The 57,671-nt window shown below is 33.5% G+C and carries 53 protein-coding genes, 1 other RNA gene and 1 pseudogene (1 of these 55 running past the window's edge); 29 read left to right on the top strand and 26 right to left on the bottom strand.

Annotated elements, in window-relative coordinates; genetic code table 11:
• The 7 genes from BLR17_RS14610 to BLR17_RS14580 all read left to right on the top strand — a co-directional run.
• Nucleotides 1–308 carry the final stretch of a hypothetical protein gene (locus BLR17_RS14610; RefSeq protein WP_066329093.1) on the top strand. 601 nt of this gene lie to the left of the window's left edge, so only the last 308 of its 909 coding nucleotides appear in the window; the start codon falls outside the window, past its left edge; its stop codon occupies nt 306–308.
• A 442-nt stretch (nt 309–750) separates the two neighbouring features.
• Complete coding sequence (locus BLR17_RS14605) at nt 751–1,251, top strand: OsmC family protein (protein WP_066329092.1); 501 nt, start codon at nt 751–753, stop codon at nt 1,249–1,251.
• Nucleotides 1,252–1,326: 75 nt separating this feature from the next.
• Nucleotides 1,327–2,898, top strand: coding sequence for a S41 family peptidase (locus BLR17_RS14600; RefSeq protein ID WP_066329091.1), 1,572 nt, complete (start codon nt 1,327–1,329; stop codon nt 2,896–2,898).
• A gap of 122 nt (nt 2,899–3,020) precedes the next feature.
• Nucleotides 3,021–3,443: a DoxX family protein gene (locus BLR17_RS14595; RefSeq protein ID WP_066329090.1), complete on the top strand. Its 423-nt coding sequence runs from the start codon at nt 3,021–3,023 to the stop codon at nt 3,441–3,443.
• Between the two features lie 422 nt (nt 3,444–3,865).
• On the top strand, nt 3,866–5,146 hold the full coding sequence (locus BLR17_RS14590) for an alginate export family protein (RefSeq protein ID WP_066329089.1): 1,281 nt from the start codon (nt 3,866–3,868) through the stop codon (nt 5,144–5,146).
• Nucleotides 5,147–5,310: 164 nt separating this feature from the next.
• On the top strand, nt 5,311–5,661 hold the full coding sequence (locus BLR17_RS14585) for a hypothetical protein (RefSeq protein ID WP_066329087.1): 351 nt from the start codon (nt 5,311–5,313) through the stop codon (nt 5,659–5,661).
• Between the two features lie 144 nt (nt 5,662–5,805).
• Nucleotides 5,806–6,918, top strand: coding sequence for an acyltransferase family protein (locus tag BLR17_RS14580; RefSeq protein WP_066329086.1), 1,113 nt, complete (start codon nt 5,806–5,808; stop codon nt 6,916–6,918).
• Nucleotides 6,919–6,996: 78 nt separating this feature from the next.
• On the opposite strand, the gene BLR17_RS14575 is transcribed toward BLR17_RS14580, so the two are convergent.
• From BLR17_RS14575 to glyA, 4 genes are all read right to left on the bottom strand, one after another.
• A complete protein-coding gene (locus BLR17_RS14575) occupies nt 6,997–7,491 on the bottom strand; it encodes a GNAT family N-acetyltransferase (RefSeq protein ID WP_066329085.1) in 495 nt (164 codons plus the stop codon).
• 7 nt (nt 7,492–7,498) lie between these two features.
• Entirely contained in the window at nt 7,499–8,539 is a 1,041-nt protein-coding gene (locus BLR17_RS14570) for a GMP reductase (protein ID WP_066329084.1), read from the bottom strand.
• A gap of 242 nt (nt 8,540–8,781) precedes the next feature.
• Nucleotides 8,782–9,375 (bottom strand): MiaE family protein, encoded by a 594-nt coding sequence (gene miaE, locus BLR17_RS14565; RefSeq protein WP_066329082.1) that lies wholly within the window; start codon nt 9,373–9,375, stop codon nt 8,782–8,784.
• A gap of 136 nt (nt 9,376–9,511) precedes the next feature.
• Complete coding sequence (gene glyA / locus BLR17_RS14560) at nt 9,512–10,786, bottom strand: serine hydroxymethyltransferase (RefSeq protein WP_066329080.1); 1,275 nt, start codon at nt 10,784–10,786, stop codon at nt 9,512–9,514.
• Nucleotides 10,787–10,892: 106 nt separating this feature from the next.
• Between glyA and fahA the strand changes: the two genes are divergently transcribed.
• The 3 genes from fahA (at nt 10,893) to BLR17_RS14545 (ending at nt 13,363) form a co-directional block, all read left to right on the top strand.
• Nucleotides 10,893–12,176, top strand: a complete 1,284-nt coding sequence (fahA, locus tag BLR17_RS14555) for a fumarylacetoacetase (protein WP_066329078.1) — start codon at nt 10,893–10,895, stop codon at nt 12,174–12,176.
• Nucleotides 12,177–12,442: 266 nt separating this feature from the next.
• Complete coding sequence (locus tag BLR17_RS14550; RefSeq protein WP_066329077.1) at nt 12,443–12,982, top strand: Riean_0653 family protein; 540 nt, start codon at nt 12,443–12,445, stop codon at nt 12,980–12,982.
• 111 nt (nt 12,983–13,093) lie between these two features.
• Nucleotides 13,094–13,363, top strand: a complete 270-nt coding sequence (locus BLR17_RS14545) for a T9SS type A sorting domain-containing protein (protein ID WP_066329072.1) — start codon at nt 13,094–13,096, stop codon at nt 13,361–13,363.
• Nucleotides 13,364–13,436: 73 nt separating this feature from the next.
• Here the strand turns inward: BLR17_RS14545 and fsa are convergent, their stop codons facing one another.
• The 4 genes from fsa to ffs form a co-directional block, all read right to left on the bottom strand.
• Nucleotides 13,437–14,093 (bottom strand): fructose-6-phosphate aldolase, encoded by a 657-nt coding sequence (gene fsa, locus BLR17_RS14540; protein WP_066329070.1) that lies wholly within the window; start codon nt 14,091–14,093, stop codon nt 13,437–13,439.
• Between the two features lie 92 nt (nt 14,094–14,185).
• Nucleotides 14,186–14,374 (bottom strand): hypothetical protein, encoded by a 189-nt coding sequence (locus BLR17_RS16450; protein ID WP_139068393.1) that lies wholly within the window; start codon nt 14,372–14,374, stop codon nt 14,186–14,188.
• 3 nt (nt 14,375–14,377) lie between these two features.
• On the bottom strand, nt 14,378–15,181 hold the full coding sequence (locus BLR17_RS14535) for an SDR family oxidoreductase (RefSeq protein WP_066329069.1): 804 nt from the start codon (nt 15,179–15,181) through the stop codon (nt 14,378–14,380).
• 222 nt (nt 15,182–15,403) lie between these two features.
• An RNA gene (gene ffs, locus BLR17_RS14530) (signal recognition particle sRNA small type) lies at nt 15,404–15,501 on the bottom strand.
• An 88-nt stretch (nt 15,502–15,589) separates the two neighbouring features.
• Here ffs and BLR17_RS14525 point away from each other — a divergent pair.
• Complete coding sequence (locus BLR17_RS14525) at nt 15,590–16,639, top strand: glutaminyl-peptide cyclotransferase (protein WP_066329178.1); 1,050 nt, start codon at nt 15,590–15,592, stop codon at nt 16,637–16,639.
• Nucleotides 16,640–16,717: 78 nt separating this feature from the next.
• Here BLR17_RS14525 and BLR17_RS14520 read toward each other — a convergent pair whose 3' ends face one another.
• Entirely contained in the window at nt 16,718–17,593 is an 876-nt protein-coding gene (locus tag BLR17_RS14520; RefSeq protein WP_066329068.1) for a hypothetical protein, read from the bottom strand.
• Nucleotides 17,594–17,704: 111 nt separating this feature from the next.
• Between BLR17_RS14520 and BLR17_RS14515 the strand changes: the two genes are divergently transcribed.
• Nucleotides 17,705–18,748: a formimidoylglutamase gene (locus BLR17_RS14515; RefSeq protein ID WP_066329067.1), complete on the top strand. Its 1,044-nt coding sequence runs from the start codon at nt 17,705–17,707 to the stop codon at nt 18,746–18,748.
• Between the two features lie 130 nt (nt 18,749–18,878).
• Nucleotides 18,879–20,132: a DEAD/DEAH box helicase gene (locus BLR17_RS14510; protein WP_066329065.1), complete on the top strand. Its 1,254-nt coding sequence runs from the start codon at nt 18,879–18,881 to the stop codon at nt 20,130–20,132.
• A 26-nt stretch (nt 20,133–20,158) separates the two neighbouring features.
• On the opposite strand, the gene BLR17_RS14505 is transcribed toward BLR17_RS14510, so the two are convergent.
• Nucleotides 20,159–21,421 (bottom strand): dicarboxylate/amino acid:cation symporter, encoded by a 1,263-nt coding sequence (locus BLR17_RS14505; protein WP_066329064.1) that lies wholly within the window; start codon nt 21,419–21,421, stop codon nt 20,159–20,161.
• A gap of 139 nt (nt 21,422–21,560) precedes the next feature.
• Nucleotides 21,561–22,622: a chorismate synthase gene (gene aroC, locus BLR17_RS14500; protein ID WP_066329063.1), complete on the bottom strand. Its 1,062-nt coding sequence runs from the start codon at nt 22,620–22,622 to the stop codon at nt 21,561–21,563.
• Between the two features lie 186 nt (nt 22,623–22,808).
• Here aroC and BLR17_RS14495 point away from each other — a divergent pair, with 186 nt between their 5' ends.
• Together BLR17_RS14495 and BLR17_RS14490 are read left to right on the top strand one after the other, a co-directional pair.
• Nucleotides 22,809–23,633: a UDP-2,3-diacylglucosamine diphosphatase gene (locus BLR17_RS14495; RefSeq protein WP_066329062.1), complete on the top strand. Its 825-nt coding sequence runs from the start codon at nt 22,809–22,811 to the stop codon at nt 23,631–23,633.
• A gap of 117 nt (nt 23,634–23,750) precedes the next feature.
• Nucleotides 23,751–24,242 carry an outer membrane protein gene (locus BLR17_RS14490; RefSeq protein WP_066329061.1) on the top strand — a complete coding sequence of 164 codons (492 nt, stop codon included), beginning with the start codon at nt 23,751–23,753 and terminating at the stop codon, nt 24,240–24,242.
• A gap of 55 nt (nt 24,243–24,297) precedes the next feature.
• Here the strand turns inward: BLR17_RS14490 and BLR17_RS14485 are convergent, their stop codons facing one another.
• The 10 genes from BLR17_RS14485 to BLR17_RS14440 all read right to left on the bottom strand — a co-directional run bounded on the left by BLR17_RS14485 (nt 24,298) and on the right by BLR17_RS14440 (nt 34,832).
• Entirely contained in the window at nt 24,298–24,726 is a 429-nt protein-coding gene (locus tag BLR17_RS14485) for a protease complex subunit PrcB family protein (RefSeq protein ID WP_066329177.1), read from the bottom strand.
• A gap of 12 nt (nt 24,727–24,738) precedes the next feature.
• Nucleotides 24,739–25,908, bottom strand: coding sequence for an N-acetyl-alpha-D-glucosaminyl L-malate synthase BshA (bshA, locus tag BLR17_RS14480; protein WP_066329059.1), 1,170 nt, complete (start codon nt 25,906–25,908; stop codon nt 24,739–24,741).
• Nucleotides 25,909–25,981: 73 nt separating this feature from the next.
• Entirely contained in the window at nt 25,982–27,952 is a 1,971-nt protein-coding gene (locus tag BLR17_RS14475) for a serine hydrolase domain-containing protein (protein ID WP_066329058.1), read from the bottom strand.
• Between the two features lie 21 nt (nt 27,953–27,973).
• Nucleotides 27,974–28,456: an ABC transporter ATPase gene (locus tag BLR17_RS14470; protein ID WP_066329052.1), complete on the bottom strand. Its 483-nt coding sequence runs from the start codon at nt 28,454–28,456 to the stop codon at nt 27,974–27,976.
• 26 nt (nt 28,457–28,482) lie between these two features.
• On the bottom strand, nt 28,483–29,256 hold the full coding sequence (locus tag BLR17_RS14465) for a phosphatase PAP2 family protein (protein ID WP_066329048.1): 774 nt from the start codon (nt 29,254–29,256) through the stop codon (nt 28,483–28,485).
• Nucleotides 29,257–29,286: 30 nt separating this feature from the next.
• On the bottom strand, nt 29,287–30,078 hold the full coding sequence (locus tag BLR17_RS14460; RefSeq protein ID WP_066329046.1) for a (Fe-S)-binding protein: 792 nt from the start codon (nt 30,076–30,078) through the stop codon (nt 29,287–29,289).
• 91 nt (nt 30,079–30,169) lie between these two features.
• A complete protein-coding gene (locus BLR17_RS14455) occupies nt 30,170–31,501 on the bottom strand; it encodes a 4Fe-4S dicluster domain-containing protein (protein WP_066329044.1) in 1,332 nt (443 codons plus the stop codon).
• A gap of 6 nt (nt 31,502–31,507) precedes the next feature.
• Complete coding sequence (locus BLR17_RS14450; RefSeq protein WP_066329042.1) at nt 31,508–32,470, bottom strand: MlaD family protein; 963 nt, start codon at nt 32,468–32,470, stop codon at nt 31,508–31,510.
• A gap of 48 nt (nt 32,471–32,518) precedes the next feature.
• Nucleotides 32,519–33,676 (bottom strand): N-acetylmuramoyl-L-alanine amidase family protein, encoded by a 1,158-nt coding sequence (locus BLR17_RS14445; protein WP_066329176.1) that lies wholly within the window; start codon nt 33,674–33,676, stop codon nt 32,519–32,521.
• A 58-nt stretch (nt 33,677–33,734) separates the two neighbouring features.
• Nucleotides 33,735–34,832: an N-acetylmuramoyl-L-alanine amidase family protein gene (locus BLR17_RS14440; protein ID WP_083189508.1), complete on the bottom strand. Its 1,098-nt coding sequence runs from the start codon at nt 34,830–34,832 to the stop codon at nt 33,735–33,737.
• Between the two features lie 136 nt (nt 34,833–34,968).
• On the opposite strand from BLR17_RS14440, the gene BLR17_RS14435 reads away from it, so the two are divergent.
• Complete coding sequence (locus tag BLR17_RS14435) at nt 34,969–37,674, top strand: putative LPS assembly protein LptD (protein ID WP_371859333.1); 2,706 nt, start codon at nt 34,969–34,971, stop codon at nt 37,672–37,674.
• Nucleotides 37,675–37,730: 56 nt separating this feature from the next.
• A complete protein-coding gene (locus BLR17_RS14430; protein ID WP_066329038.1) occupies nt 37,731–38,111 on the top strand; it encodes a RidA family protein in 381 nt (126 codons plus the stop codon).
• Here the strand turns inward: BLR17_RS14430 and BLR17_RS14425 are convergent.
• The 5 genes from BLR17_RS14425 to BLR17_RS14405 form a co-directional block, all read right to left on the bottom strand.
• Nucleotides 38,101–38,475 (bottom strand): methylglyoxal synthase, encoded by a 375-nt coding sequence (locus tag BLR17_RS14425; protein WP_066329036.1) that lies wholly within the window; start codon nt 38,473–38,475, stop codon nt 38,101–38,103. The two genes, BLR17_RS14430 and BLR17_RS14425, sit on opposite strands and share 11 nt — an antisense overlap.
• A 5-nt stretch (nt 38,476–38,480) precedes the next feature.
• On the bottom strand, nt 38,481–39,332 hold the full coding sequence (locus BLR17_RS14420) for an N-acetylglucosamine kinase (RefSeq protein WP_066329034.1): 852 nt from the start codon (nt 39,330–39,332) through the stop codon (nt 38,481–38,483).
• Between the two features lie 148 nt (nt 39,333–39,480).
• Nucleotides 39,481–40,485: a type I glyceraldehyde-3-phosphate dehydrogenase gene (gene gap / locus BLR17_RS14415; RefSeq protein ID WP_066329033.1), complete on the bottom strand. Its 1,005-nt coding sequence runs from the start codon at nt 40,483–40,485 to the stop codon at nt 39,481–39,483.
• 79 nt (nt 40,486–40,564) lie between these two features.
• Nucleotides 40,565–41,551: a 6-phosphofructokinase gene (gene pfkA / locus BLR17_RS14410; protein WP_066329032.1), complete on the bottom strand. Its 987-nt coding sequence runs from the start codon at nt 41,549–41,551 to the stop codon at nt 40,565–40,567.
• Nucleotides 41,552–41,813: 262 nt separating this feature from the next.
• Complete coding sequence (locus tag BLR17_RS14405) at nt 41,814–46,190, bottom strand: translocation/assembly module TamB domain-containing protein (protein WP_083189505.1); 4,377 nt, start codon at nt 46,188–46,190, stop codon at nt 41,814–41,816.
• Between the two features lie 264 nt (nt 46,191–46,454).
• Here BLR17_RS14405 and tsaD point away from each other — a divergent pair, with 264 nt between their 5' ends.
• The 12 genes and pseudogenes from tsaD to BLR17_RS14345 all read left to right on the top strand — a co-directional run.
• On the top strand, nt 46,455–47,477 hold the full coding sequence (tsaD, locus tag BLR17_RS14400; protein ID WP_066329029.1) for a tRNA (adenosine(37)-N6)-threonylcarbamoyltransferase complex transferase subunit TsaD: 1,023 nt from the start codon (nt 46,455–46,457) through the stop codon (nt 47,475–47,477).
• Nucleotides 47,478–47,480: 3 nt separating this feature from the next.
• Nucleotides 47,481–48,188, top strand: a complete 708-nt coding sequence (locus BLR17_RS14395; protein WP_066329027.1) for a 16S rRNA (uracil(1498)-N(3))-methyltransferase — start codon at nt 47,481–47,483, stop codon at nt 48,186–48,188.
• A gap of 144 nt (nt 48,189–48,332) precedes the next feature.
• Nucleotides 48,333–48,971 (top strand): DUF4159 domain-containing protein, encoded by a 639-nt coding sequence (locus tag BLR17_RS14390; RefSeq protein ID WP_066329026.1) that lies wholly within the window; start codon nt 48,333–48,335, stop codon nt 48,969–48,971.
• Nucleotides 48,972–48,975: 4 nt separating this feature from the next.
• Nucleotides 48,976–49,479, top strand: a complete 504-nt coding sequence (locus tag BLR17_RS14385; protein ID WP_066329024.1) for a TrmH family RNA methyltransferase — start codon at nt 48,976–48,978, stop codon at nt 49,477–49,479.
• Nucleotides 49,480–49,513: 34 nt separating this feature from the next.
• Nucleotides 49,514–50,605 carry an AI-2E family transporter gene (locus BLR17_RS14380; RefSeq protein WP_066329023.1) on the top strand — a complete coding sequence of 364 codons (1,092 nt, stop codon included), beginning with the start codon at nt 49,514–49,516 and terminating at the stop codon, nt 50,603–50,605.
• A 2-nt stretch (nt 50,606–50,607) separates the two neighbouring features.
• Entirely contained in the window at nt 50,608–51,789 is a 1,182-nt protein-coding gene (locus tag BLR17_RS14375) for a THUMP-like domain-containing protein (RefSeq protein WP_066329022.1), read from the top strand.
• A 14-nt stretch (nt 51,790–51,803) separates the two neighbouring features.
• A complete protein-coding gene (locus BLR17_RS14370; RefSeq protein WP_066329021.1) occupies nt 51,804–52,370 on the top strand; it encodes a hypothetical protein in 567 nt (188 codons plus the stop codon).
• A 355-nt stretch (nt 52,371–52,725) separates the two neighbouring features.
• Nucleotides 52,726–53,763 (top strand): tyrosine-type recombinase/integrase, encoded by a 1,038-nt coding sequence (locus tag BLR17_RS14365; protein ID WP_066329018.1) that lies wholly within the window; start codon nt 52,726–52,728, stop codon nt 53,761–53,763.
• A 152-nt stretch (nt 53,764–53,915) separates the two neighbouring features.
• Nucleotides 53,916–55,319 (top strand): HEPN domain-containing protein, encoded by a 1,404-nt coding sequence (locus BLR17_RS14360; RefSeq protein ID WP_066329017.1) that lies wholly within the window; start codon nt 53,916–53,918, stop codon nt 55,317–55,319.
• Nucleotides 55,320–55,497: 178 nt separating this feature from the next.
• Nucleotides 55,498–56,505 (top strand): STM3941 family protein, encoded by a 1,008-nt coding sequence (locus BLR17_RS14355; protein ID WP_066329016.1) that lies wholly within the window; start codon nt 55,498–55,500, stop codon nt 56,503–56,505.
• 58 nt (nt 56,506–56,563) lie between these two features.
• Nucleotides 56,564–57,226 carry a DUF6438 domain-containing protein gene (locus BLR17_RS14350; RefSeq protein WP_139068392.1) on the top strand — a complete coding sequence of 221 codons (663 nt, stop codon included), beginning with the start codon at nt 56,564–56,566 and terminating at the stop codon, nt 57,224–57,226.
• A gap of 150 nt (nt 57,227–57,376) precedes the next feature.
• Nucleotides 57,377–57,671, top strand: a pseudogene (locus BLR17_RS14345) (hypothetical protein); the annotation flags it as partial.

The raw sequence follows: 57,671 nt of genomic DNA, 5'->3' as shown, positions 1-57,671 counted from the left end.
AGCACCACATCAGCAAGTTTAAAGCTGGTGGAAGCCTTGTAAATGAAAACGATGAAAAGGAATGCCGAGCGGCTCAATATATTTTGACTTTAGGACCGGCTGCTATTTTACAAGCCAAAAAGATTGTTCAGTCTGTAGTCGACGCCGATTCTGCTCCTGCTAAAGTTAAAACCTATGCTAACGTTCTGAACACAAAGCTCAGTTCAAACAAAGAAGAAGCTTTGGAACAATTGAATAGCAATCCGGGCTTATGGATACGATTACACCAAAATACGAAATCTTTTGTATTACCTAATTTAGGTTTGTAATAGCCAATAAACCACCCCGCCCGTTGGGCACCTCCCGAAATAAAATCGGGACAAGCTCTCCAGAGGAGGGGAAGTCACGTAATTTCCCCTCCTCTGGAGGGGTGTCTGAAAGACGGGGTGGCTTTTCTTTATTCAGGAGGTTAGCCGACAGCGCAGATTTACACCCGAGTGATGGCGAACTGACAAAGTAATCCCTACTTACAAAAAGAACAAACAACTTGTGAAGATCCTTCCTTCGTCAGGATGACAAGTTTGCGGTTAAAATTCTTTTAAAACAAAAACTGCCATACAAAAAAACTTAACAAAGTCAATCTTTCAGTACAATACCGTTTCCTTGATAATTTCTGGTTATTTCCTGATAATTTAAGTAAATTTGATAGACAACCGCAACACAACTCAACTTACGATTTAGAACTGATACTAACCCTTAAATGATTTTGTTATGGACGCTATCGAACTTAAAAACCTACAGACTCCCCTGAAAGAAAAATACAAAACCAACCCGGAATCGGCTTTGATTACTTTAAAAGCTCAGGGCAATATTGGAGAAGGAATTTCATGTAAAGTCGAAACCGGAAAAAGTATTGTAGAAGCGGGACTTCACCCGGCTACGGGAGGCACCGGACTTCAGGCCTGCTCAGGTGATTTGCTTTTGGAATCCTTAGTTGCCTGTGCCGGAGTTACCATGAATGCCGTAGCAACTGCCTTGGGTATCGAAATTAAAAATGCTGTCGTGAAAGCCGAAGGCGACTTAGATTTCAGAGGAACTTTAGGTGTTTCCAAGGAAGTAGCTGTTGGTTTTAAAAATATCCGTCTGAGTTTTACATTTGACACATCGGCAACTGCCGAACAAATTGAAAGTCTAACTAAACTCACCGAAAGATATTGTGTAGTGTACCAAACATTGCGTAATGGAGTAGCTATAGAAACCAAATACAACTAATTCCTGTAATAAAACAGGCATTGAAAGTTTTGTCGTATTTTCGTTTCAAAAAGCGGTAACCCCAAATTGATGTAAATGTTAACAATCCTTTTTTTAAAAAAAAGAATCCCTCAATTACTTTTAGCATTCTTCTTGGTACAATGCAGTACTATAAAAAAAGATAATGTCCGTTTACAGCAGTTGATTCCCGCGAATGCACTCCAAAAAGATGTGGATTTTGCCCATAAAAAACTTCAAAAGCTCCATCCTAATTTGGATTATTACATTAGCAAAGAAAATCTGAACAATCAATTTGACAGCGTAAAAAAAACTATCAACAAAGCTTTAACTCCACTGGAATTTTACAAAAAAATAAGTCCGGTAGTAGCTGCTGTAAAGCAAGGACATAGTTATGTGTTACCACCGCAAAAAGCATATACCAAGAGAGAAACCAAAAGCATTACTAAAAAAGGAATTGGTCCTTTTTCTCAATTCGATTTCACATATTACAATGACAAATTATATGTTGTCAGAAATAAATCCTATAATAAAGAGATTGCAGCCGGAACCGAAGTACTTTCGATAAACGGAATTAAACCTCAGGAACTTATTAATGAATACAGTCATTATTTTAGCTCAGACGGCTTTAATACTACTTTCAAAAAAGAATTAGCTGCCAAAAGATTTGTATCCTATTTTACCATTGAAAACGATATAAAAGACAGTTTACACTATGTTTTCAAATATAACGACAGCATAAAAAACATTACCATAAAAAGGTTCAAACTGGACAGTTTAGATCTAAAAACTAAAAAAATACGACAAAAAAAAGTCGTAATTGACAAAGCCAAACAAAGAATTTTAGAAAAGAAAAAAAGAATTAACGGCTTTGATAAGAACACGAATACTTTTATCCGGGAACTCCATTTTATATCCAAAGACAGTAGTATTGCATTACTAAAAATCAGAGGTTTTAAAGACGGTCGCTTTCGTAAATTTTACAAAATGTGTTTTGCTGAACTTCAGAAACGAAAAACAAAAACACTCATCATTGATTTAAGAAACAACGGCGGCGGACGTTTAAGTGAAATTGTTCATCTCTACTCCTACCTTGCCGATTCAAGTTCTATTTTCCTCAAAAAAACCGAAGTAGTTTCAAGAGCTAGTTTGTTTGAAGGTGTCTATTTTAACAAAGGAAATGCTGTTGTAAAAACGATTAAAACTCTCTTTTCACCTATTGTTTACAGTTATTTGCTTTTGACCGTCCATAAAGAAAAAGACGGCAAAAATTATTTTGATACCGAAACGAAACCGCAGCCTATTAATGAAAAAGCTTTTAAAGGAAAATTGTATGTCCTGATAAATGGTGGTAGTTTTTCGGCTTCGAGCATTTTATCTACTAATTTAAAAGGTTCTAAACGAGCCACATTTGTAGGGGAAGAAACTGGCGGTGACTATAATGGAACTGTCGCCGGATTTATGCCAATTGTAAAATTACCGCATTCAAAACTCAATCTCCGAATTGGGACTATGAATTTTACTCCTTTTTACCAAAGCCCTGTTCATGGTCGTGGAATTTTTCCTGATGTAACAATAATACCTACGTTGGAAGACCAAATTCGAGGTAATGACCCTGAACTAGATTGGATATTAAAACAACAACCGTAAATCTGCCTGAATTATTTTTTTTGATTTAAACCGCTGACTACCAATTTATTTTAACACCGCATTTGTTCTCTATTGTTTTAAAAATCACTAACTTAGTAGTACCAATTTAAACATACAGCAATATGAACAATGTAAAAGATTTAAATAAATGGGCCAATGCGCACAGTTATTTCACATTAGATTTGCTACGAATTGCACTTGGAGTGTTTTTATTCGTAAAAGGAGTTAAATTCATTACTAATATTCAATATTTAGTAGAATTGATATCTCCTATTGACAAAATTGGAGGAGGAATGTTCCTCGTTCATTACATTACTCCTGCCCACATGATTGGCGGAATAATGATTGCTTTTGGCTTGCTGACCCGTTGGGCTATTATTGCACAATTACCTATTTTAATGGGGGCAATTTTAGTTAATTTTATGGGAGAAATGCACACCGAAAATCTATTTTTAGCCTTAGGAATTTTGGCTATTTGTTTATTCTTTCTGGTTTACGGTAGCGGAAAACATTCTGCCGACTATTATTTCAAAATGTCACAATAAATAAAAAATCCGTAAAAGGGTTAAACAACTAAAGCCCAAGTTAATTAAATTCTATTCCGTTATAAAACTAAAGCTCGATGTCTATCGGGCTTTTTTTTTACTCCTTATTTAAAAAAATAATTTTTCTACGTATTTCATTCCTTTATTTTTAAGTAAAAAACCAATTTATAAGTACTATTTTCTAACTATTTTTAATCATTTATAATTATTACTTAGTATTCAACAAGAATATTAAATCATTGTTTTTAAATTAATTAATTTAAAAAACTGTTTTTACACATTTTTTTAATTGCTATAAGTAATAAAATATTAAGGTTTAAAAAACTAGTTTTTCTTGCGCTAGAAATAATATATAAGTAAAATTACGTAAGTATGTTTGCAGTATAATAATCTAACAAAAACAATTTTTTAAATCTACTATTATGAAATTACTTAAAACACTTTCTTTATCAGTAATTGGCCTTATAGGTACTGGAGCAATGGCTCAGGAATTCAGTTCTGATATCCAAATCAGACCCAGATATGAATACACAAACGGTTTTGGAACATTGTTAACCCCTACTACTGAACATACTTCATTTGTTGGGAATCGTTCAAGATTAAACCTTAATTACAAAGACGAAAAATTGACTGTAAAATTGGCTTTGCAAAATGTACGTACCTGGGGAGCTGTAAATCACTTGACAGGAAATCTTTCGAATTCAACAAACAATAGTTTTGTACTATTTGAAGGATGGGCACAATACAGCTTAACAGATAAATGGAGTACAAAAGTAGGTCGTCAAATTATTTCTTATGACAATCAAAGAATCTTTGGAGGATTAGATTGGGCAAATCAAGGTCGTAGCTTTGATGCCGCTTTAATTAAATTCAAGGGAGCTAAAAGCCAGTTAGATTTAGGATTTGCACTAAATTCTAGCAATGAAAATAAAACAGTTCCAAGCGCACCTACCTCAGTTTCTTTTGGAACAGATTTAGATTTTAAAGATTTTCAATATGCCTGGTATCACACTTCTATCAAAAAATTAGGCGTAAGTTTTTTAGCCTTAAACATAGGAAGAGAATATTTAAAAACTCCAACAGAAGCAGAAACAAATTACTACCAAACATTTGGTACTTATGCTAATTACGCCGGTAAAAAATTAAGTCTTGATTTCAGTTTCTACGGACAAACAGGGAAAATTGGAACTAGTCAGGTTTCAGCTTATGAAGCAGCTGCTAATTTAGGATATGCATTTTCTCCGAAATTGAAAGCTACTTTAGGATATGAATTTTTATCCGGAAAAGACCAGGGAACTTCCCCTACAATGGTTAAATCATTCAATCCAGTTTTTGGTACAAACCATGCTTTCAATGGTTATATGGACTATTTCTACGTAGGAAACCACGCAGGCTCTGTTGGATTACAAGATTTAACTTTAAAATTAGATTTCCCAATCAAAAAAGTAAATCTTTCTGTAGCTCCTCACGTATTCCACACTGCTAATAAATTAACAGCTACAAGTGATAAATACTTAGGAACGGAGGTAGATTTAACAGCAGTTTACAAAGCAAGCAAAGACATTACACTAACTGCAGGATATTCTCAAATGTTTGCTACTAACACAATGGTTGCTTTAAAAGGTGGTTTAGATGATACTACTAACAACTGGGCTTATTTAATGGTAAATATCAATCCACAAATATTCTCTGCAAAAAAATAATGCGAATATTTTCTTAAAAGTTACACTCTTATAGGAACGGAGTGAACAACAACACTTAAATTATTTTTACAAAAAAATCGAAGTCTCAAAACTTCGATTTTTTTTTATGCCTTTCCGTATGAAATTAGTAATCTTGCAGTAAATTTTTATAAAAACCTAAAAGAATGAACATCGAAGACGTAATAGGTCATTTTGAAATTATAGGAAGCAATCAGGATGCCGAAGACGATAGTTACAAAGGCACACTATCATTAAGCTTAGACAGGAATAAAAGAATCAAAGCGAGATGGTTTATTAACAACGAACAACTACAAACCGGCAGCGGATTTTTTAGAGATAATATCCTGGTGATTAATTTTAAATACCAGGGCGAAGATGATAAAATCTTCAAAGGTGTAGTAGTTTATCGTTGCTTGTCTAAGGATCTACTGGATGGATTTTGGTCCGAAAAACATGGAAATCCATTGTATTTAGGCAAAGAACGTGCTTTCAGAATTACAAATCCTTCAAATTAATTTTTTAAATTTTATCCATAACACAACCACAACCCTCTATCAAACATCTGTTTTCCAATCCAATAGCAATACTCGACAAGCTGCAGAAAACATTGCATGATATATCAAAAAACGTATCTTTGAAATTCATTGTAAAAATTTAAAATGGACATAACTTTAACCCCAACCAAACCACATTATAAAATTTTAGATGGATTAAGAGGCGTAGCTGCATTAATGGTTGTTGCCTTTCATATATTTGAAGCTAACGCAACGAGCCATCTTGACCAAATCATTAATCATGGTTACCTTGCTGTAGACTTTTTCTTTTTACTTTCCGGTTTCGTTATCGGCTATGCTTATGACGATCGTTGGAAAAATATAACCATCGGAAACTTTTTTAAGAAACGATTAATCCGATTGCAACCAATGGTAATTCTGGGAATGATTATAGGAGCAATTTGTTTCTATTTTCAGGATTCCGTACTTTGGCCAACAATCCACGAAGTACCTCTTTGGAAAATGTTATTCATTATGGTAATTGGATTTACTTTAATTCCGGTTCCTGTTTCAATGGACATCAGGGGTTGGTCAGAAATGCATCCGCTTAATGGTCCGGGCTGGTCGTTATTCTTCGAGTATATTGCTAATATTCTCTATGCACTATTCGTTCGGAAATTTTCTAAAAAATTACTTTCAATTCTCGTTTTTATTTCTGCATTAGCATTAATTCACTTAGCTTTAACGGGATCCAAAGGTGATATTATCGGCGGTTGGTCCCTTGACCAGGAACAACTACATATTGGCTTTTGCAGAGTGATGTATCCATTCTTTGCGGGCTTATTACTTTTCAGAGTAGCTAAGTTAACTCAAATAAAAAATGCCTTCCTTATATGCAGCATTTTATTAATTCTTACCTTTTCATGGCCAAGAATTGGCGGTGAGGAAAATCTATGGATGAATGGACTTTACGATGCATTAATTGTAATATTTATTTTCCCACTGATTGTGTTTTTAGGTGCCAGTGGCAAAATAGAAGGTCCATTTTCTTCCAAAATTTGTAACTTTTTTGGAGATATCTCCTATCCCATTTACATTACACATTATCCTTTAATTTATATTTACACCGGTTGGGTTGCTACAAATAAAGTCAGCTTGGAAGATGCCCTGCCTTATGGAATATTGACATTTGTTTCAAGTATTGTTCTTGCATACGCTTGTTTGAAACTATATGATGAACCAATTAGAAAATGGCTGAAAAACAAATTCGACCAATAAATCATTAGAAAATCATACTTTTTGAGCTCGTTTAATACTTTTAAACGGGCTTTTTTTTACTATTATAAAATTCCTAAATCAAATCCCTTTCTCCATTATATAATCCTCCATCAAATAGCCGTGATCTAATTCAATATCAATTTCCTCAATAATTTTGAAACCTAATTTTTGATAAAAAGTTAGCGCTTTATTGAAACGATTTACATTTAACAAAAGACTCTCAGATTCATTTTCAACAGCTAATTTTTCGATGGCATCAATTAACAGCTTCCCAATTCCTTTTCCCTGCGTTTCAGGCAGAATATAAATTTTATGGATTTTGGTACTATTCTTATTTTGATAATGATGTTCAAAAGAAGCAAAACCTAAAACCGTATTCTCTTCTTTAGCTAATATAAACTGATGTCCACTTTCAATATTCTTCAGTAAGGCAGCATCCGAATAAAAAGTCTCCAACATATAACTCAATTGTGCCTCGGATAAAATTTCGCCATAAGTAAGCGGCCAGGTTTTATGGGCTATTTCGGTAATTGTTTTTAAATCGGCTGTGGTTGCTTTAACAATATGTATCATTATTAAATTATTCAGTAAAAATTCTGTTTTCCTGTTCGCTTACGCGAATAAAAGTTGTTCGCTTGGTCAATTCCTTTAATCGGGAAGCACCCACATAAGTACAGCTGCTGCGCAAACCGCCTAAAATATCCAAAACCGTATCGGTAACATTACCTTTAAAAGGGATTTTGACTGTTTTACCTTCGCTGGCTCTGTATTCGGCAACGCCTCCTACGTGTTTGTTCATTGCCGTGGCAGAACTCATGCCGTAAAACTGCTTGTATTTTTTGCCGTTCATTTCCAGTAACTCTCCTCCGCTTTCATTATGTCCGGCAAGCATTCCGCCTAACATCACAAAATCAGAACCAGCACCAAAAGCTTTGGCAATATCGCCCGGAGTCGTGCAGCCTCCATCACTAATGATATGTCCGCCCAAACCGTGAGCAGCATCGGCACATTCAATAATGGCTGAAAGTTGTGGATAACCCACACCTGTTTTTATTCGGGTGGTACAAACCGAACCCGGACCAATACCCACTTTTATAATATCGGCTCCGGCCAGGAGTAATTCTTCGACCATTTCGCCTGTAACCACATTTCCTGCAATAATTACTTTATCAGGAAACTGTTTCCGGGTTTGTTTTAAAAAGTTAACAAATTGCTCCGAATAACCATTAGCCACATCAATGCAAATGAATTTCAATAAAGGATTGGCGGAAATGATTTCGATTACTTTTTTAAAATCTTCTTTTCCCGTTCCGGTACTCACCGCTATATAATCATAGAAATCAACAGCAACATTTTCAAGAAATGCATTCCATTCTGCAACCGAATAATGCTTATGAATGGCTGTAAACAACTTGTGTTTGGCTAATTCCTTCGCCATTTCAAAAGTTCCTACCGTATCCATATTAGCTGCCATAATTGGAATTCCATTCCACTTAGCAGTACTATGCAAAAACTTAAATTCCCTGTCTAAAGAAACCTCTGCTCTGCTTTTCAAGGTAGAACGTTTAGGTCGAATCATTACATCTTTAAAGCCTAATTTTAAATCGGTTTCTATTCGCATAATTATCACTTTTTAATCGGTTATTGGAAAATAACTTTTGTTATTCCTAAAAGTAATGAATTTTATACGAGAATTATGCAACAAAAAAAGAGACTTATCAACTACATATTAACCAAGAATTACGCAAAGATTCACTAAGATGCCACAGAGATGCTCCAAGATTTTTAATTTGATAATTTTCAACTTTACCCAGGATTACAAACTGTCTGTGTTCTGAAATCTAAAATCTGAAATCTAAAACACTAACCGTGAATGGTTTCGTTTTTTCCGTAATTAGAGATAATAGATTCTTCAAATTCCAACCATTCTCTCCAACGTTTTTCTACATCAATTCCTTCGCCATATTTTCGGGCATAAGTGATAAAAGTAGTATAATGACCTGCTTCGCTTTCCATCAATTCCCTGTAAAAAACAGCTAATTCTTCATCCTGAATATTTTCAGAAAGTACTTTGAAACGCTCGCAACTTCTGGCTTCAATCATTGCCGAAAAAAGCAATCTTTCAACCAAACCCGAAACACGACTTCCGTCAACACTTCTTTTCATATATTGGTACAATTCGTTTACATAATCGTCTTTGCGCTCACGGCCTAACTTTAAACCACGCTTGATAATAATATTGTGTACCTGATCAAAATGATCAATTTCTTCTTTGGCTAAAGCCAGTAAATCCTTTACCAAATCCTGATATTCCGAATTATTGATAATAATCGTAATGGCATTGGTAGCCGCTTTTTGTTCGCACCAGGCATGATCAGTCAGGATTTCTTCTATATTTTTCTCTACAATATTTACCCATCTTGGGTCTGTAGGCAATTGTAATCGTAATACGCCCATTTTTTTAAGTCTTAAAGTTTAAAAGTCAAAAGTTGCAAAGCCTAAAAAATAAAAGTCGAAAATCAAAACTTAAATAGAAATTCAAATTCTATTTTAAGACTTTCGACCTTCGACTTTATGACTTTATGACTATTATTTAGAAAACGAAAATAGCTCTTTCGCTCATCATTTCGTTAACTTCTTCAGCAACTTCTTCAATAACATCTTCGTTAGTATGATTCATCAATACTTTGTCAATCATTGCTACGATAGTTTCCATATCTTCTTCTACTAAACCACGAGTAGTGATTGCAGCAGTTCCTACACGGATACCAGAAGTAACAAAAGGAGATTTGTCATCAAATGGAACCATGTTTTTATTTACAGTGATTTCAGCTTTTACTAAAGCATTTTCAGCATCTTTTCCGGAAATTCCTTTGTTTCTTAAGTCAATTAACATCATGTGGTTATCAGTACCTCCAGAGATGATGTTGTATCCTCTTTTTACAAAAGCATCAGCCATTGCATTAGCATTCTTTTGCAACTGACGAGCGTAAGTAAAGAACTCATCTTGTAAAGCCTCACCAAAAGCAACCGCTTTAGCAGCGATAATGTGCATTAAAGGTCCACCTTGGTTTCCAGGGAAAACAGCTAAGTCTAATAAAGCCGACATCATTCTGATTTCTCCTTTTGGAGTAGTTAATCCCCATGGATTTGGGAAATCTTTACCCATCAAGATCAAACCACCTCTAGGTCCACGTAATGTTTTGTGAGTTGTAGTAGTTACGATATGACAGTGAGGAATTGGATCGCTTAATAAACCTTTAGCAATTAAACCTGCAGGGTGAGAAATATCAGCCATTAAAATTGCACCTACACTATCAGCAATTTGTCTGAAACGGGCAAAATCCATATCACGAGAATAAGCCGAAGCTCCTGCGATGATTAATTTTGGTTGCTCTTTAGTTGCGATTTCCTGGATTTTATCATAATCTAAACGACCTGTTTCTTTATCAACACCATAAAAAACAGGGTTGTAAACACGTCCTGAGAAGTTTACCGGAGAACCGTGAGTCAAGTGACCTCCGTGAGATAAATCAAAACCTAAAATTTTGTCACCTGGTTTCAAACAAGCGTGAAAAACAGATGCATTAGCCTGAGAACCTGAGTGTGGCTGAACGTTAGCATACTCTGCTCCAAACAATTCTTTTGCTCTGTCAATAGCAATTTGCTCAACAATATCAACTACTTCACAACCTCCATAGTATCTTTTACCTGGATATCCTTCTGCATATTTATTTGTTAAAACTGAACCAGCAGCTTCCATTACTTCGTCACTTACAAAGTTCTCAGAAGCAATAAGTTCTAATCCATGAATTTGTCTATCTTGTTCTTCAAGAATAAGTTCAAAAATTTGTTTGTCGCGTTGCATTTTTTAGATTTTAAATAATTTAGCGCAAAAATACAAAAAAACGTTTGTTAAACAGTTAGATTATAATATATTTGATATATAATTTTCAACAAAAAATTAACAAAATATGCCATTATCTGCCAACAATACTAAAAGAAAATCATGGATTGAAGTTCCTAAAAATAGTGATTTCCCAATCCAAAACATTCCTTTTGGTGTTTTCCTGACCAAAGAAAATGTAGTAACGGTGGGAACTCGTATTGGGGATTCGGCTATTGATTTAGGGGCTTTACAGCAATTAGGATATTTTTCCGGTATTGAGCTAACAGACGATATGTTCATACAGGATACCTTAAATGATTTTATTTCTGACGGAAAAAAAACCTGGCGATTGGTTCGCAACCGCATTGCGGATATTTTTGACGAAAACAATCCTAAATTAAGAGATAATCAGGAACATCGAAAAATCATCATCTTTAAAATAGAAGAAGTCGAAATGCAACTACCTGTTTTAATTGGCGATTATACCGATTTTTATTCCAGTAAAATCCACGCTTCCAATGTAGGTAAAATGATTCGCAATGAAGAAAATGCATTGTTGCCTAACTGGCCACAAATGCCTATTGCTTATCACGGCAGAAGTTCCACAATAATTCCTTCTGGAATTCCTGTACATCGTCCTTTAGGACAAACCTTACCGCCTGACGCCACTACTCCTGTTTTCGGGGCTTCACGCTCAGTAGATTTTGAATTAGAAACCGCCTTTATCACTACCGATGCCAATATCATGGGAGAAATGATTCCTATCAGCGAAGCTGAAGATTATATTTTCGGGATGGTTTTATTGAATGACTGGACAGCTCGCGATATCCAAAAATGGGAATACATGCCTTTAGGTCCTTTATTGTCTAAAAATTTTGCTACTTCTATTTCGCCATGGATCGTAACCATGGATGCTTTAGAACCTTTTAGAGTGGCAAGCACCAAACAAAATCCGAGTCCGTTGCCTTATTTGCAACAAAAAGGAAAACATTCTTTTGATATTAATCTGGAAGTAGCCATACAACCGGAAAAAACAGAACCAACAATAGTTTCTAAATCCAATTTCAAATACATGTATTGGACCATGAATCAGCAATTAACACACCATACCTCTAATGGTTGTCGTATAAATTCTGGTGATATGATGGGATCAGGCGCTATTTCAGGACCTACTTCAGACAGCTATGGTTCTATGTTGGAATTAACCTGGGGAGGAGAAAAACCATTAAAATTAAATAATGGCAGCGAACGCAAATACATCAATGACAATGATACCGTTATCATAAAAGGCTTTTGTGAAAATAGCCAGGTACGCATTGGTTTTGGAGAAGTTTCAAGTAAATTGCTTCCACCGTTCGTGAGAAAATAAAAAATCACTCCTCTTAACACAATCCGACATTTTACAAAAAGTATCGGATTTTTTTGTTTTAATAGGATGTGGATGTGATATTCAAGACAACATTAGGGTTTGGTTTAATCAACTAAATTTATTTATAAAATATTGAGATCACTAACATCCTTTATAATATAAATAAATTTCGCTTTTTAAAAATAAAACTATCACTACAAAACTAACACAATCTTAATGATTTAACTGTTGTGGTTTTATATTTTTAACAAATAAAATCCTAACACATGAAAAACCTATTATTTTTAATCTTAACCACGTTCGCATTAACCTCTTGCGACAAAGACGACAAACCTAAAACAGAGTTAGAAAAACTACCACCTGCAACGCAAACTGGAGCAAGAACCTTTGGTTGTTTGCTTGATGGTGTAGCTTTTGTACCAGACAACCGAAACCTTGCTAAACAATGTGTTTATCAATATTTTAATGGATATTATTTTTCATTACAAGGAAATACTTATCCTAAAAATCAGCTAATAGGATTAGGTTTAAGTACACATAATCTCAAAATAGAAGAGGGAAAGACTTATATTTTACAAGATAATATTGACGGAAATGCTTCAGGATTTTATTATTTTGGAGATGATATAACTGGAGTTAATGAATTAAAAAGGACATCTGATATTGAAAAAGGAGAAATGAAAATAACTAAACTTGATTTTACAAAACATATAGTTTCAGGCACATTTTGGTTCGACATTAAAGATGGCAAAGGTATCATCCATCAAATAAGAGAAGGTCGCTTCGATATGCCATTTACAGAGTAACTTTTAAACGAAAGCATAACATATACTTTAAATTATTATAACAAATGTGGAGAATTAATTTCTCGCCCTGGAGATTTTCCTTTAATTCCTTATGAGTGTTATACTAATCTAATGACAACTGAAAGCAATAATACATTTGTAATTTACCCAAATTCCACAAGTACAATTATAAATATTGCTCTTCTTGATGAAACCAAAGCACCTGCAAAAAAAGCATCAATAACTGGGAAATTATACGATTTGAACAATATTGAAAAACGAGCAATTGTTATTAAAGATAACAAAGCTCAAATAGATTCTAGTGGTCTAAATAGAGGGGTTTATGTCCTAAAGATTGATATTGATGGAAAAGTAGAAAGCCATCAAATTATTGTAAAATAAATAATTTTAATAAACTATAAAAAAAAGTCCCACTTGATTAAATGGGACTTTTTTATTGATTAAAAGTAACGAATTACTTGTTTCCTTTTTCGAAATCAGCAATAAATTGAGCCAATCCAATATCAGTTAATGGGTGTTTCAATAAACCAGCAATAGCAGATAAAGGTCCGGTCATCACATCAGCACCAATTTTAGCACAGTTAACAATATGCATTGTATGACGTACAGAAGCAGCTAAAATTTGAGTTTCGTAACCATAGTTATCATAGATTTCTCTAATTTCCTGAATCAAATTCAATCCGTCAGTTGAAACATCATCTAATCTTCCTAAGAATGGAGAAACATAAGTAGCTCCAGCTTTTGCAGCTAATAAAGCCTGTCCTGCAGAGAAAACTAAAGTTACATTTGTTTTTATCCCTTTATCAGAAAAATATTTAGCAGCCTGAACTCCTTCTTTAGTCATAGGCAATTTCACTACGATTTGTTCGTGTAACTCAGCTAACTCCTCACCTTCTCTTACCATTCCTTCAAAATCCAAAGCATTTACTTCAGCACTTACATCACCTTCAACCAGATTACAAATGTCTACATAGTGCTTTAAGATATTATCTTTTCCAGTAATTCCTTCTTTTGCCATCAAAGATGGGTTTGTTGTTACACCATCCAAAACACCTAAAGATTGTGCTTCTTTAATTTGAGCTAAATTAGCCGTGTCAATAAAAAATTTCATAATTTATATATTTAATTGTTTTTAGATTATTTTTTAAAGTGTTTTTTTTACACTTAATTTCTATTATACGTCTGCAAATTTACAATTTAAAATTAGTTATTTAAATTCTTTTTATTCAAATCTTTCAATTCGTCACGTATTTCTTTAAGTAAAAGAATCATTTCTTCCTGATTTTGAACATACTTATTGTTTTTGTTTGATTTTTTCATCTTTATATAGATATAAATCCAAACAGCAATTATTGTAATAACGGGTAGTAATGAAATAATAATATCTTCCATAACTTATAATTTATAATGATTCATTAGCATTTTTTCATAAACTCTATCCGGCAATAAACGCTTCAAAACGATTGAGAATTTCTGTAAAAAAGCACCTACTTTATAATGCATTTTTGGATTTTGATTTTGAATAATAGTATAAACCGCAACAGCCATTTCATTAGGATTACTCCCGCTGTCAACATGTTCATCCATCATTTTCAGCGTATTCCCATAAGGAATTTCATAAGCAGAACCTTGGATTAGTGGTGCATGAAAACGACCTGAAGCGATATTCGTTGCAAAATCCCCCGGAGCAACATTAGTAATTTGAATGCCAAAAGATTTCACTTCCATACTCAATCCTTCGCTAATCAATTCCAAAGCTCCTTTTGATGCTGAATAAACACTTCGGTATGGTAAACCCATATAAGCAGCAATTGAAGTCACATTGATAATTAATCCTGATTTTTGCTGGCGCATTTGCGGTAAAACCGCTTTTATCACTTCGATAGGACCAAAAAAATTAGTTTCAAAATTATTCTTGATTTCGGAAGTTGGAATTTCTTCTAAAGGACCTGTAATCCCTACTCCTGCATTATTAATCACAACATCTAACCTTCCGGTAATTGCTATGACTTTTGCAACAGCAGTCTGGATTGTATCCACATTTCTAACATCTAAAGCAACCAATGGAAAAACAGAATTCAAGACTTTTTCCGGATTTCTACTCGTACCATAAACAACAAATCCTTTTTGATGTAAAAATTCTCCAATAGATTTTCCTATCCCCGAAGAACCTCCGGTAATCAATACTACTTTACTCATTGTTTTTCTAAGTTTATGCGTTATGAGTTGTGTGTTATGGGTTATAAGTTGTGAGCTGTGAGTCTATTTCAATCTGAGTCATTCCCAAAAACATCTAACTGTTAACCTATAACTTTTAACTTCCAAAAAGGTCAAAAATAAAAAAATCCTCCCGAAGGAAGACTACTTTATTTCAATTATGATAAAAGAATCTGATTTGCAACAGCGAATAGATTAAATAAAAAATGGCAAGCGACCTACATCGCACCGCTCAACCGCGTACCCTTGCTATGTTCCCATCCTGGGGGAGTCTGCAGGAGCTGGTCGTGTAGGACTTGCCGGTGCAAATATACAATCTTTTTATATTTTTGCAAGCCCTTTTGCATGCTTAAAATAACATTGTATATTAGGGCTTTTAAAAATCAGAACATGAAAAAACATAACTTACTATCTTTCATTTTATTAGGAACACTGCTTTCTAACTGTGGAGATACAAAAAATAGAGAAAATTCAATATTTAATTTTGATTCTTCCAAAATTTCTGCACAATATCAGCCTCAGGAGACATTAGATTTGACTATTTTGAACCCAAAATCGAAGACTGTTGATAGCATTGTTTACTATATAAACGATACTAAAATTAAAACCGTGAAAGGTCTTGAAAAACTTTCTTTTCCACTAAAAGATCAAAAACTAGGTTATCAAAATCTAAAAGCACTGGTTTATTTTGAAGGTGAAAATGCCGAAACTACCGCAAGAATTGAAGTGGTTTCCAATGTGACACCTAAATTATTAAAATATAAAATTGTAAACACTTACCCTCATGATGTAAATTCTTTTACTGAAGGATTAGAATTTTACAAAGACACCTTGTATGAAAGTACAGGACAAAAAGCCAATTCTTATTTTAGAAAATACGACTATAAAACAGGTAAAATATTTAAACAAATTGATTTAGATTCTAAATATTTTGGCGAAGGAATTACTTTTATCAACGGAAAGTTATTTCAATTAACCTGGCAGGAAAAAACCGGTTTTATTTACAATGCCAACACCTTAAAACTGGAAAAAACATTTGCTTTTACTAAAGAAATTGAAGGCTGGGGAATGACTAATGACGGAAAATACATTTACCAATCAGACGGAACGGAAAAAATCTGGAAAATGGATCCTGCAACTCAAAAAATGGTAGATTACATCAATGTATACTCAGGAAATTCTAAAATTAAGGCTGTAAACGAATTAGAGCTTATTGATGGAAAATTCTATGCTAACATTTGGCAAAAAGATGCTTTAGCCATTGTAAATCCAGATAACGGAGCAGTTGAAGGAATTTTGGATTTATCAGGCCTGAGAAAGTTAATTAAAGCAACTCCTGAGGATGTATTAAACGGAATTGCTTACAATCCTAAGACTAAAACTATTTTTGTTACCGGAAAAAACTGGGATAAAATGTTTGAAATAACCGTTTCTGAATAACGTCCAATTTCAAACTATAAAACATAAAAAAGAGGAGCTAAACTCCTCTTTTTTTATATCTAAAATTCTAAATTATAACTATTTCAAATCGAAACTTGATTTAGAAACTAATTCTCCTTTATCAAAAACATTGATAAAATAAGTTCCTTTTTCAAAATTCTTTCCGGATAAGTTTTCTGAAACCTGAACCGTTTTATTCTCATATTTTACAGTGCTTGTAAAACTATAAGTCAAATCTTTACCATCAAAATTTTCGCTTTTCTTTTGACCTAAAACATTGTTTTTACTATCAATTACCTGTACATAATACGTTTTATCTCCTGATTTAGCGATTTCATTTCCTGCTATTGTAAAACTTATTTTAAGCATATTGGTTCTTTTGGCTTTATCAGTTTCAATTTCTTTTCCGGAGCTTCTTACTTTATACGCCGAACTTTGAATATTTAAAACTGTTAACTTAGAACCTTTTTCAACTACTTTAGCTAATTCGTCATTTTGACCTACTAAAGCTTCATTGTATTTTTTAGACTCGTTCAAAACCACAGTTGTGCTATCGCGTTGCGCTTTAACTACTGTATTTTCTTTTTTCAATCCTTCATTTTCAGCCATTAAAGCTTTCATCTTGTTTTGTAAAAGATTCATTTTGGTTTTAAAAGCCGATAAATCACCTTTAGATTGTTTTACTTCAGCCATCAAACTCACCACTTTATCTCTTTCCTGAATTAATTCATCAGACATAGAAGTATTTTCAGCAATTGCAGTATCATAAGTCGCTTTTAATTCTTCTAAATCTTTCAATACTGATTCTTTTTCACTTACAGTTGTAGTTAAAACAGTTTGAACTTTTTCAGTATCAGAAGACAACTTAAATATATAAACTAAACTTCCTACTAATAAGACTGCTAATACAGCAATAACTGCTTTTAGACTTGTACTACTTTGCTTGTTTTCCATTTTTTGAGGTTTTTTTGTTTTTAATAATATCAAATTTAACAATATAATTTTAACATATAACGTCCTTTAAGAATTTATATTATTTTTGTCTAAAAAAATTTTCTTGCACCAATGGACAAATTTCTACCTTTCACAATTCATGATCTTGCCAAAGTAACGAACCATAGAAGTGGAGAAATAAAATTTGGGGAAAAGATGCTAACGGTTCCTGCGGGCGCTAACCCTATTTCCTTTATAAAAAATACCGATGCTAAATATGTCTTACTCGGAATTCCTGAAGATATAGGTGTAAGAGCTAATTTTGGCAGACCTGGTGCTGCTTCAGCATGGAACGAAGCCATTAAAAGTATTGCTAACATTCAGCATAATCGTTTTTGTAAAGGAAACCAAATCATTGTTTTGGGACAAATTAATGTCTCAGAAGAAATGTCCGAAGTAGAAAATTTAGACTTCCACAATATTGATGACCGCGTAAAACTAAGCCAGCTGGTAAAAAAAATAGACAAAGATGTTTCGCATATTATTTTCAGCATTGTCAAATTAGGAAAAATCCCAATTATTATTGGTGGCGGACACAATAACGCCTACGGGAACATCAAAGGAACAGCCCTTGCTAAAGGAAAACCCATCAACGCCATAAACTTTGATGCGCATTCTGATTTTAGAATTTTAGAAGGTCGTCATAGCGGAAATGGTTTTTCATATGCCTATGAGGAAGGTTTTTTAAAAAAATACTTTGTCTTTGGACTACATGAAAATTACACTTCAAAAAGCGTATTAGACATCATCAAAAAAATTGAAGACCGGGTTCGTTTTAACACCTACGACAGCATCAATATTCGAAAAGAGAAAATCTTCTCTCAGGAAATGTTTACTGCTTTAGAATTTATTAAAAATGATTCTTTTGGAATCGAAATCGACTTGGATGCTATCCCAAACATTGCCAGCAGTGCCATGACTTTAAGCGGTTTTTCGGTAGAAGAATTACGTCAGTTTGTTTCCTTTTTTGCAAAAAACAAAAATGCGAGTTATTTACACATTTGCGAAGGCGCTCCTGATTTAGATGTTGACAAAAACAACCACCTGATTGGAAAATTAATTGGTTATTTAGTCACTGACTTTATAAAATCAAATTCGAGTAAAAATAATATTTAAGACAAAATCAAGTTATAAATAGGTCTTTATTGGAACGCGAATACAACCCGTAAACAAGCATCCGGAATATTAATGCTATCTTTGCAGCACTTATCGCTGTAACACTTACAGGATAATTAATATTAAACTTATGTTATTCGAAGATTTATCACTTTCAAAAAGTATCCAAAAAGCCGTATTTGAAGAAGGCTATACTAACCCAACCCCTATTCAGGAACAAGCTATTCCGCTAATATTAGCAGGAAATGATTTAATAGGTTGTGCACAAACCGGAACAGGAAAAACGGCAGCTTTTGCTATTCCAATCATCCATCAGTTGCATCGCATTGTGGGTTCGTCAAAAAAACCAAAACAAATTCGTGCCTTAGTGGTTACTCCTACAAGAGAATTGGCAGTACAAATCGGTCAAAGTTTTGACACCTATGCTAAATATACTAATCTGACACAGCTCACTATTTTTGGTGGAGTTTCACAAAATCCACAAGTAGACACATTAAAAAGTGGTGTTGATATTTTGATTGCCACTCCGGGACGATTACTGGATTTACACAAACAAGGATTTGTTAACTTAGATCATTTACACGTTTTAGTCCTTGACGAAGCGGATCAAATGCTCGACATGGGATTTGTGAATGATGTCAAGAAAATTGTAAAACTGACTCCTAAAAACAGACAAACTTTATTCTTTTCGGCTACGATGCCAATTGCCATCAGAGAATTAGCCGAAATGTTTTTGACCGATCCTGAAACAGTAACTGTTTCACCTGTATCTTCTACCGCTGAAAATGTTGAACAACGCATTTATTTTGTGGAAAAAGGAGAAAAAAGAAACCTGCTTTACAACTTACTTCAAAATGACAACCTGAGCGATGTTTTAGTTTTTGCAAGAACAAAACATGGAGCAGATAATATTGTAAAAGCTTTACGTAAAAAAAATGTCGCGGCCGAAGCTATTCACGGAGACAAATCGCAAAATGCGAGACAACGCGTTTTAGATGCTTTTAAAAATAAAGAATTAGGAGTACTGGTTGCTACCGATATTGCCGCACGCGGGATTGATATTGACCAATTGCCTTATGTTATCAATTTTGATTTGCCTAATATTCCTGAAACTTACGTTCACCGTATAGGAAGAACAGGACGTGCCGGTAATGGTGGAATTGCCATCTCATTTTGCAGTAAAGACGAGCATGGCTATTGGAAAGACATTCAAAGATTAATCAAGGTAGATGTTAAAACCATCAGTGATCATCCTTATCCTTGGCATTCCGGAAGTCCAAATGCTCAAAAAGAAGAAAAACCTAAAAATTCAAACAGAAGTGGCACTGCACATAAATCAAGAAAGTCAAGTGCTTCTAAACAAAATAAAAAACGCTGGTATTAACCGGCGTTTTTTTATACTCTTTTACATTAATCTTCATTCCCATCTTCCCATTTACCCACCACTGAAGTTGCCAAGGCATTCCCTAAAACATTAGTTGCAGTTCTGAACATATCACAAAAATGATCGATTGGAAGAATCAATGCTATTCCTTCCACAGGAATATCAAACATTCCGCAGGTTGCAGCCACAATAACCAAACTCGCTCTGGGAACACCTGCAATCCCTTTACTGGTAAGCATCAATACTAAAAGCATCGTCATTTGCGTTCCTAAATCCAAATGAATTCCGTAAGCCTGTGCTATAAACAAACTCGCAAAAGTCATATACATCATACTCCCATCAAGATTAAATGAATACCCCAGCGGTAACATAAAAGAAACGATTTTATTTTTTACACCAAATCGTTCCAGTTCTTCTGTCAATTTAGGAAAAACGGCTTCGCTACTGGTTGTCCCAAAAGCAATAATTAAAGGACTGATGATGTGTCCCAATAGTATTTTCATCCTTTTTCGAAGAAAAATAAAACCTATTAACAGCAAAAAAATCCATAATGACAAAATACCTACCAAGAACGAACTGAAATATTTTATATAGGTAATAACCAAATCATTCAGATCCTTTATAGCAAAAACTGCTGCAATGGCACCAAAAACCCCAAGCGGAGCAAATTTCATCACATAGTTGACCATTTTTAAAATGATATGCGATGTTTTATCCAATGCACTAATAACGGGTTTAGCAAAACTGCCTATGGAAGCGGCTGCCAATCCAAAAAAGATAGAAAAAACAACAATTTGCAGAATTTCATTATTAGCCATAGCCTCAAAAATACTTTTGGGAATAATGTGTTCAATGAAATTCTGAGCAGAGAAATTTTGCGTTTTTTCGGTTACGTCTGAGGCAGAAGCCACATCAACATGAGACAAATTGAGTCCAATACCTGGTTTTAAAGCGTTAACCCAAAACATTCCGATCAACAACGAAACAAAAGAAGCACTAAAAAACCATGCTAAAGCTTTACCTCCAATCCTTCCTACGGTTTTTATATCACCCAATTTTGCAATTCCTACCACCAAAGTTGTAAAAACCAAAGGCGAGATAATCATTTGTACCAAACGAATAAAAATGGTAGCTAAAATTTTAATGGTGTCACTAAATTCTTTCGCAAAAACGGCATCACAATTAGTATGAATAACAATTCCTAAAGTTGCTCCCAATAGCATCGCAATAAGAATCTGGAAAGTAAGATTTCCTGATAATGATGTTTTTTGCGTTACGGTTTGCTTCATTTTATTTGGCTTTAACGTTAAAATACGGATAAAAGATACAAAAAAAGGTGAAGTATAATAAAAATTAATACTTCACCTTTTTAGAATTATTATATCGTTAAAAAAACAATAGGTTTATTTCAATACTATAATTTAAACCTTATTTATATGTTTTGTTTATCAAATGAAAATCAGCTAAAACTATTGCTGCCATAGCCTCAACAATAGGCACTGCACGAGGAACCACACAAGGATCATGACGTCCTTTACCGGTCATCTCGGTAATTTCGCCTTTATTATTCAATGAATCTTGTTTTTGCATAATAGTAGCCACAGGTTTAAAAGCCACTTTGAAATAAATATCCATTCCGTTGCTTATTCCTCCCTGAATTCCTCCTGAAAGATTCGTTTTTGTAGTACCATCAGGATTGTATAAATCATTGTGCTGGCTACCTTTCATTTTAGAACCTTCAAATCCGCTTCCAAATTCAAATCCTTTAACGGCATTTATTGAAAGCATTGCTTTTCCTAATTCAGCGTGCAATTTGTCAAAAACAGGTTCTCCAAGTCCTACAGGTACATTTTGAATCACACAAGTTACCACACCACCTACAGTATCTCCTTCTTTACGAATTTGCTTGATGTAATCTTCCATAGTAGCTGCCATCGCTTCGTCAGGACAACGCACCGGATTGCTTTCTATTTTAGAAAAATCCAAATCCTGATAAGGTGTCTCTAAAGCAAGAGGGCCTACAGCCGAAACATAAGCATTGATTTTTATATCAGACAGCATTTGTTTTGCAATAGCTCCCGCTACTACTCTGCTGGCTGTTTCACGAGCCGAGCTTCTTCCGCCTCCGCGATAATCCCTGAACCCGTATTTTTGATCATATACATAATCGGCATGACTAGGTCGGTAATTATCTTTTATATGCGAATAATCGTCTGATTTTTGATTGGTATTTGGAATGATAAAACCAATAGGCGTTCCCGTAGTTTTTCCTTCAAAAATTCCTGACAAAAACTGAACATCATCCGGTTCTTTTCTCTGTGTAACTATAGCCGATTGTCCTGGTTTTCTTCTTGACATTTCCAGTTGAATCGCATCAAAATCCAATGCAATTCCTGATGGGCAACCATCAATGATTCCTCCTAAAGCTTCTCCATGAGACTCTCCAAAAGTAGTTATTCTAAATAGTGTTCCGTAGCTATTTCCTGCCATTATAATTAATTTTGAACAAAAGTACCATTTTAGTTTTAGCTTTAAAAATTAATGATTTAAAGATTTCAATCTTAGCCCTAAAATTGCCCTCTTTGTTTACAAACAACCACTTATTTGTTAACCTTAACTTTAAGATAAATTCACACTTTAAGTGTTAATTTGCATAACAACAAATGAATAAATCAATTGAAAAAAAGAAAAATTGAAGTAGTTGTAATCTCCGATGTTCACCTGGGAACTTACGGAAGTCATGCCAAAGAATTATACAACTATCTATCGTCTATAAAACCTGAAATTTTAGTATTGAACGGTGATATTATTGACATTTGGCAATTCAGAAAATCCTATTTCCCAAAATCTCATTTAAAAGTTATCCAAAAAATAATAAGCTTTGCTTCTAAGGGAACCAAAGTCTATTATATTACCGGAAATCACGATGAGATGCTTCGAAAATTTACCGAAATGAACATGGGAAATCTAATTTTAGCTGATAAAGTAGTCTTAGAATTAGACGATAAAAAAGCCTGGATTTTCCACGGTGATGTTTTTGATGCCTCAGTCAATCATGCCAAATGGATTGCCAAATTAGGCGGTTTAGGTTATGATTATCTAATTCTAACCAATCGTTTCTTTAACTGGTGTTTGAAAAAAATAGGAAGAGAACCTTATTCTTTTTCAAAAAAAATAAAAGCCAGCGTTAAAAAAGCAGTCAAACACATTTCGGACTTTGAAGAAACTGCTACCGAAATAGCCATCGAAAACAAATATGATTATGTATTATGCGGACATATTCACGAACCTAAAATTCTAAAAAAATCAAATAAAAACGGTTCAACTATGTATTTAAATTCGGGAGATTGGGTAGAAAACCTGACCGCTTTAGAATACAATAGAAAAAAATGGAAATTATTTCGTTATCAGGAGTCAGAATATACAGAAACTGAAAGCAGTCAGGAAAAAATTGAACTTACTGGGGAACAACTCATTGCATCAATCATTCTTTCTAAATAAAACTATGTATTGAGTTTCTGGCTTAAAAAAACAGGAAATTCTACAAAATATTATAATTTTATAATAAATTTTACGTTAAATATTAGTTGTAGATTTACAAGAAACAAAACTTTATTTATGAAAAAAATCATTTTATCAGCTTTTATGCTAATGGGATTAGCATTTAGCACACAAGCACAGGAAATTTCAAAAAACGCTTTAGGTTTACGTTTAGGAGACAATGACGGTTTTGGTGGAGAAATCTCTTACCAAAGAGGATTGTCAGACAATAACCGCCTAGAATTGGATTTGGGATGGAGAAACAATAACAGTGTGGACGCCTTCAAATTAACCGGAATCTATCAATGGGTTTGGAATATCGACGGTGGATTTAACTGGTATGCCGGTGTTGGTGGAGGTTTAGGAAGCTGGAGCATTGACAACAACGTCGTTAACGATAGCGGTACTTTCGCTTTTGTAGCAGGCGACCTTGGTATCGAATATAATTTTGACGAAGTGCCTATTCAACTTTCTTTAGACATCAGACCTGAATTATACTTCAACTCTGATGATTTTAGAAATGATAATTTTGGTCCGGATATCGCTTTAGGTATCAGATACCGATTCTAATTCAAAAAAGATACTCACAAAAAAATGCCACTAGAAATAGTGGCATTTTTTATTTTTATTGTACGTTTATCGGTTTTTTGGAGTTTACTTTTAACACCGTATAAGGATAAGTTATATTTTGAGTAAGCATTGCTCCTGGCTCAGGATTAATCTCTTTTACTTTAATTACAATATTAGTATCGGTTTCAATTACACTATCCACTGTTATTGTATAACCTCCGGTGGGTTTTTCACCCATATTGAGTATAACAAAATTAGATTGCTGTAAATCATCAGTACTTATTTTTCTTTTTAACTTGTCATCATTTTGCAACATTTTAATTTCTTTAGGTTCGGTTAGAATTTCATAAAAATTAATATTTCCTCCACCATCATTTTGTTGTAATAAAACTTCACATAAAGGTTTCTTTTCCCCTACTTTAACTGTTGTTTTACAAGAAAACAGCATGAATACAAAAACCAATGACAGAATACTTTTTTTCATTTTATTATTCATTTATTCACTTTCCGGCTTTGTTAGTTGTTTGTTGGATTTCTTGGCATATTTCTTAATGGCTTTTTCGTAGATATCGATATACAATGGCAAAATGAGTTTGATATCAAACTTCTTCGCAACTGATAAAGCATTTTCTTTAAATTGGCACAAAACATCATCTTCTTTCAAAATTTTCAAAGCGTTTTCAGCCATTTCATCAATATTACCCACATTACTTAAATAACCGGAAATGCCATCAAAATTTACTTCAGGCAAACCGCCTGAATTACTCGAAATAACAGGAACTCCCCAAGCCATAGCTTCCAGAGCAGCTAATCCAAAACTTTCGGTTTCTGATGGTAATAAAAACAAATCGGAATTACTTAAAATCTTATCAATTTCATTACTATTTCCAAAGAAAATTACTTTTTCTAAAATTCCTAATTCCTGACATAACAATTCCGCCTTTTCCTTTTCAGGACCATCACCTACCATCAATAATTTAGCTGGAATTTGTTGTTGAATTTTATGGAATATTCGAATAATATCCGGAATTCGTTTTACCTTTCTAAAATTACTGATATGCGTAATAATTCGTTCGTCTTTTTTAGCAATAAGCGAACGCTGACATGGTCCATTAAATTCCCTGTTTTTATCTAATTCAATAAAATTAGGGATAACATGAATATCTCTTTTAATTTTAAATAACTTATAAGTATCATCCTTTAAACTTTGAGATACCGAAGTTACCACATCCGATTTATTGATACTAAAACTAACCGCTGGTTTGTAATGAGGATGATTACCAACTAAGGTTATATCAGTACCATGCAGGGTCGTAATCATAGGAATTTCAATTCCTTCATCTTTAAGCATTTGTTTTGCCATATAACCCGCATAAGCGTGAGGAATAGCATAATGTACATGTAAAACCTCTATTTTATAGAGTTTAACCATGTCAACCAATTTACTTGATAATGCTAATTCGTAGGGTTGATAATGAAACAAAGGATATTCAGGAACATTTACTTCATGATAATGAACATTTGGATTCAATAAAGCCAAACGCACTGGTTGGCTATAAGTAATAAAATGAACTTCATGTCCTAAACGAGCCAATTCTAAACCTAATTCCGTAGCGACAACACCACTTCCTCCAAAGGTTGGATAACAAACAATTGCTATTTTCATCTGTAATTTTTAATACGACTAAATTAATAAAAATAAGGATGTTATTTCTTAAAAGAAGACTAAAACTCGCATGCTAATTATCGCTTTTAACCGAATCATTAATAGCCTCATATATAACTGATTGAATATCTTCTCTAATATTTTCCTTTGATAATTTATTAGCCGATTCATTAGGATAGGTTCTGTTAGAGAGAAAAATATAAACAATTTCCTTGTCAGGATCAGCCCAGGCCATCGTTCCTGTAAAACCTGTGTGACCAAAACTAGTCATCGATGCGCAACCGCAAGTAGGCCCGGAATCTCCTAATTGAGGTTTATCGAATCCTAGACCGCGTCTGTTTCCTTGTGAGCAATAATAGCAGTTATTAAAATCGTTAAATGTTTTTTCAGAAAAGTATTGTTTCCCTCCGTAATTTCCTTTCTGCAAATACAGTTGCATCATTTTAGCCACATCCATACTATTCGAAAATAACCCTGCATGTCCGCCAATACCTCCTTGCATTGCCGCACTCAAATCATGTACATAACCCTGAACAGTCTGATGTCTGAAATAAGTATCAACTTCAGTTGGTACAATATGGTTTTTATCCTTTTTGCCAATGGGATTGTACATCGTATTATTCAACCCCATAGGCTGAAAAAAATTTTCAGCAGCTAAAACATCTAATTTTTTTGAAGTAACATTTTCTAAATAGGCTTTCAAAATCATAAAAGTAAAATCACTGTACTTGTATTCTTTCTTTGGCAATAGTTTACTGTCAACAATAATTTTTAAAATAGTATCCTGATAATCCGTTCTCAAAAACAGGTCATCTGCAATTTTTACAGCAAAATTTTCATTACTTACTTTACTGTAATATTTCTCTAAAGGATTTCCTTTTTTATCTATAGTCTTTTTATAAAATGGATACCAGGCCTGCAAACGTGCATAATGAGATAACAATTCTTTAAAAGTAATGTCTTTTTTATTCGAATTTTTAAAAATGGGCAGCATCGAATCTAAAGGAGTTTGCATATTCAACTTTTTCTCATCATATGCAATCATCACATTGGGTAAGGTTCCTATGATTTTAGATAAGGAAGCTAAATCATAGATATCCGAATTAGAAACTTTTATTTCTTTTTCATAAGTGTGATAACCAAAAGCTTTTTGATAAATTACTTTTCCTTTTCTCGCCACCAAAATTTGCATTCCGGGAGTCATTCTTTCGTTGATTGCTCTTTCGGCAATGCCATCTATTCTAGACAAAATTGATGGATTCATCCCAACATTTTCAGGTGCTGCAAAACCTAAAACATTTAGTTTTTCGGTTGTCAACCCAAAATTTTCTTTTGTGTCAGCTGAAGTCGTTCTGGTTAACTTTCCTTTGGAAACAATGGCTCCAAAAATCAATTCTGCCGAAACAATCTGAGCGATATCAGCGTTTTGATAAGAAACAATTAGCCCTTTGACAGCACTAAAATCCGGGAGAGACAACAAAGTATAAGGAGATGCAAACACATCTAAAATCACTTGATTATTTTGGGCCAAAAAAGTAATTTTATCTGATTCTTCCTTAGAAAACGTCTGGTTTTTCCATAACGCATCTGATTTATGATAACCAATGATTACGGTTGAAAATCCTTTTAATTTTGCCTGTAAACTATTTAAGTCTGCATCACTGAATTCAGTTACTTCAGCATATTTTCTAAGTGTTTCAAGAAAAGAATCATTAGAAGCATCCCCTAATTTTACATAAGCGATTTTCTGATTTTCAAGATTTTTTATTGGTAAAACCGAATTAGAATTTTTTAAAACCTTAATTGCTTTTTCATATAATTCATACTGCAAAGCCGCTGTTTTTACTATATTAAAATCTTCATACAACTGATTTAATTCGTCTGCAGACAAATTTTGTATTTGAAATTCATCAGTTACAACTTTAGTAGTTTGCGGATTCTTAGACATAGTTGCTTCCTGCTTATTCCTTTTTGTTGTACTACAGCCAGCTACAAAAAAAAATAAGACATAAAGAAATAAAATCCTGATGTCTGTATTTTTCATAAGAGAATATTTTTTTTCTTTCTAAAAGAAACGGCTATGCCAGCTATCTATTGCAGGAACTTCCCAGGAATCATTAAATTCCTGTACTGTATTAATCAAATTATTAAAAACTACAGTATTTTCTGTAACTGCTTTATCTTTTACCATTTTTTTGAAATCAATCAATGGTTTATGGGCAATATGTTCTCCCAGTTTGAATGTTACATTCATTTTATCCAATAAATCAACCTGATACTTTTGTTCTAATTTTTGAATAAAAGCAACCGAAGCATCAATTGAACAACCTGTAGCAGCCTGAACTTCCTGATTCACTGCAATGATGATAAAACGATTGTATTTTAATTGATAGGAAGCTTCTAAACTGGTTCCGTGTGCAGACCAGCCATTTAAAAACAACTCTAAATCTTTTTCAATTTCAGAAAACTCAGCATCCGAAAACTTTCTGTTTGATTGATAAATCCAAATTCTGGATTCTTCCGGTAAATTTTCAAATGGTACGTACATATTATTTAATTTTTATTTTATTAATCTTAAAATGAAGAAACAAAACCAAACCCCATTTGTTTGCCATCATAATAAGGAAGAAAAGCTGATTTTCTATTTTTATGTTTTTTAGATGAAAACAATCCATTTACTGTTGGGTACAACCAATAAGCTGCTTTTGCACTAAGAATCCCTATCCCTGCCCCTGCAACAACATCAGTTAACCAGTGACGATTATTATACATTCTGAAACCTCCTGTCCCTGCTGCTACAACATATCCGGCAATACCATACCAAGGAGAAACTTCCTTATATTCCTGATACATTAATTCGGCCCCCATAAAAGCTGTTGCAGTATGTCCTGAGGGAAAGGAATTGAAACTGGAACCATCGGGTCTTTCTACATGAGTAATCTTTTTCAGACCTTCTACCGTTAATCCCATAATTAAATAGGAAGTAGCTAAAATTATCGTTTTATCTCTAATATTATTTTTTCCTTTAACTCCCAGAGCACTTAAACCGTATAAAGAAGCTGCAGGTACATATTGTGAAAAATCATCAATGGTTAACTTATGATCTATATTCTCTTTTACCTCTTCTTTTACTTCTGCGTTAATTGCTTTTAAAAAATCACTATCTAATCCTACTACACCGTAAGTAATTAAAACAGCGGGAATAATTAATTGCTTCTTATTAAAATGCAATTGTTCTTTAGTTTTTACTTCTAAAGTATCTGCTTTTTTTTCTTTAAAATTTTCCTGAGCATGCAAAGCAAAACTCAAAAATAGCAACAAATTAAAAACTACTTTTTTAAAAATCATTTTCAGAATCTTGTGCATTAAATTCAAATCTTATAGATCCTGAGCATTAGCAATCAGTTCGGCAATGTCCATTACCTTTACCTCTGCCTCTTTTTCTTTATGCTTAATACCGTCAGTCATCATCGTATTGCAAAACGGACATCCTGTTGCTATAATATCAGGAGTAGTCTCCAGAGCATCTTCTGTTCTTTCAATGTTTATTTCTTTATTGCCTTTTTCGGCATCCTTAAACATCTGTGCTCCTCCTGCTCCACAACACAATCCATTGGCTTTAGAACGTTTCATTTCAACCAACTCAACGTCTAATTTTTCAATTAAATCACGAGGTGCTTCATATATTTTATTAGCTCTTCCTAAATAACAAGGATCGTGAAAAGTAATTTTTTTACCTTTAAACTGACCTCCTTCGATACTTAATCTTCCGTCATTCAACAACGACTTTAAAAATTCCGTATGATGAACTACTTCGTATTTTCCGCCTAATTCTGGATACTCATTTTTTAAAGTATTAAAACAGTGCGGACAGGCAGTAACAATTTTTTTAGCTTCATAAGCATTGAGCAATTCGATATTCATCATTGCCTGCATTTGAAACAAAAATTCATTTCCTGCTCTTTTTGCCGGATCTCCGGTGCAACTTTCTTCCGTTCCTAAAACAGCAAAGGAAACATTGGCACTATTTAAAATACGTACAAAAGCCTTAGTAATTTTTTTGGCTCTATCGTCAAAACTTCCTGCACAACCTACCCAAAATAAAACTTCTGGTTGTTTTCCTTGGGCCAGCATTTCGGCCATTGTAGGTACTATCAAATTTTCTGACATTATTTTTTTGTTTAATCGTTGAAACGTTAAATCGGTTATTCGGTTAAATGTTAAATCGGTTAAACATATAAACAAACAAACAATTCAACAATTAATTCTCGTTTTTCCAATTCAATCGGTCTTGCTGATTATATGGCCAAGGCGCTCCATTGTTTTCTACATTGGTCATCATTGAATTCAAAGCAGCCGGAGCAGCACTTTGTTCCATTACTAAATAACGGCGCATATCCATTATAATAGACAATGGACTAATGCTTACAGGACATTCCTCCACACAGGCATTACAAGAAGTACAGGCCCAAAGTTCTTCGGGAGTAATGTAATCGTTTAATAATGATTTATTATCAGGAACAAAAACACCTTTATTAGCATCGATATTTCTACCCACTTCTTCCATTCTGTCACGGGTATCCATCATAATTTTACGAGGAGATAATTTTTTACCCGTTGTATTAGCAGGACAAACAGAAGTACATCTTCCACATTCTGTACAGGTATAGGCATTAAGTAATTGTACCCAACTTAAATCCTGAATATCACTGGCTCCAAACTTTGCAGGAGTTTCATCTCCGTCTGCTGGGGCAGCAAATGGATCGGCATTAGGATCCATCATCATTTTTACTTCTTTAGTAACAGCTTCTAAATTGTCAAATTCACCTAATGGATTCAAATTAGCAAAATAGGTATTTGGGAAAGCCAATAGAATATGAAGATGTTTTGAAAAATACAAATAATTCATAAATATCAAAATCCCAACGATGTGTAACCACCAAAATAATTCAGACAACATAGCCACTAAATCATTATTCATTCCATCGAATAAGGGAGCTATAAACTGACTGACAGGAAACGAACCTGCTTTAATAAAATGAGAATAACCTCCCGGAATATCTTGTAAATGCAAATCGGAAGCATTCATAAATAAAAACAGGAACATCAATAAGGTTTCAAAATACAGGATGTAATTAGCATCATTTTTTGGAAATCCATTCAAATCCGAATTTACAAAACGCTTTAGTCTAACTACATTTCTTCTGAACCAAAATACGGTTACAGAAACAATAACCAAAAGCGCTAAAATTTCGAAAGAAGCAATTAATACATTATAAAAAGAACCCAGAAAAGCAAAAATCCTATGCGTTCCAAACAATCCATCAATTATAATTTCCAACAATTCAATATTAATGATAATAAAACCTGCATATACTATAATATGAAGTACTCCCGCAATAGGTCTTCTTACCATTTTTGACTGCCCTAAAGCAATCATAGCCATGTTTTTCCACCGTTGTTTAGAATTGTCTTTTCTATCTACATCAATTCCTAAATTAATATTACGGTATATTTTTTTGATATTCGAAATGAAATAACCAAAACCAATGATGAGAACAATGGCAAATAATATATTGTCTAAATAACTCATAGTATATTATTTTTTAGCTTTCGAAATGGTGTCATTAGGACCTTTGTAAGGTTTGTTTTTCTTTCCAAAAAGAGAAACATTCACATATCTGGTTGGATATAAACGTACATCCTGAAGCAATAATTCTAACTCCTTTGAAGTATTGGATAAATTATTATAAAAAGCTTCATCCTTCAACAATTTCCCCATACTTCCATCGCCGGCTTCAAGACCAGCCATAATACCATTTACCTTTGCTAAAGTAGTATTAAGACTTTTAACTGTTTTTCCTAAATCGGCTTTATTTATAGAATCGGAAATTTTTGAAAAATTATTGGATACCTTATTAAAATTAGATACCATACCACTAATTTGCGTTTTGTTTTCAGCAATTAAAGAATTCACTCCAGATGAAGCCTGGTGAAACTGCTCCAATGTTTTGCTTAAATTAGCGAAGCTTTTCTTTAAATCTTGTTGCGTATTTTTGTCCAAAACAGTATTAACACCAGTAAGTAATTTATCGGCATTAACTAATAATTTTTCGATTTTATCCTGAAGAGGAACTAATTTTTTGCTCAAAGACTCAGTCATTCCTAAGCGAACATTCCCTATTAACTTATCGCCTTGTTTAACCACAGATTTATCTGAAAAATCAGGTTCAATTGCAATTTGTTTTCCTCCGATAAATCCAGGCTCATAAATAGTAGCAGAACTTTTTTTAGAAATAGGAAAATCAGTTTTAATATGCATTTCCACTAATAATCTTCCATTAGAAGGATTGATAGAGATTTGTTCTATTTTACCGATAACCAAACCATTTATAGTTACCGCAGCAGAAGGAGATAAACCTTCAACACTATCATATTCAACATACAATGTAGTATAACTGTTAAAAAGATCTCTGCCTTTTAAAAAACTGTACCCCCAGATAAATAATAAAATTGCTGCGATTACTAAAATTGCAGTCTTAATTTCTCTTGTTAATTTCAAAATAGTAAGTATTTAGTGCAAATTTAATATAAATATTAGAACTTGACGTTATTTAATTGCATCCTGAATATCGATTTCGGTGCCGTTTTTGTAAGCAATTAAAAAAGCAGAATCAAAACCTTTAGCTTTTACTTCTGCTAAAAGTTTTTTTGAATCTTCATAATCAGTAGTTTCCCCGTAGGTATATTTATAACTTTTACCAAAAGATTCCATAGCGACATTTTTCAATCCTTTGAAATTTTTAGGATGCAATTCTAATTTTCTTTTAGAAACCGCCAATTGAACCTTAAAAACAACACCCGAATTGACTTGTGCAGATTTATTTTGATTAGAATTATCCGAATTAGAATCCGATTTTGTATTAGCAGCCGAATCTTCTGACTGTTCCAGCATTCGTTGTGAAGGTTTCACCGAATCGGTATCGCCACCTGCTCCGAAATACTCATTTTTATAACTAATAATCGCATTAGCAATAGCTCTGGCAATATCATTCTGACCTTCTTCTGAATCTAAGATATTACCTTCAGCATAATTAGATATAAATCCCATTTCTATCAAAACCCTTGGCATGTATGCTTTATGCAATACCATATAAGGTGCCTGTTTTACACCACCTCCTCTAATTTTTTTTCCTAAAAGAGCAAATTGATCTTCTACCTTACTGGCCAGAGAAATACTATTATCGAGATACTCTTCCTGCATTAAGGTAAAACCAATCATAGTTTCGGGAGAATTGGGATCAAAACCTTCGTATTTTCTCTTATAGTCCTTTTCCAGAGTAATTACCGAGTTCTCTTTTTTAGCCGCTTCTAAGTTAGAAGCAATTTTAGTCATACCCATCACATAAGTCTCTGTTCCGTCGGCAGCTGTATTTCTATTAGCATTACAATGAATAGAAACAAATATATCAGCATTGGCGCGATTAGCGATATTAGCTCTTTCTACTAAATCGATAAAAACATCCGTTTTACGGGTATATATAACATCTATTTTAGGATATGCTTCTAAAATTTTACCCACCTTTAGTACTACAGCCAAGGCAATATGTTTTTCAACATGACCGTTATAAGCCGCACCAAAATCATGATCCCCATGACCTGCATCTAATGTAACCTTAAAATTCTGATCGGATTGTGAAAAAACAACACCACTTACCATCATCATTAAAGCAGCAAGCAATACATGAGTTTTTCTATAATTATTCATTCGTTTCAACATAAAATTTTTACAAATTTACAAATTTAGTCCTTAATTTCTAGCAACATTAGCGTACTCTCGAGCTTTTGCCGTCTTTAATTTGTACAATAAAAGCATCCGAGTAACCTTTGTTTTTAGCTTCTTTTTCCATTTTCTTCGCTTCACTTATATCCGATGTTTCACCATACATGTATTTATAAATACTATCCCCCTGCATACTTGATATGTTTTTCAAACCTTTAAAATTACTGGACACCAAACTTAATTTTCTTGGACTTACTGCAATCTGAACTTTATAAACCGTATCGTTTGAATTATCGCCTTTAGTGTCTTTAGTCTTTTTTGAGATAATAGTTTCAGATTTTTGAGAAACTTCCGAATAGTTTTTAGCATCTCCAAAATATTCATTTTTATACCTAATGATTGCTTCCGCAATTCCCTTAGCCATTTTCTCCTGCCCCTCATCCGAATTCAAAAAAGCACCTTCTTCCTTATTGGAAAGAAAACCTAATTCAATTAAAACACTTGGCATATAAGCCGCATCCAAAACCCAAAGTGGCTGTTGCTTCACTCCTCTTGAATGCCTATTGAGATGTTTTGTAAAATTACCCTGTATTTTAGTAGCCAAATCGATGCTGCTGTTCAAATTCTCTTCCTGCATCATTTTCAGGCCAATGAGTGATTCCGGTTTTTTAGGATCAAATCCCAGATATTTTTCTTTATAATTTTTCTCTAAAAGAATAACGGAGTTTTCATTTTTAGCCACTTCAATATTCATATCACTGCGAGACAATCCCATCACAAAAGTTTCCGTACCCGAAGGCCCAAAATTCTTAACCGAATTACAATGAATCGAAACAAAAAGCTTAGCATTAGCCTTATTGGCTATTTTTGGTCGTTTTTCCAAGTCAATAAACACATCAGTTGTACGGGTGTAAATTATTTTAAAATCCCTGTCTTTCTCAAGATACTCTCCTACCTTCAATGTGGTTTTTAAAGCAATTTCTTTTTCTTTATAACCATGATACGTATTTCCGGGATCTTTTCCCCCGTGTCCGGCATCTAAAATGATTGTAAAACTGTGTTTTTTTTGCGAAAAAACTGAATTACAAAGAACTAACATCAAAATAACACTTAAAAGTGGGTTCCTATAATTGATTTTCATCCGCAAAAGTTAATTTTAATTAAAACGTATTTCCTATAGAAGTATTATTTACTTATTTTTGACCAGTTTTTGACCAAAAATCAGATTCGATTTAAGAAGACAAAAACCGAACCATAATTTTACAAAAATAGCATTTATACCTTTGCACACAAACTTATTTCATATCGTTTTATTATCATTTTTCCTAACATTTGGGGCATCTGACATATATTCACAAGATATTTCTAAAAAAAGAAAGCCAATTACTGAAATTCAACCAAAAAAAGGATCAGTAACAGATAGTAAAGCAAAAACCACTGTAAACGATACAGTTAAAAAAGAAAAAGACAGTATTAAAACCGATAGTATAAAACCTAAAAAGGCTTTTCTTGAAGGAAAAGTAAAATACAAAGCTGATAAATACGCTAAAATTGATCAAAAACGTAAATTAATTACTCTTTATGATAATGCCGAACTTTATTACCAGGATATAGAACTAAAATCAGGTAAAATTGTAATGGATTATGAAAAAAACGAAGTTTATGCAGGTAGAATTAAGGACTCTACCGGAAAATACACCCAATACCCCAACTTCAAACAAGGTTCAAATGTAGTAGAACCGGACTCAATTCGTTTTAATTTCAAAACCAAAAAAGCCCTTATCTGGAATTCCAGGACAGACCAGGGAGAATTTAACGTAAAAGCAGCTATCACAAAAAAAGAAAACGATTCGGTTTACTTCTTAAAAGGAGCCCGCTTTACCACTTCTACTAATAAAGAAAATCCGGAATATTATTTCAGAACCTCAAAAGTAAAATTCATCCCCGGTAAAAAAGTAATTACAGGACTCACTAACCTTGTTATTGCCGATGTGCCTACTCCTATAGCCTTGCCTTTTGCTTTTTTTCCAATGAATAAAGAAACCAGTGTTTCGGGATTGATATTACCTAGTTATAACGACTCAAATACACGTGGATTCTCTTTACAAAACGGAGGATATTATTTTGCTTTAAGCGATCATTACGACTTGACCGTTTTAGGAGATTATTATACCAATGGAAGTTACGGGATGCGATTTGAATCTTCTTATGCCAAGAGATATAAATTTAGAGGAAATATAAACGTTCGTTTTGAAAACCTTATCAATAGTGAAAGAGGTTATCCGGATTATTCCAGACAAAATATTTACAATATTCAATGGTCGCATTCCAGAGATTCTAAAGCAAATCCAAATTCCAGTTTCTCTGCTTCTGTTAATATGGGTAGCAGTAAATATTTTAGACAATCTATCAATCAATCCAATGTAGGTTCTTCATTAAACAATACTTTAAGTTCTTCGATTTCCTATTCGAAAACATTCAATATTATCCCTCAGGCCCGATTATCTTTATCGGCAACACACTCACAAAACACGCAAACCGAATCCATCAACATGACACTTCCTACCTTACAGTTTAGTTTGGACAGAATGTACCCTTTTGTTGGAAAAGATGGAGTTAAAAAAGGATTCTTTAAAAACATCAACTTACAATATAATTTAAACGGTAGAAATTATATCAACACAACCGACTCTTTATTTTTCAAACCAGAAATGTTCAAAGATGCTAAAATAGGCTTCCAACACAGTATTCCGTTAAGTACCAATTTCAAATTATTCAAATACTTTAGTGCTACTACATCAGCTAACTATGAAGAGATTTGGTATACAAAAACAATTCGAAAATCCTATGATAGTGACAAAAGTACTGTTGTAGACAGAACCGTAAATGGTTTTGACGCTTTTAGAACCTATAATTTCTCTGCCAGTTTAGGAACTACTATATATGGTACTTTTAATTTTGGTGAAAATAAAAAAATACAAGCCATCAGACACGTAATTCGTCCTTCATTCTCTTATGCTTACACACCAAGCTTTGAAAAATATTACGACACCTATTCTTCTGATGCAAGTGGTAAAATGGATAAAAAATACACCCGTTTTGAAGGTGGTATATTTGGCGCTCCGGGTTTAAGCAATTCTAACATATTGGGAATTAGTGTAAGTAATACTTTTGAAGCTAAGGTTACCGATAGTGACACCACGAAAACAGAACCTAAAAAAGTAATGTTGTTAAACAATTTAAATTTCTCTACAAGTTACAATTTAGATGCTGATGGAGTTACCACACTAGCCTGGTCACCTGTCAGAGTAAGTACAGGAGCTCAGTTTTTTGAAAACAAATTAAATGCTAATTTAGCTGCCACCTTGGACCCTTATGCCATTGATAATTCAGGTCAGCGAATTAACAAATACAATATTGAAAACGGTGGAAGCTTGTTTAGAATGACAAGTGCCAATATTACTTTGAACTATGCGCTTTCCAGCAAAGACAAGGATAATAAAAAAGACAAATCCAAAGAATCACAAACCACAAGAAACGGTGGTCGTGAAGATGATCTTTTTGGAACCGCTACTGATCTAAATGATAACAGAAAAAGTATGTTTGACGGAAGTGAAGAAGAAGGCGAAGACACAGTTTCTGAATTTTTCCGCTCAAAAATCCCATGGGACATGACCTTTGCTTATTCTTTTACGTACAGCAATAACAATCGTGAAAATAAAATCTCAGGAAACTCACTAATGATTTCAGCTAATACCGACTTAACTTCTAAGTGGAAAGTAGGTATTTCTACAGGATACGATTTTGTTCAAAAAGGTGTAACTTACACTCAATTACGCTTTGAACGCGATTTAGCAAGCTGGAGAATGAGTTTTAACTGGACTCCGTTTGGAACCAATGCGAACTGGAATTTCTTTATCGGAATTAAATCAGGAATCTTAAGCGATATTAAATGGGAAAAACGCAATTATCCTAACCGATAATTTTTCCTAAAATATAAATACGGTATATTTTTCACTTCTAATAAATTGATATCAAAATGAAAAAAATAATTTTCACAGAAAATGCACCAGCTCCTATTGGTCCCTACAATCAGGCAGTGCTTACAGGAAATATGCTTTATACTTCCGGACAAATTGCAATTAACCCTGCCGACGGGACTTTAGTAACTTCATCCATTGAAGCCGAAACAAAGCAGGTTATGAAAAATATAAAAGCTATTTTGGAAGCAGCAGGAATGACTTTTGAAAACGTAATCAAGTCCACAATTTTCATTATGAATATGAACGATTTTGGCACTATCAATACCGTTTATGGTTCTTATTTTAATGAAAAAACCGCTCCAGCTCGTGAAACGGTTCAGGTGGCATGTTTGCCTAAAAATGTAAATATTGAAATCTCTGTAATTGCTACAATCTAGTCGCAATAGCATCTAACAATAATTGAGCGGTAGCTTCATTAGTTGCCAATGGCACATTATGCACATCACATACACGAACCAGCATATTAACGTCTGGTTCATGTGGGTGACTTGCCAAAGGATCTTTAAAAAAGAAAACCATATTGGTTTTACCTTCAGCTACTCTACCCGCAATTTGTGCATCACCACCAAGAGGCCCCGAAAGCATTTTTGTTACTTTAAAACCTGCTTTTTCAGCTCTTCCCCCAGTTGTTCCTGTAGCAATAAGCTGAACACTCTCTTTAGATAAAATATCTTTATTTTTATTTAAAAACTGAACCATGTCAGCCTTTTTTCCATCGTGTGAAATAATAGCAATTTCCATAATTCTTATTGATTAGCTACGTGAAACGAAATCAATCCATCAATAGGTCTTCTCAATACATTCCCTAATTCCAAATTGTATTTATCAAAAGCATGTTGTAATTCATCTTTTAAATAAAACGCAATAGAACCTACAAAATGTACCGGAACCTCATGGCAATTATCATATTGCATCACATAATTTTTAATAAAAGATTTCATTCCTTTTCGAATGATTTTTTGGCAAAATTCCGTATCCTTATGTTGGATTAAAAACTTAGCAAATGTCGCTAAATAAGCATTCGGATTTTCTTCTTTATATAATTTACTTTTAATAAAATCCGGATCAACATTAAATTCTTTTTCAAATTCAACTGCTAAATCCTTCGGCATTTTATTGAAATAGTATTTTCTGATTAATTCTTTTCCAAAAACATTTCCACTGGCATCATCCATTACAATATAACCTAACGATTGTACCTTTTGATGTAATTTTGACCCATCAAAATAACTGCAATTAGAACCTGTACCTAAAATACATACAATCGCTTTTTGATCTTTAGGAGTCGTTGCATACACTGCAGCATACGTATCCTCTTCAACTACAACTTCAGCATTTACAAAATACTTTTGAAAAACTTCTTTCAAAGCAATTTTCATTCTGTCCGTTCCGCATCCGGCACCATAGAAAAACAAATGAGTTGCCGTTTTTTTGCTTTGCTGTAAGTCAAAACGATCATCAACACGTGCTATAATTTGATCTCCTTCCAGAATTTCAGGATTTAACCCTAAAGTTTGGGTAGTAAACAATACTTTTCCCTGATCGTCTATTGCAATCCAATCAGCTTTAGTAGAACCACTGTCAACTATTAATTTCATTTATTTTAGTTTTTTTTAGATTAGTGTTTTTAGATTTTAGTTTCCCTTTAATTAAAAATGTGTTTTTTACAATTAATTAAAGATATAAAAATAGAAAATCCCGTTAAAATAATTAATAACGGGATTCTCTAATATAATTATTTCTGGATTATTTTAATCCGGCAATATGAACTGACAAATCAATTAATTTGCTAGAGTATCCATACTCATTATCATACCAAGATACTAATTTGAAGAAAGTAGAGTTCAATCCAATTCCTGCAGTAGCATCGATGATAGATGTTCTTTTGTCAGAAATAAAATCTTGAGAAACAACTGCATCTTCAGTATATCCTAAGATACCTTTCATGTTAGTTTCAGAAGCATTTTTCAAAACAGCCATAATTTCTTCATAAGAAGTTTCTTTAGCTAATTTTACAGTTAAATCTACTGTAGAAACGTCAGCAGTAGGAACACGGAAAGCCATACCAGTTAATTTTCCATTCAAAGAAGGAATAACTTTTCCAACAGCTTTAGCAGCACCTGTAGAAGATGGGATGATGTTAATAGCAGCAGCACGTCCACCTCTCCAGTCTTTTCTTGAAGGACCGTCAGCAGTCATTTGAGTTGAAGTTGTAGCGTGAACTGTAGTCATTAAACCTTCAACGATTCCAAAATTATCATTGATAACTTTAGCTAAAGGAGCTAAACAGTTAGTAGTACAAGAAGCGTTAGAAACAACTAAATCAGAAGCTTTTGCAGTTTCGTGGTTTACTCCCATTACAAACATTGGAGCATCAGCAGAAGGAGCAGAAATGATTACTTTTTTAGCACCACCTTTTAAGTGCTCGCTTGCAGTATCGATAGTTGTGAAGATACCAGTACATTCAGCAACTACATCAACATCAACTTCGTTCCATTTCAAATCAGCAGGGTTTCTTTCAGCAGTGATACGGATATTTCTTCCGTTTACATATAATTTACCTTCTTTTACTTCAACTGTTCCGTTAAATTGACCGTGAACAGAATCGTATTTTAATAAGTAAGCTAAGTGATCTACATCTAATAAGTCGTTGATTGCAACTACCTCTACATTGTCTCTGTTAAAAGACTCTCTGAAAACAATTCTTCCGATTCTTCCGAAACCGTTTATTCCTAATTTTACTTTTGACATTTCTTTTATTTATTTATTGTTTATTATTTGATTGACAAAATTCCGGCAAATTTAATAATTAATTTTGCTACAATTTTTTTTAAGTTGTGATAATATCTGAAACACGCAATAATTCACGATCGATTTCTGACTTTCCTTTGATAGCTAATGATAAAGGTGTAAGATTTACCGAATCATTTTTTAATCCTACCATAAAATTAGAAACCCCATCTAATAAAGATTCAACCGCTTTAACTCCTAAACGACTAGCTAAAACTCTGTCAAAACAAGATGGTGAACCACCACGTTGCATGTGTCCTAATACAGATACACGAACATCATACTCTGGCAAATTAGCATCAACATAATCTTTTAATTCGAATACGTTTTTACCAATTTTATCTCCTTCTGCAATTACAACAATACTGGATGATTTTCCGGATGCTTTACTTTTTTGAAGTGATTCCAACAAACGATCTAATCCTAAATCTTCTTCTGGTATTAAAATTTCCTCAGCACCACCTGCAATTCCTGCATTCAAAGCAATGTGTCCGGCATCTCTTCCCATTACTTCTACAAAGAATAAACGGTTGTGAGAACTGGCTGTATCTCTAATTTTATCAATACAGTCCACTACAGTATTCAAAGCGGTATCATATCCTAAAGTATGAGTTGTTCCGTAAATATCATTATCGATAGTTCCCGGAATCCCCATAACCGGAAAATTATATTCCGAATTAAAAATCAAAGCTCCTGTAAAAGTACCATCTCCTCCAATGACTACTAAAGCTTCAATTCCGGCTTTCAAAAGGTTTTCATGAGCCTTTTTTCTACCTTCAGGAGTTCTGAATTCAGCTGAACGCGCCGATTTTAAAATCGTTCCTCCTTTATTAATAATATTATTTACACTGCGAGGTCCCATTTCTTCGAAGTCACCTTCAATCATCCCCTGATATCCTCTGTAAATCCCAACACATTCAATATTATGATACGCACAGGTTCGAACTACTGAACGTATTGCGGCATTCATCCCCGGTGAATCTCCACCTGAGGTTAAAACACCTATTTTTTTAATTGATTTTAGCATAGTTTTAGTTTTGAAAGGTAAAATTAAGAAACATAAATTACTTTAAAAGCTTCTGTTTTATTATTTTAACTATTTATTATAAATTCAAACGTTTTCGTTAATAAGTTTTAAAAAAAACAAAAAATGCCTTATTTTTTTTAACAGAAATCGATTTTTATAGATTTTAACTAAGAATAACCTATTATTTATATTTATTTAACATTTTGTAAAAACAGATAACTATTAATCACAGCCTCTGTTTTTTTTGCAAAACTTTAAATTATTAATCCTCTTCAGTACCTACTGCTTCTGAATTCCTTTTCACCTCTTCTTTTTTCGGAGACTTACTATTATTAAAATTAATAAATTCAGGTGTAACATTAGAATCCTGAAAATACTCATTTAAACTATCCGTTTTTTGAATACGATACTTTTTGAATATTTTACTGACCAACTCTCTAAAAGTATCAAAATCAACTTCATAAGTCAATCCTACCCCCTGAGTATATCCAATCCCCTGTCCTATATAATTAATATCATTTTCCCTGTTAAATAATCGCAGATTCATTGTTCCATCCTGATTTACTCTATACAGAACTTCAACATCACCTACAACTGCTGATTGATTAATTCCCCCAAAAGGAACCCCAACCTTCCCGTTAATAGTAATACGTTCATTAATTTTAGAAGAAATGGTTGCTACTACCCTGCCATCGGTTTCTTTACCAATTCTTCTATCCCGTGAAACATAATTTAAACCAACTTTAAACTTATCATTATCGGTTTTCAAAATATCCCCTAACAAACTGGAAGCTGTTTCAAACAAACTTCCGGAGAAATCCGACTGATTCACCCCTTCCGGACTCAGGAAGCCACCTGAAGATAATAAATACAAAGCCTGTGTTTGTCGCACATCTTTATCATACAATTTATATTGTATTTCCGATTTCAAAACATTACTCACTGTTGGAAATTCAATATTAAAATCAGGATCCGGACTCGCTAAATCTCCCTGGATTCCAATAACCACATCAACAGGAACTTTTCTGTTAAAAGAGGAATTATCTAAAAGTACAGCCGGATTTGCAATCGTTTTATACACCGCTTGTAAATTTAACTGTGCTCGCATTGGATTTCCTTCCCATATAATAGAACCGCCTTTTCTAACAGCAAACTTTTTATCAATTAATCCTCCGTATTTAAAATTATAAGTTCCTTCATAAGCCTGATAATCCCCCCACATTTGAAATTTCCCCAGCGTATTAATTTTAAACAATAACGAACCATAGCCTTTCCCACGCATTCCATGACCTGTGTTTCTGTCTAAAATCACTTCAACTTCAGCATCCGGAGTAATATCCAAATCAAACTCTAATTCCAGTCCGTTATATTTATGGCTATTTTCAAGAATACCCATTTTATTATTATACTTTTCTTTCTGGGTTAAAAAGTGTATAAACGAATTTTCACCTACACTCTCCGCATAATTAATTGGTATCTTAACATCTGAACCTTTTTCGGATTTGGCAGCAATTTTAATAAATAACGAATTAACAGGCCCTTTTATAGAAGCATTACCATTAATAAATGCCGTTCCATAATAAGCTGCATCCTCGGAATCTTTGGTGTCTAAAACCACTAATTTCTTAGAACTGATGTCAAAATCCAATTTCCAATCCGAAAAATTATGATGCTCAATAGTACCATTCAACAAACCTTTAGTATTGAATTTGGAATCAGTAATAGTATTGTTTCTAAACATAAACTTCTCATCGACCAAATCAACAATAGAACGATCGTTCAACTGATAATCAACATTTAAATATGGAATAGTCATTCCTGCTTTATCAACAAACAATCGACCACTCACTTTAGGCTTGTTTACATCCCCTGTAATAACTGAGTTTCCTGTTACAAAACCTCTGATATTCGACAAAACCTCTCCACCCAAAGAACTAAAAACGCCTAAGTTAAATTTATCCAAAGTTAGTTTTAAATCCAGAATCGTCTTTTTATTCACAATTTCGAAACTTCCGTTTGCATTAAGCGACTCCAGATTATCATTATTCAAATAGGAATCAATAGTAAATTTCTCTAGACTTTGATCTCCCTCGATGTTGAATTTCAAAACACCTAAATCCGTTTTATTAATATTCAGCTTATCAATAACTAATGAAGCTGTAGGCTTATAAATTTGATTGTTTTGTTTAAAATGAACCGCACCATTTACATTTCCGTTAAAGACAAACTTACTACTCAAAGGTGTAATCTTGTACAAATCGACATTATCAAAACTAAGTTCCAAATCCTTATTTGTCCTGCCGTTTATCTCTCCTTTCAAAGTAACCGACTGATTTTCGTGAGACAATATAATATCATCAAATTTGAAATTCTTCAACATTTTGTCGAAAACAATTTTATTGTCCGGGCTGTCTTTTTGATTCAGGTACCAAAAATTCTCTTTGAACTTCATCTCCGATTTACTTATCCCAACAACGTTGTTATTATTCTTATCAATGGTATGATACAAGTTCAAACTGAAAAAATCCTCACCTTTTTCTCCTCCTTTAAATTCAGAACGAAACAGCAAAGTATCTTTAGTCGTAATATTAATAAGGCTAAAATCACGCATCTTATAATAAGGTGTTTTAATACTATCTAATTCCACATAGGCATTATACAATGGATTTTTATTGTCTACTGACACCCGAATATTATCAAAAGTGTTTTTAGCATAAGTAATTTTAGGCGAATTAAAATTCATCTTAAATTCCTGTGTATCGGATTTAATAGAACCTTTTAAAACAGTATTGGTCCCCAAACCAATTTCAGGATATAAAATTTCAATAATTTTATTATAAACCGTAAAATTAAATTTCAAAAACTGTCCTTTAATAACCTTCTCCGGTTTGAAATTAGTATACAAACTTCCCAAAGAATTTCTTGTCAGCTTACCTAATTCTTTAAACTGAAAACGTCCCACCATCTGCCCTTCTACAATATCCGGAGAATCGATTGTCAGGGTTCGAATTCCTTTTGAATCAAAAGTGGAGTTAATATTAAAGTCATCAAAAACATAAGTATCTTTCGTATTTTGATACGAAGTTTGCTTGATATAAACATTCCCCTGCAAATTTTCGATGGTATTTCCGGTAAGTTGTACCACAACATCTCCTTTAAAATTAGAAATACTATCGTTTACAAATTGCAATTTATTTAGGTTAGCCCGCTCAACATTAATATGAAAATCATATTTATTTTCCTTAGCACTCAAATCCACTAATCCATCAAACTCCATAGCTAAATTTGGATCTGCAACCGAAATCTGTCCTTTATAATAAGGCAACTTAAAGTTTCCATTAACTTTAATATTGTTATAAGTATAGGATTGATAATCCATAGTACGAATATCACCCACTATTTGAGTATTCAAATATTTCTCAGTAAATCCTCGTCCATCAGCATTCACATCCATCGTAACCTTACCTAAATCCTCACGATTTAGAAAAGTCCCCACATCAAAATTTTCAAAAACCACATTTCCGTTATAGGTTGCCTTATCGATAAAATCGATATCCTTCATCGAAAAAACAGACTGCACTCTCCCTAGTTCTGTTTTCATATTCAAAGCTGCATCAACAGCAGAAGCCGTCAACTGAATATTCCCTTCCATCCAGCAATTCCCCAGCGTCTCGATTTGTTTTGGTAATTTTTTACCCATAAACTCCGGCATCAAATGCACCAGATTACCATAATTAGTTTCAATACGGCTAAAATTTCCATCCATAAAAAATCGCTGATGCGCTTTTCCAAAAATATTCAGGAAATGAATATCTCCTTCCATTCGCGAACGATTGGAATCCACCATTTTCAAACGACTGATATACAAATTATTCAGAGTTCCTTTCATACCAGCACGACTGATATTAAAAAACTGATTTGTCCCCATACCGTTGTAAAAACACCTAACATCATTGGTTCCTACGCTGGCAGAATGAATTTTTATATCCCATTTTACATTATCATTAAAATGAGCAAAATCTTTAATCTTATAATTTAAAGTTACTTCAGCTTTTATTTTAGAATTAGGTGTTTTTAAATCTAAATTTTTAAGCTGCATTTTTTTCTTGGTATAACTAAAAACCGTGCTTAAATCCTCGGCAAACAAACCTCGATAATCCAGAAAGGACAAATGATCTATTTTTATATCTACATCGGGACCGTAGAGTTTAAAATCAGTCAATTCGGCATTTACCTTTGTAAATTCAGCATCTTTAGGATTAGGGCGATTGTAATCATAAAATCTAAAATGAGCTCTGCTGATATAAGCCTTATCCGAAATAAATAGTGTATGCTTTCCGGATGGTGGTTTTCCCGAATCAAAAGATTCGATAAAAACATCCATGTTGGTTTTCTTTTCGTTTTTATAGGTTTTCATATCAAACAAAACCCCATCCAAACGAATGATCTTAAAAATCAAATCACCTTCTAAAACCGCATTAACATCCAAAAGATTCGTATTCAAAATTTTCGAATAAATCAAGGTGTCTTTGTGATGATCCAAAATCAACACATTTTGAATTTTTACACCGCCAAAAACAGAAACCTTAACTTTGTCTATCGAAATATGAGTTCCAAAATCATTATTGATACGATTCATCAAATACTTCCCAACTTTGGTCTGGACCGCAGGCAACGACAAAGCAATACCGAGAGCTAACAAAAGAATGATCAGCCCAAGAATTATATTTGAAGTTATTTTAATCGCTTTTTTGATATGCTCTGCTGTTATAGTGATGAAATATTATTTTGCCCAAGGAAAGAGCGAAACCTTTAATAAAAATTCTTTAATTTTGGCTGCGCCGTAAAATTATAAAAAATAAAATCGGTTTCTAAAAAGATAATCCAAAATTTGTGCCTTTTTATGCTAAATCCCGAGGTTTACATTCTTGCTGTCGAAAGTTCTTGTGACGACACAGCCGCAGCTGTCTTATGTAACGACAAAGTACTGTCAAATGTTGTTGCTAATCAACTTATTCACAACCAATACGGAGGTGTCGTTCCCGAACTGGCTTCACGAGCACACCAACAAAATATTGTACCTGTAATTGATGCCGCTTTGAAAAAAGCAAACATTCAAAAAGAACAATTATCAGCAATTGCTTTTACTCAAGGCCCGGGACTTATGGGGTCTTTGCTTGTAGGAAGTTCATTTTCCAAATCGATGGCGTTGGCATTAGGAATTCCTCTTATTGCTGTTAATCATATGCAAGCCCATATTTTAGCGCATTTTATTGACGAAGAAGGTTACGACAAACCCGAATTTCCTTTCTTAGCCTTGACTATTAGCGGCGGACATACCCAAATTGTAAAAGTCAACAACTTTTTTGACATGACCATCATAGGCAAAACTACGGATGATGCCGTAGGAGAAGCTTTTGACAAAACAGCTAAAATCTTAGGACTTCCTTATCCCGGCGGTCCTTTGGTCGATAAAAATGCTCAATTGGGAAATCCAAAAGCCTTTGCATTTACCAAACCTAAAGTACCAGGATTAGATTTTAGTTTTTCCGGTTTGAAAACAGCAATCCTGTATTTTATCCAAAAAGAGAAACAAAAAAATCCAAATTTCATTGACGAGAACATTAACGATATTTGTGCCTCTATCCAATATACCATTATCGAAATTTTAATGGACAAATTAAAAATGGCGGTCAAAGAAACCGGTATCAAACAAATCGCTATTGGAGGTGGCGTTTCGGCCAATTCAGGCATTAGAAACACACTAAAAGAAGCCGAACAAAAGTACGGTTGGAAAACCTTTGTCCCAAAATTTGAATACACTACCGATAATGCTGCCATGATAGGAATTGTAGGTTATCAAAAGTTTTTGTCTCAAAATTTCGAAAATGCTTCAGTAGTTTCTAAAGCACGAATTCAATTCTAAACTATGCAATTATTCTACAATCCAACTATTGACGAGCAAACGGAATCTTTTTCTTTTGACAAGGAAGAGAGCAAACACATCATTAAAGTTTTACGTAAAAAAGATGGCGATATTTTATTTGTAACTAATGGATTAGGTTATTTATTCGAATGTGAAATCACTTTAGCATCGGATAATAAATGCACGGTTAAAATAAATTCGTTTGAGAAAAAACCAACTCCAAAATTCCATTTACATTTGGCCGTTGCACCTACAAAAATGAACGACCGTTACGAATGGTTTCTGGAAAAGGCAACCGAAATTGGTATTCAGGAAATCACACCAATAATTTGTGATCGTTCCGAGAGAAAAGTGATTAACAAAGAACGTTTTGATAAAATCGTTTTGTCTGCTTTAAAACAATGCAACGAAGCGTACTTGCCGAAACTAAACGAAGCTATCAGTTTTAAGGAATTCATCACTAAACAACAAAACAAAGGTTTACAATTGATTGCTCACTGCGAAGAAACCGATAAAAAAACATTAAAATCAGTTTTAAAAACCAATGAAGATGTTACTTTACTTATAGGTCCTGAAGGAGATTTTTCGGTTAAAGAAATCGCGCTGGCATTAGAAAACAATTACATTCCGGTTTCTTTAGGCAACACCAGATTAAGAACCGAAACGGCTGCTGTAGTTGCCTGTCATAGCGTGGTTTTTTTTAATGAATAGTAGGTTGAGAAGTTATGAGTTATGAGTTATGAGTTATGAGTTAAAACACAAAAACAAACAACCAACAACAGACAACCAACAACAGACAACCAACAACCAACAACAGACAACAGATAACAGAGAACTGACAACAAACGAAGCAAGATGAAAAAACGCTATCTTATTTTATTATTGATTTCTTTCGCTTCCTTTTCCCAGGAAATCGCCTTAGTAAAATACAGCGGCGGTGGCGATTGGTATGCCAATCCTACTTCGCTGCCTAACCTGATTCGTTTTTGCAACAGCAATATCAACACTACAATCACTCCAAAGCCAACTACCGTAGAACCCGGAAGCCCTGATTTATTTTCCTATCCTTTTGTTCACATGACCGGACACGGCAACGTGGTTTTCAGTCCTTCAGATGTTGAAAACCTTCGAAAATATTTAAAAGGCGGCGGCTTTTTACATATTGACGACAACTACGGCATGGACGAATACATCCGAAAAGAAATCAAAAAAATATTCCCTGACAAAGCCTTAGTCGAAATTCCGGCTACGCATGCTATTTTTCAAAAACCCTTTCTGTTTGCGAATGGTTTACCCAAAATACACGAACACGACGGCAAACGCCCGCAGGCTTTTGGCATCTTCATAAACAACCGATTAGTACTGCTGTACACTTACGAATGCGATTTAGGCGACGGCTGGGAAGATGCCGAAGTACACAATGATCCTTTGCCTGTTCGTGAAAAAGCCTTAAAAATGGGCGCCAATATTATTAACTACATTTTCAATAATTAATCAGGTGCAATTAACTCACGAAGAAAATCAGTTTCAACCAAGACAATTTCCTGTTACGCTGGTTTGCGACCACATTTATTTCCAACAAAATATCGGTTCGTTGTTTCGAATTGGCGAAGCTTTTGGTATTGAAAAAATTATCTTTTCAGGTAAAGACATTCCACTGAATCCCAGAAAAATAAACAAAACCAGCAGGAGTACTCATTTACATGTTGTACATAGTGTTTTTGAAGACAACAAAGCGCTAGTTACACACCTACAGGAACAACAATACGAAATCATTTCTTTGGAAATCGCATCCAACAGTAAGGCTTTAAAAGAAGTTCAACTGCCAGTCAATAAAAAAATAGCTTTGATAATTGGAAGCGAAATCAACGGTATCAGTGAAGAACTATTAAGTATTTCTAACCAAATTGTACACATTAATATGTTTGGTCAAAACAGCAGTATGAATGTCGTTCAGGCAGCCGGCATTGCTTTATATGAAATAACCTCTAAATTGATTTGATATTTTTTATCTTTATAAACTAATTAACTGATAAATGATTACATCAAAAACCATTTCACAAGGAATTTTAAAAGCCGTAGCCACTTTAGTTTTAGTTTGTGCCGCTTTGTATTTTATCTATAAAATCCAAACTGTTATTTTATACATTACCGTTTCTTTGGTGCTTTGTTTGATTGCAAATCCTTTCACTGTCTTTTTAAAGAAAAGATTAAAGTTCAGCAACCTATTAGCCACAATTACAGTGTTATTTATTTTTGTACTAAGCTTAATTGGCTTTGTTTTATTATTTGTTCCTTTAATCATTTCGCAGGCACAAAATCTCTCTTTATTAGACACTAATATGCTTCAAAATCAAGTAAGCATTATCGAAGCCAATGTAGAGAACTACTTCAATTTACACCAAATTGATGTGAAAAAAATAGTAAGCAATTCTGATTTTTCATCCAAAGTAGATTTCAATTATTTTACCGATTTTTTGAATTCTGTAATCAATACCATCGCTAATTTTGGAATGGGAATCGCTTCGGTTTTCTTTATTACCTTCTTTTTTCTGAAAGACCAACGCTTCTTTAAAGAAAAAGCCAAAATGATTTTGCCTGACCAAAACGAGGACAAAATCCTAAATTCCGTTGAAAAAATCAATCATTTACTGGCGCGATACCTTACCGGATTACTCATTCAATTACTCGTGGTTTTCATTATGTATTTTATTGTCCTTCTTATTTTTGGCAATGAAAACGCACTGATAATTGCTTTTTTATGTGCTTTGCTTAATGTAATACCTTACATCGGCCCTATTATAGCTACGGTTTTAGCCGCAATACTTACCTTAATAAGCAACATTGGAGCTCACTTTAGTACCGAAATGCTGCCAACAACTATTTATGTAGTCATAGGTTTCTTAATCGTTCAGGTGATTGATAACAATGTCAGCCAACCCATTATTTTCTCCAAAAGCGTTAAATCACATCCGCTGGAAATTTTTTTGGTAACACTCATTAGCGGAATTACCTTTGGTATTTTCGGAATGGTCGTAGCTATCCCTATTTACACCAGTTTAAAAGTAATTGCCAAAGAATTTTTTCCAGACAACAAAATTGTCGCCGTTCTAACTGAAAACATCTAAAATTGCAAGATTCTATTTTACATACCGAAATTCAGGCCTTTATCAATAACAATATCAATGCTTCAATTTCCAAATTAGCTTTACAAAAAAATCCTTTTCCTAATGTTGAATGGAAATTGATTTTGAATCAAATTGAAGCCAAAGCCAAAGCCAAAGAAAAATTACCAACATGGTTTCAAGCGGAAAACATTCTTTTCCCTTCAAAAATTTCGGTAGAACAAACCTCTTCCGAAGCTACTGCTTTGTACAAAAGCCAGCTGGTTTCCGGAGAAAGCCTGATTGATTTAACAGGAGGTTTTGGTGTGGACGATTATTATTTTGCAAAAAAAATAAAATCAGTAACGCATTGCGAAATCAATTCGGAACTGTCACAACTTGTACAACATAATTTCAGTCAGCTTCAGGTCTCAAATATCAAATGCTGTTCCGGCGACAGCACTACAACTTTAAAAAATACCGAGCAAAAATGGGATTGGATATACATTGATCCTTCCCGTCGTAACGATGCCAAAGGCAAAGTTTTCATGCTCAAAGACTGCCTGCCTAATGTACCCGAAAATCTGGATTTTTATTTCGAAAAGTCCAATGCGATACTGATAAAAACAGCACCTTTATTGGATATTTCAGCAGGATTATCCGAATTAAAAAATGTCAAAAACATTCATATTATTGCACTGGAAAACGAAGTTAAAGAGCTTTTATGGGAATTACACCGTGATTATACGGGTGCTATTAACCTAAAAACCGCTAATATCACCAAAAATGCTGTCGATACTTTTGATTTTGTGATGCAACAGGAAATGAGTTATCCCGCTTACAGCCTGCCGCTAAAATACCTGTACGAACCCAATAGCGCCATTATGAAATCAGGCGGATTTGATGCCATTTCCGCTCATTATAACATCCATAAACTACACAAACATTCACATCTTTATACTTCGGATACATTAATCGATTTTCCGGGACGAATTTTTGAAATCAACGCCGTTTTCCCTTATAACAAAACCGAAATGAAAAACCAGCTGAGCGGTAAACAATGCAATATCACCACGCGTAATTTTCCCGAAACAGTCGAAAACATCCGAAAAAAATGGAAAATTAAAGATGGCGGAACTTCCTATTCTTTTTTTACAACCGATGTAAATACTAACAAAATAGTAGTATTTTGCGCCAAAATAAAATAAAACAAACAAATCGAATGAAACAACTATTACTAACCGCACTATTTTTTATTTCCCTGAGCGCTCTGGCACAAACGCCCTGTGATTATTCCAGCAACGTAAAAGATTCTATAGGAACCTACAAACAAACCCGCGAATACCTGATGTCCGAAAAAAACTTTGGCGGTACATCCAGCTATATTTTTTGTACTCTGGCATCTACTGACGGACTGCCAACACTGAATGTTCAACTCATTCAAAAAAGCAAAGGATTTATCAAAGCCAATTGTTTTGATAAAAATTCTAAACTTTTTCTGCAACTCAACAACGGCAAAGTAATTACACTTTTACACATCAATATGGAATATTGCGGCAGTATGCTGCGCGACGAAAAAGGCTTTGACAACCGTATCATTGTAGGAACTTTTATGTTTATGAAAGGCACCATGGCCGATTTAAAATCCTCTCCGGTTTCCCTGATGCGCATCAAATACCTGACCGACACCGAAGATTATATCATCAAAAAAGAAGTAGTTTCGGAACTCAACGGCAAAACCTACCAGCCCGAAACCTATTTCATGAACAATTTACACTGTATCGAATAATAAAACCACAATCCGATTGTCCCTGGCAGTCGGATTTTTTCATTCTGTCCCGATAGTTATCGGGATGTTTCAGAATCTCTTTTTTGTGGCGTGCCCACGTCTCCGTTACACTCCATCGGGGTCGGGCTCTTGGCTTTATCTCTCCTCTCGTCCTAAAAGACGAGATTCGAGGATACCGCCTCAAATAAAATGCACTGAACACAACAAAAAATAAAACTTAGTGAAATAATCCCTCACGCAAAAGCTGCTCACGAGAAAATTTGTTATTGTTATTACTATTGCTATTGCTATTGTTATTGACATTGCTTTTTGTAATTGTTATTTCAGTACATTTAAGTCAGAAAATCAATTCATTATGAAATGGTCCGCTAAGGTTATCAAACACAAAGGAGAAAATAGAATTGCTGTCTATTTTGAAAAAAATGCGGACTTGATTGCACGCATCAAAAAAATTGACGGCGCCCGATGGAGTCAGACACTTATGGCCTGGCATATTCCGGATACCGAAGAAAACAGAGTCCGGTTCAAAATAACACCAATATCTCAAACCATTCCTTCGGAAGAAGCGCAAATACAAATAGAAAAATTCAAACAATGGATGCGTTCCAAACGTTATAGCGAAAACACGATTACTACCTATTGCGAAGCTTTAAAATCTTTTCTGGTATTTTATCGAGAAAAAGCCATTACCGATATTACAAATCAAGATGTAATTATTTATAACAATGAGTATATTTTGAAAAATAATTTATCCGCTTCCTATCAAAACCAAATTGTTAATGCTATAAAGTTATTTTTTAAAATCGTTCTTCATTCGAAAATGATAATTGAAGAATTGCAACGACCTAAAAACGCAAAAAAATTACCTATGGTTTTGAGCAAAGAAGAAACCTTTAAGCTCATAGATGTAACAACCAATTTAAAACACAAAACATTATTAGCCTTAATTTACTCAGCCGGTCTCCGAATTAGCGAAGCAATAAACATGAAAATAACAGATATCGATAATCAGAGAATGTTAATTCATGTAAAAAATGCCAAAGGCAAAAAAGACCGCTACACACTATTATCAACTAAAGTATCCGAATTATTAAAAGAATATTACGCAGTCTATAAACCTAAAACTTTCATTTTTGAAGGACAAAATAATGAACAATACAGTAGTAGAAGCGCGCAATCAATATTACAGCAAGCTGCAAAAAATGCAAGCATTTCAAAAAAAATTAGCTTACATACTTTACGCCATAGTTTTGCAACCCATTTATTAGAAGCTGGTACCGATTTACGCTATATACAGGATTTATTAGGACACAGCAGCCCTAAGACTACCATGATTTACACTCATGTTAGTAGCACCTCATTAAAAAAAATCACCAACCCTTTTGATATGTAAGAAAAAAATTTATTTTTGTAAAGCACATTAAAAAATAATGCGCAATAATAATAACAAAAACATGCGCATAACATGCCAATAAAGGATATAACTAGTCCAATTTATGCGTATATATACTAGTTGGGCATAATTATAGACAACCTTAAAACTGAATGAAAGATTCTAAACTCTTTGAATTATTAAAAGATTTTGTATTTAAAGTTTACCCATTAATTCAACCAGCAATTAACGAAAGGTATATTAAACCAAAATATGATAAATATCCAAGCTTATCATTTAACGAAAATGGAATGCCTAGTCTTTCTGAATATTCTCCAAATTCACCTTATAAAATTACAGAAATCTTTAGGAAATGGGGAATGTCATCTGAAATAAACCTTGACGAAATTATTGAATATAATAAATGTTGTGAATACCTTGAAAATCATAATGAATTCAGAAACTCATTTTTCCCAGAAAACATAAGTACTCCAAAATCAGCCAAAAGTTTATTCGATTTTTACATCAAAGAAAAACCAATAGAAATATTAGAAAGATATTTTCTATTAAACCTTGAAAAGGAAGAAAGTGAAAAATTGTTGTCAAATATCTACTCTGAATTTGAAAACTATATTTATTCCGAAAATTTACACTTTGACATTGGAATACCAATTTTATTTTTAAAGTGTTCAGAAGATTACTTTGAAATTGCTGAGAATATAATCGTCAGAAAAATTAGTGAAGAAAACCACAAAGCAAGATTTACAGTGAAAAGTTATTCACCTGCAATTTTAGACCCAATAATATCCTCAGCAACTCATGAATTAGTTTTTAGAAACTATTTTATTAAAAAGCAACCTAGTTTTGGTTATACAAACCTCGATTATGAATCTGCTTACCCAATAGATAAATTTGAAAAATTTTTCAATGCTATTAAACTAGTAACAAATGAAAATTCAGGTTTTGCACAAGTGCTTGTTTATCCACATAAATGGAATGACATTTTCAATATGGACTTGCCAAAAATAAAAGGAATTTCATTGAAAAAGTATCCTAACTACTTCGATAATTTTTATTGGAATACTAAAGACCTTCCACAAATAAGTAAATCTGATCTAGAAAATATCGGTAAAATCTATTTAAACCTACTCAAAAATGAAAACAATAAAATTCGAATTTCGGACAAAAGATTACGTTATTCATATTTAAGAGACAATGAAGAAGATAGTATTTTAGATATTATAATTGCTCTTGAAACATTATTAAGTGACAATGACAAAGGTGAATTGACATATAAACTTTCTATGAGAATAGCTAAACTATTATATTTTCACAATGAAAAATATGACTCAATTGAGACTTTTGAAATTATGAAAAAAATATATGATTATAGGTCTGCTGTAGTGCACGGTTCAAGTAAAGTAAATTCAAAAAAAGAAATAAAAATAGAAAAGGACAAGAAGAGTATTAAAACTATATCTATTGCGAATGACTATTTGAGAGAGGTTTTAAAAATTTTGATTTTAAATCCAAAATATCTTGATCCTAAAGAGATTGATAATTTAATATTAAAATAACTATGCCCAACATGCGTTTAGCGAGATTGCGAATTTTGTGGTAAAATCACGTTTACGTCTCGCAAGAAATTTTATCTTTAACAGAAAATAATCAGTTCCGAACTTCGCAACCTCGTCAAGCGCAGGAACGTTGGCGGTAATATTAACAGACCCGACCGTAACGACAGAGAAACATTAAATGACCGAAATAAAACTATATAAAACAACAACCAAAGGACTGAAAATTATCGGTATGAGTTTGCCATTCGTAGCAATTGGTCTATGGATGATAACTCAAGAACCAGTTGGGACGACACCATACATTATGGGTTGGGTTTGCACTTGTTTTTTTGGACTTGGAATTCCTGTTGGACTTTTTCAGGCACTTGACAAACGACCTCAAATTATTATTACTGAAAACGGCATATGGGACAGGACAACAAATCAAGACGAAGTAAAATGGGAACAAATTATTGAAGCATATCCACTTGACATTCACGGACAAAAATTTATTGCATTAGTAACTGACGAAACATTTGTTTTCAAGAAGAAACTATACAAGTGGGCAGAAAGAATAAACAAAGAAATCGGTGCACAAAACCTAAACCTACATTTAGGACAAATAAACATTGACGAAATTGAACTGACTAATTTTATTAACCGATTAAGCAAAGAGAATATTGAAGAACGGAGTAAATTGATTAAGACATTTAGAGTTAATAGAACAAGTTTTTCGCAATCAGATTTACAGAAAATCCTTGTTTATGTTTTAATCTCAATAACGCTTTTATTTTTAACTCTTTCAAGTTATGTAGCATTTGGGATAGTAATGGGCGTTATGGGGATTTCAGCAATTACAGCACGTTGGCAACCAGACAATTTGACCATTATAAAATATGCAGGAATTGGGACTTGGCTTGGTGTTGTAAATTTAGTTTTACTCTTCGGGACAATTCAAATATATGACCACATTACCGAAGTCGTGGCTGAACAAGTTGCAATTGAAATTGAAGAGTTCCAAAAGCAAAATACATCTTTCCCGACAGGCATTAAGTCAATCAAAGAGAAACTTGAGCTTAATTTCATAGAGCGTTATTTTGCCGACCAAATTGACTATAAGACACTTGACAATGACTATGTGTTAGAAGCAAATATGCTGTTCGGAAAACGAAGATATTTTGACAAAAACAATAGCGAATGGAGATAAATACTACCGCCAACATGGGTTTGCCGCAAGAGGGGGTTCAGTGGTAAATTGAAGTTTTGTGCTTTTAATTTACATTTGTGGTAGGTTGAAAGTTGGTGCTTCTAAATCCCCACCTGCTGCAAGCCCAAAAACGTTGGCAGTAATATTACCTACTAAAAACAGAAAATGCCGCATGAAAAGACAATTATTTATTATTTTCATTTTGACACTTTTAATATCTTGTACAAAAAAAGAGAAAGATTTTGACTCGTTAGAATATACATATAGTGGAACTTTCTCAACTCTATTTTTAATAAAATTCACAGAAAATGACACGATTTTTTTAAGAGAACATTGGAACGTCTCTGAAAAATATGGAAAAAAATTTCCGAAAGCAAAGACAAATTATTATGCAATACTTACAAAAGAACAAAGAAATCAATTAAGTGATTTAATAAAAAAAATAGATTTTAAAAAAATAAAATCAGAATATTATGAAGATTATTTTGACGGAAGAGCTTATCACGTAATCATAAAAAAAGACGATTTAAAAAAAGCAGTTTTTGTTCATAGCTATAAAGAGCCCAAAGAATTAGATTCTCTTTCAAAGTGGATTTATGCTACCAAAGAGCATTTAAAACTAATTGAGACCAAAAAAGAATTTGATTATAAAAATATTGATAGAGTTTTTCCACAACCTCCACCTCCACCTCCAATTAAAAAAACACTAAATGAAGAATAAATACTACTGCCAACAGCCATTTTGATATAGCTGGAATTTAGTGGAATTATCGTTACGCATCAAGTTTTAATTAAGCCGAAAACTGAGCGGTTACGAACCTCCAGCCATCTCAAAGTGACAAAACGTTAGCAGCAATTATAAACCACATTCATGCAAAATATGAACAAAGCATATTACTTATTAATTGCAATTTTAATCATAAGTTGTAATAGAAAACAGCCTGAAACAAAAAACTCCGAAAAAGTTGCTGACTTTGAAAATATTGTTGGCGCAGGTTATTTGAAACTTACTGCTGATTATGATGAATGTGGAGAATGGGGCGGCCATCACGAAGAAATAAAAATTATTCGCAAAGAGAAAAAACTGTTTGCCGAGATAACTAAAGATAGTGTTGACTGCAAACATTTGGAAAGCCGGAAAGTTGTGGAGAAAAAAAGAATCGAGT

It is taken from the genome of Flavobacterium glycines, from assembly GCF_900100165.1.
In the GTDB taxonomy this organism is placed as follows: Bacteria; Bacteroidota; Bacteroidia; order Flavobacteriales; family Flavobacteriaceae; genus Flavobacterium; species Flavobacterium glycines.
Note: the sequence above shows the minus strand (reverse complement) of the source record. Positions and strands in the feature narration are given on the sequence as shown.

Bases quoted from the DNA above. Each gene is read 5' to 3' on its own strand.
- BLR17_RS14605 (WP_066329092.1), top strand. From the start codon at position 751: ATGGACGCTATCGAACTTAAAAACCTACAGACTCCCCTGAAAGAAAAA.
- BLR17_RS14600 (WP_066329091.1), top strand. From the start codon at position 1,327: ATGTTAACAATCCTTTTTTTAAAAAAAAGAATCCCTCAATTACTTTTA.
- BLR17_RS14595 (WP_066329090.1), top strand. From the start codon at position 3,021: ATGAACAATGTAAAAGATTTAAATAAATGGGCCAATGCGCACAGTTAT.
- BLR17_RS14590 (WP_066329089.1), top strand. From the start codon at position 3,866: ATGAAATTACTTAAAACACTTTCTTTATCAGTAATTGGCCTTATAGGT.
- BLR17_RS14585 (WP_066329087.1), top strand. From the start codon at position 5,311: ATGAACATCGAAGACGTAATAGGTCATTTTGAAATTATAGGAAGCAAT.
- BLR17_RS14580 (WP_066329086.1), top strand. From the start codon at position 5,806: ATGGACATAACTTTAACCCCAACCAAACCACATTATAAAATTTTAGAT.
- BLR17_RS14575 (WP_066329085.1), bottom strand. From the start codon at position 7,491: ATGATACATATTGTTAAAGCAACCACAGCCGATTTAAAAACAATTACC.
- BLR17_RS14570 (WP_066329084.1), bottom strand. From the start codon at position 8,539: ATGCGAATAGAAACCGATTTAAAATTAGGCTTTAAAGATGTAATGATT.
- miaE (WP_066329082.1), bottom strand. From the start codon at position 9,375: ATGGGCGTATTACGATTACAATTGCCTACAGACCCAAGATGGGTAAAT.
- glyA (WP_066329080.1), bottom strand. From the start codon at position 10,786: ATGCAACGCGACAAACAAATTTTTGAACTTATTCTTGAAGAACAAGAT.
- fahA (WP_066329078.1), top strand. From the start codon at position 10,893: ATGCCATTATCTGCCAACAATACTAAAAGAAAATCATGGATTGAAGTT.
- BLR17_RS14550 (WP_066329077.1), top strand. From the start codon at position 12,443: ATGAAAAACCTATTATTTTTAATCTTAACCACGTTCGCATTAACCTCT.
- BLR17_RS14545 (WP_066329072.1), top strand. From the start codon at position 13,094: ATGACAACTGAAAGCAATAATACATTTGTAATTTACCCAAATTCCACA.
- fsa (WP_066329070.1), bottom strand. From the start codon at position 14,093: ATGAAATTTTTTATTGACACGGCTAATTTAGCTCAAATTAAAGAAGCA.
- BLR17_RS16450 (WP_139068393.1), bottom strand. From the start codon at position 14,374: ATGGAAGATATTATTATTTCATTACTACCCGTTATTACAATAATTGCT.
- BLR17_RS14535 (WP_066329069.1), bottom strand. From the start codon at position 15,181: ATGAGTAAAGTAGTATTGATTACCGGAGGTTCTTCGGGGATAGGAAAA.
- BLR17_RS14525 (WP_066329178.1), top strand. From the start codon at position 15,590: ATGAAAAAACATAACTTACTATCTTTCATTTTATTAGGAACACTGCTT.
- BLR17_RS14520 (WP_066329068.1), bottom strand. From the start codon at position 17,593: ATGGAAAACAAGCAAAGTAGTACAAGTCTAAAAGCAGTTATTGCTGTA.
- BLR17_RS14515 (WP_066329067.1), top strand. From the start codon at position 17,705: ATGGACAAATTTCTACCTTTCACAATTCATGATCTTGCCAAAGTAACG.
- BLR17_RS14510 (WP_066329065.1), top strand. From the start codon at position 18,879: ATGTTATTCGAAGATTTATCACTTTCAAAAAGTATCCAAAAAGCCGTA.
- BLR17_RS14505 (WP_066329064.1), bottom strand. From the start codon at position 21,421: ATGAAGCAAACCGTAACGCAAAAAACATCATTATCAGGAAATCTTACT.
- aroC (WP_066329063.1), bottom strand. From the start codon at position 22,622: ATGGCAGGAAATAGCTACGGAACACTATTTAGAATAACTACTTTTGGA.
- BLR17_RS14490 (WP_066329061.1), top strand. From the start codon at position 23,751: ATGAAAAAAATCATTTTATCAGCTTTTATGCTAATGGGATTAGCATTT.
- BLR17_RS14485 (WP_066329177.1), bottom strand. From the start codon at position 24,726: ATGAAAAAAAGTATTCTGTCATTGGTTTTTGTATTCATGCTGTTTTCT.
- bshA (WP_066329059.1), bottom strand. From the start codon at position 25,908: ATGAAAATAGCAATTGTTTGTTATCCAACCTTTGGAGGAAGTGGTGTT.
- BLR17_RS14475 (WP_066329058.1), bottom strand. From the start codon at position 27,952: ATGAAAAATACAGACATCAGGATTTTATTTCTTTATGTCTTATTTTTT.
- BLR17_RS14470 (WP_066329052.1), bottom strand. From the start codon at position 28,456: ATGTACGTACCATTTGAAAATTTACCGGAAGAATCCAGAATTTGGATT.
- BLR17_RS14465 (WP_066329048.1), bottom strand. From the start codon at position 29,256: ATGATTTTTAAAAAAGTAGTTTTTAATTTGTTGCTATTTTTGAGTTTT.
- BLR17_RS14460 (WP_066329046.1), bottom strand. From the start codon at position 30,078: ATGTCAGAAAATTTGATAGTACCTACAATGGCCGAAATGCTGGCCCAA.
- BLR17_RS14455 (WP_066329044.1), bottom strand. From the start codon at position 31,501: ATGAGTTATTTAGACAATATATTATTTGCCATTGTTCTCATCATTGGT.
- BLR17_RS14445 (WP_066329176.1), bottom strand. From the start codon at position 33,676: ATGAATAATTATAGAAAAACTCATGTATTGCTTGCTGCTTTAATGATG.
- BLR17_RS14440 (WP_083189508.1), bottom strand. From the start codon at position 34,832: ATGAAAATCAATTATAGGAACCCACTTTTAAGTGTTATTTTGATGTTA.
- BLR17_RS14430 (WP_066329038.1), top strand. From the start codon at position 37,731: ATGAAAAAAATAATTTTCACAGAAAATGCACCAGCTCCTATTGGTCCC.
- BLR17_RS14425 (WP_066329036.1), bottom strand. From the start codon at position 38,475: ATGGAAATTGCTATTATTTCACACGATGGAAAAAAGGCTGACATGGTT.
- BLR17_RS14420 (WP_066329034.1), bottom strand. From the start codon at position 39,332: ATGAAATTAATAGTTGACAGTGGTTCTACTAAAGCTGATTGGATTGCA.
- gap (WP_066329033.1), bottom strand. From the start codon at position 40,485: ATGTCAAAAGTAAAATTAGGAATAAACGGTTTCGGAAGAATCGGAAGA.
- pfkA (WP_066329032.1), bottom strand. From the start codon at position 41,551: ATGCTAAAATCAATTAAAAAAATAGGTGTTTTAACCTCAGGTGGAGAT.
- BLR17_RS14405 (WP_083189505.1), bottom strand. From the start codon at position 46,190: ATGAATCGTATCAATAATGATTTTGGAACTCATATTTCGATAGACAAA.
- tsaD (WP_066329029.1), top strand. From the start codon at position 46,455: ATGCTAAATCCCGAGGTTTACATTCTTGCTGTCGAAAGTTCTTGTGAC.
- BLR17_RS14395 (WP_066329027.1), top strand. From the start codon at position 47,481: ATGCAATTATTCTACAATCCAACTATTGACGAGCAAACGGAATCTTTT.
- BLR17_RS14390 (WP_066329026.1), top strand. From the start codon at position 48,333: ATGAAAAAACGCTATCTTATTTTATTATTGATTTCTTTCGCTTCCTTT.
- BLR17_RS14380 (WP_066329023.1), top strand. From the start codon at position 49,514: ATGATTACATCAAAAACCATTTCACAAGGAATTTTAAAAGCCGTAGCC.
- BLR17_RS14370 (WP_066329021.1), top strand. From the start codon at position 51,804: ATGAAACAACTATTACTAACCGCACTATTTTTTATTTCCCTGAGCGCT.
- BLR17_RS14365 (WP_066329018.1), top strand. From the start codon at position 52,726: ATGAAATGGTCCGCTAAGGTTATCAAACACAAAGGAGAAAATAGAATT.
- BLR17_RS14360 (WP_066329017.1), top strand. From the start codon at position 53,916: ATGAAAGATTCTAAACTCTTTGAATTATTAAAAGATTTTGTATTTAAA.
- BLR17_RS14355 (WP_066329016.1), top strand. From the start codon at position 55,498: ATGACCGAAATAAAACTATATAAAACAACAACCAAAGGACTGAAAATT.